53 protein-coding genes and 1 tRNA gene (2 of these 54 running past the window's edge) are annotated in these 57,671 nt (G+C 33.9%); 19 read left to right on the plus strand and 35 right to left on the minus strand.

Annotation, left to right across the window (positions count from 1 at the left end; translation table 11 throughout):
* Nucleotides 1-552 carry the end of a CPBP family intramembrane metalloprotease domain-containing protein gene (locus CIT01_00770; protein ID AXV36834.1) on the plus strand. Its footprint begins 753 nt before the window's first position, so the window shows 552 of its 1,305 coding nt (coding positions 754-1,305); its start codon lies beyond the left edge, outside the window; its stop codon occupies nucleotides 550-552.
* A gap of 141 nt (nucleotides 553-693) precedes the next feature.
* Here the strand turns inward: CIT01_00770 and galU are convergent, their stop codons facing one another.
* The 5 genes from galU to CIT01_00795 all read right to left on the minus strand — a co-directional run bounded on the left by galU (nucleotide 694) and on the right by CIT01_00795 (nucleotide 4,398).
* The gene (galU, locus tag CIT01_00775; protein ID AXV36835.1) at nucleotides 694-1,539 is read right to left on the minus strand and encodes a UTP--glucose-1-phosphate uridylyltransferase; all 846 of its coding nucleotides are present in this window, start codon (nucleotides 1,537-1,539) and stop codon (nucleotides 694-696) included.
* Between the two features lie 155 nt (nucleotides 1,540-1,694).
* Nucleotides 1,695-2,360, minus strand: a complete 666-nt coding sequence (locus tag CIT01_00780) for a hypothetical protein (GenBank protein AXV36836.1) — start codon at nucleotides 2,358-2,360, stop codon at nucleotides 1,695-1,697.
* A gap of 10 nt (nucleotides 2,361-2,370) precedes the next feature.
* Complete coding sequence (locus tag CIT01_00785) at nucleotides 2,371-2,607, minus strand: hypothetical protein (protein ID AXV36837.1); 237 nt, start codon at nucleotides 2,605-2,607, stop codon at nucleotides 2,371-2,373.
* Between the two features lie 437 nt (nucleotides 2,608-3,044).
* On the minus strand, nucleotides 3,045-3,932 hold the full coding sequence (locus CIT01_00790) for a hypothetical protein (GenBank protein AXV36838.1): 888 nt from the start codon (nucleotides 3,930-3,932) through the stop codon (nucleotides 3,045-3,047).
* A 184-nt stretch (nucleotides 3,933-4,116) separates the two neighbouring features.
* Nucleotides 4,117-4,398 carry a YggU family protein gene (locus CIT01_00795; GenBank protein AXV36839.1) on the minus strand — a complete coding sequence of 94 codons (282 nt, stop codon included), beginning with the start codon at nucleotides 4,396-4,398 and terminating at the stop codon, nucleotides 4,117-4,119.
* A 167-nt stretch (nucleotides 4,399-4,565) separates the two neighbouring features.
* Between CIT01_00795 and CIT01_00800 the strand changes: the two genes are divergently transcribed.
* A tRNA-Leu gene (locus CIT01_00800) sits at nucleotides 4,566-4,649 on the plus strand.
* A 94-nt stretch (nucleotides 4,650-4,743) separates the two neighbouring features.
* Here CIT01_00800 and CIT01_00805 read toward each other — a convergent pair.
* Nucleotides 4,744-5,166, minus strand: a complete 423-nt coding sequence (locus tag CIT01_00805; GenBank protein ID AXV36840.1) for a hypothetical protein — start codon at nucleotides 5,164-5,166, stop codon at nucleotides 4,744-4,746.
* A gap of 228 nt (nucleotides 5,167-5,394) precedes the next feature.
* Between CIT01_00805 and CIT01_00810 the strand changes: the two genes are divergently transcribed.
* The 3 genes from CIT01_00810 (at nucleotide 5,395) to CIT01_00820 (ending at nucleotide 8,229) form a co-directional block, all read left to right on the plus strand.
* On the plus strand, nucleotides 5,395-5,862 hold the full coding sequence (locus CIT01_00810) for a MarR family transcriptional regulator (protein ID AXV36841.1): 468 nt from the start codon (nucleotides 5,395-5,397) through the stop codon (nucleotides 5,860-5,862).
* Between the two features lie 52 nt (nucleotides 5,863-5,914).
* Nucleotides 5,915-7,276 carry an MATE family efflux transporter gene (locus CIT01_00815; GenBank protein ID AXV36842.1) on the plus strand — a complete coding sequence of 454 codons (1,362 nt, stop codon included), beginning with the start codon at nucleotides 5,915-5,917 and terminating at the stop codon, nucleotides 7,274-7,276.
* Nucleotides 7,277-7,773: 497 nt separating this feature from the next.
* Nucleotides 7,774-8,229: an endonuclease gene (locus CIT01_00820; GenBank protein ID AXV36843.1), complete on the plus strand. Its 456-nt coding sequence runs from the start codon at nucleotides 7,774-7,776 to the stop codon at nucleotides 8,227-8,229.
* 101 nt (nucleotides 8,230-8,330) lie between these two features.
* Here the strand turns inward: CIT01_00820 and nifH are convergent, their stop codons facing one another.
* The 7 genes from nifH to CIT01_00855 form a co-directional block, all read right to left on the minus strand.
* Nucleotides 8,331-9,131 carry a nitrogenase iron protein gene (nifH, locus tag CIT01_00825; GenBank protein ID AXV36844.1) on the minus strand — a complete coding sequence of 267 codons (801 nt, stop codon included), beginning with the start codon at nucleotides 9,129-9,131 and terminating at the stop codon, nucleotides 8,331-8,333.
* 68 nt (nucleotides 9,132-9,199) lie between these two features.
* Nucleotides 9,200-9,673 (minus strand): CBS domain-containing protein, encoded by a 474-nt coding sequence (locus CIT01_00830; protein ID AXV36845.1) that lies wholly within the window; start codon nucleotides 9,671-9,673, stop codon nucleotides 9,200-9,202.
* Between the two features lie 363 nt (nucleotides 9,674-10,036).
* Nucleotides 10,037-11,212, minus strand: a complete 1,176-nt coding sequence (locus CIT01_00835; GenBank protein AXV36846.1) for a peptidase U32 — start codon at nucleotides 11,210-11,212, stop codon at nucleotides 10,037-10,039.
* Nucleotides 11,213-11,375: 163 nt separating this feature from the next.
* A complete protein-coding gene (gene purF / locus CIT01_00840; GenBank protein AXV36847.1) occupies nucleotides 11,376-12,782 on the minus strand; it encodes an amidophosphoribosyltransferase in 1,407 nt (468 codons plus the stop codon).
* A 240-nt stretch (nucleotides 12,783-13,022) separates the two neighbouring features.
* Nucleotides 13,023-13,913 (minus strand): topoisomerase, encoded by an 891-nt coding sequence (locus CIT01_00845; GenBank protein ID AXV36848.1) that lies wholly within the window; start codon nucleotides 13,911-13,913, stop codon nucleotides 13,023-13,025.
* Complete coding sequence (locus CIT01_00850; protein ID AXV36849.1) at nucleotides 13,914-14,096, minus strand: 50S ribosomal protein L37e; 183 nt, start codon at nucleotides 14,094-14,096, stop codon at nucleotides 13,914-13,916.
* A gap of 104 nt (nucleotides 14,097-14,200) precedes the next feature.
* The gene (locus CIT01_00855; GenBank protein ID AXV36850.1) at nucleotides 14,201-14,437 is read right to left on the minus strand and encodes an RNA-binding protein; all 237 of its coding nucleotides are present in this window, start codon (nucleotides 14,435-14,437) and stop codon (nucleotides 14,201-14,203) included.
* An 88-nt stretch (nucleotides 14,438-14,525) separates the two neighbouring features.
* Between CIT01_00855 and CIT01_00860 the strand changes: the two genes are divergently transcribed.
* Complete coding sequence (locus tag CIT01_00860; GenBank protein ID AXV36851.1) at nucleotides 14,526-15,002, plus strand: RNA-binding protein; 477 nt, start codon at nucleotides 14,526-14,528, stop codon at nucleotides 15,000-15,002.
* 82 nt (nucleotides 15,003-15,084) lie between these two features.
* Complete coding sequence (locus CIT01_00865; GenBank protein ID AXV36852.1) at nucleotides 15,085-15,771, plus strand: creatinine amidohydrolase; 687 nt, start codon at nucleotides 15,085-15,087, stop codon at nucleotides 15,769-15,771.
* A gap of 37 nt (nucleotides 15,772-15,808) precedes the next feature.
* Here the strand turns inward: CIT01_00865 and CIT01_00870 are convergent, their stop codons facing one another.
* From CIT01_00870 to CIT01_00890, 5 genes are all read right to left on the minus strand, one after another.
* Nucleotides 15,809-18,304, minus strand: a complete 2,496-nt coding sequence (locus CIT01_00870; GenBank protein AXV36853.1) for a DEAD/DEAH box helicase — start codon at nucleotides 18,302-18,304, stop codon at nucleotides 15,809-15,811.
* Between the two features lie 128 nt (nucleotides 18,305-18,432).
* Nucleotides 18,433-20,091, minus strand: coding sequence for an AMP-binding protein (locus CIT01_00875; protein ID AXV36854.1), 1,659 nt, complete (start codon nucleotides 20,089-20,091; stop codon nucleotides 18,433-18,435).
* 84 nt (nucleotides 20,092-20,175) lie between these two features.
* A complete protein-coding gene (locus CIT01_00880; protein AXV36855.1) occupies nucleotides 20,176-20,583 on the minus strand; it encodes a thioesterase in 408 nt (135 codons plus the stop codon).
* A gap of 75 nt (nucleotides 20,584-20,658) precedes the next feature.
* Nucleotides 20,659-21,237: a DNA-binding protein gene (locus CIT01_00885; protein ID AXV36856.1), complete on the minus strand. Its 579-nt coding sequence runs from the start codon at nucleotides 21,235-21,237 to the stop codon at nucleotides 20,659-20,661.
* Between the two features lie 349 nt (nucleotides 21,238-21,586).
* The gene (locus CIT01_00890) at nucleotides 21,587-21,877 is read right to left on the minus strand and encodes a hypothetical protein (GenBank protein AXV36857.1); all 291 of its coding nucleotides are present in this window, start codon (nucleotides 21,875-21,877) and stop codon (nucleotides 21,587-21,589) included.
* A 546-nt stretch (nucleotides 21,878-22,423) separates the two neighbouring features.
* Here CIT01_00890 and CIT01_00895 point away from each other — a divergent pair.
* From CIT01_00895 to CIT01_00910, 4 genes are all read left to right on the plus strand, one after another.
* Nucleotides 22,424-23,653 carry an ammonia channel protein gene (locus CIT01_00895; GenBank protein ID AXV36858.1) on the plus strand — a complete coding sequence of 410 codons (1,230 nt, stop codon included), beginning with the start codon at nucleotides 22,424-22,426 and terminating at the stop codon, nucleotides 23,651-23,653.
* A gap of 70 nt (nucleotides 23,654-23,723) precedes the next feature.
* Nucleotides 23,724-24,062, plus strand: coding sequence for a transcriptional regulator (locus CIT01_00900; GenBank protein AXV36859.1), 339 nt, complete (start codon nucleotides 23,724-23,726; stop codon nucleotides 24,060-24,062).
* Nucleotides 24,063-24,490: 428 nt separating this feature from the next.
* Entirely contained in the window at nucleotides 24,491-25,705 is a 1,215-nt protein-coding gene (locus CIT01_00905) for an ammonia channel protein (GenBank protein ID AXV36860.1), read from the plus strand.
* Nucleotides 25,706-25,717: 12 nt separating this feature from the next.
* Nucleotides 25,718-26,056, plus strand: a complete 339-nt coding sequence (locus CIT01_00910) for a transcriptional regulator (protein AXV36861.1) — start codon at nucleotides 25,718-25,720, stop codon at nucleotides 26,054-26,056.
* A 246-nt stretch (nucleotides 26,057-26,302) separates the two neighbouring features.
* Here the strand turns inward: CIT01_00910 and CIT01_00915 are convergent, their stop codons facing one another.
* Nucleotides 26,303-27,184 (minus strand): pyridoxal 5'-phosphate synthase lyase subunit PdxS, encoded by an 882-nt coding sequence (locus tag CIT01_00915; protein ID AXV36862.1) that lies wholly within the window; start codon nucleotides 27,182-27,184, stop codon nucleotides 26,303-26,305.
* Between the two features lie 251 nt (nucleotides 27,185-27,435).
* On the opposite strand from CIT01_00915, the gene CIT01_00920 reads away from it, so the two are divergent.
* On the plus strand, nucleotides 27,436-27,633 hold the full coding sequence (locus tag CIT01_00920; GenBank protein AXV36863.1) for a hypothetical protein: 198 nt from the start codon (nucleotides 27,436-27,438) through the stop codon (nucleotides 27,631-27,633).
* A gap of 116 nt (nucleotides 27,634-27,749) precedes the next feature.
* On the opposite strand, the gene CIT01_00925 is transcribed toward CIT01_00920, so the two are convergent.
* The 6 genes from CIT01_00925 to CIT01_00950 form a co-directional block, all read right to left on the minus strand.
* Nucleotides 27,750-28,652, minus strand: coding sequence for a hypothetical protein (locus CIT01_00925; protein AXV36864.1), 903 nt, complete (start codon nucleotides 28,650-28,652; stop codon nucleotides 27,750-27,752).
* A gap of 110 nt (nucleotides 28,653-28,762) precedes the next feature.
* Entirely contained in the window at nucleotides 28,763-29,443 is a 681-nt protein-coding gene (locus CIT01_00930) for a phosphoribosylformimino-5-aminoimidazole carboxamide ribotide isomerase (protein ID AXV36865.1), read from the minus strand.
* Nucleotides 29,444-29,601: 158 nt separating this feature from the next.
* Nucleotides 29,602-29,934 carry a hypothetical protein gene (locus CIT01_00935; protein AXV36866.1) on the minus strand — a complete coding sequence of 111 codons (333 nt, stop codon included), beginning with the start codon at nucleotides 29,932-29,934 and terminating at the stop codon, nucleotides 29,602-29,604.
* The gene (locus CIT01_00940) at nucleotides 29,903-30,571 is read right to left on the minus strand and encodes a flagellar motor protein MotA (protein AXV36867.1); all 669 of its coding nucleotides are present in this window, start codon (nucleotides 30,569-30,571) and stop codon (nucleotides 29,903-29,905) included. The genes CIT01_00935 and CIT01_00940 overlap by 32 nt, the downstream gene beginning before the upstream one ends.
* 15 nt (nucleotides 30,572-30,586) lie before the next feature.
* Nucleotides 30,587-31,291 carry a transporter gene (locus CIT01_00945; protein AXV36868.1) on the minus strand — a complete coding sequence of 235 codons (705 nt, stop codon included), beginning with the start codon at nucleotides 31,289-31,291 and terminating at the stop codon, nucleotides 30,587-30,589.
* Nucleotides 31,292-31,544: 253 nt separating this feature from the next.
* Nucleotides 31,545-35,945 (minus strand): cobalamin biosynthesis protein CobN, encoded by a 4,401-nt coding sequence (locus tag CIT01_00950; GenBank protein AXV36869.1) that lies wholly within the window; start codon nucleotides 35,943-35,945, stop codon nucleotides 31,545-31,547.
* Between the two features lie 375 nt (nucleotides 35,946-36,320).
* Here CIT01_00950 and CIT01_00955 point away from each other — a divergent pair, with 375 nt between their 5' ends.
* Complete coding sequence (locus CIT01_00955; protein ID AXV36870.1) at nucleotides 36,321-36,980, plus strand: hypothetical protein; 660 nt, start codon at nucleotides 36,321-36,323, stop codon at nucleotides 36,978-36,980.
* 116 nt (nucleotides 36,981-37,096) lie between these two features.
* On the opposite strand, the gene CIT01_00960 is transcribed toward CIT01_00955, so the two are convergent.
* The 6 genes from CIT01_00960 to CIT01_00985 all read right to left on the minus strand — a co-directional run bounded on the left by CIT01_00960 (nucleotide 37,097) and on the right by CIT01_00985 (nucleotide 47,411).
* Entirely contained in the window at nucleotides 37,097-38,890 is a 1,794-nt protein-coding gene (locus CIT01_00960; protein AXV36871.1) for a cobalt ABC transporter ATP-binding protein, read from the minus strand.
* Nucleotides 38,881-39,756 carry a cobalt ABC transporter permease gene (locus CIT01_00965; GenBank protein ID AXV36872.1) on the minus strand — a complete coding sequence of 292 codons (876 nt, stop codon included), beginning with the start codon at nucleotides 39,754-39,756 and terminating at the stop codon, nucleotides 38,881-38,883. The genes CIT01_00960 and CIT01_00965 overlap by 10 nt, the downstream gene beginning before the upstream one ends.
* Nucleotides 39,757-39,885: 129 nt before the next feature.
* Complete coding sequence (locus CIT01_00970; protein ID AXV36873.1) at nucleotides 39,886-41,034, minus strand: hypothetical protein; 1,149 nt, start codon at nucleotides 41,032-41,034, stop codon at nucleotides 39,886-39,888.
* A gap of 121 nt (nucleotides 41,035-41,155) precedes the next feature.
* Complete coding sequence (mtrA, locus tag CIT01_00975) at nucleotides 41,156-41,746, minus strand: tetrahydromethanopterin S-methyltransferase subunit A (GenBank protein AXV36874.1); 591 nt, start codon at nucleotides 41,744-41,746, stop codon at nucleotides 41,156-41,158.
* A 162-nt stretch (nucleotides 41,747-41,908) separates the two neighbouring features.
* Nucleotides 41,909-42,556, minus strand: coding sequence for a hypothetical protein (locus CIT01_00980; protein AXV36875.1), 648 nt, complete (start codon nucleotides 42,554-42,556; stop codon nucleotides 41,909-41,911).
* A gap of 313 nt (nucleotides 42,557-42,869) precedes the next feature.
* The gene (locus CIT01_00985; protein ID AXV38680.1) at nucleotides 42,870-47,411 is read right to left on the minus strand and encodes a cobalamin biosynthesis protein CobN; all 4,542 of its coding nucleotides are present in this window, start codon (nucleotides 47,409-47,411) and stop codon (nucleotides 42,870-42,872) included.
* Nucleotides 47,412-48,148: 737 nt separating this feature from the next.
* Here CIT01_00985 and CIT01_00990 point away from each other — a divergent pair.
* Nucleotides 48,149-49,501, plus strand: a complete 1,353-nt coding sequence (locus tag CIT01_00990) for an MFS transporter (protein AXV36876.1) — start codon at nucleotides 48,149-48,151, stop codon at nucleotides 49,499-49,501.
* Nucleotides 49,502-49,587: 86 nt separating this feature from the next.
* Here the strand turns inward: CIT01_00990 and CIT01_00995 are convergent, their stop codons facing one another.
* Entirely contained in the window at nucleotides 49,588-50,301 is a 714-nt protein-coding gene (locus CIT01_00995) for a pyruvate-formate lyase-activating enzyme (GenBank protein AXV36877.1), read from the minus strand.
* A gap of 182 nt (nucleotides 50,302-50,483) precedes the next feature.
* Between CIT01_00995 and CIT01_01000 the strand changes: the two genes are divergently transcribed.
* The 4 genes from CIT01_01000 to feoB all read left to right on the plus strand — a co-directional run bounded on the left by CIT01_01000 (nucleotide 50,484) and on the right by feoB (nucleotide 53,833).
* The gene (locus tag CIT01_01000) at nucleotides 50,484-50,891 is read left to right on the plus strand and encodes a nickel-responsive transcriptional regulator NikR (protein AXV36878.1); all 408 of its coding nucleotides are present in this window, start codon (nucleotides 50,484-50,486) and stop codon (nucleotides 50,889-50,891) included.
* A 392-nt stretch (nucleotides 50,892-51,283) separates the two neighbouring features.
* Nucleotides 51,284-51,514: a ferrous iron transport protein A gene (locus CIT01_01005; protein AXV36879.1), complete on the plus strand. Its 231-nt coding sequence runs from the start codon at nucleotides 51,284-51,286 to the stop codon at nucleotides 51,512-51,514.
* Entirely contained in the window at nucleotides 51,511-51,744 is a 234-nt protein-coding gene (locus tag CIT01_01010) for a hypothetical protein (protein AXV36880.1), read from the plus strand. The genes CIT01_01005 and CIT01_01010 overlap by 4 nt, the downstream gene beginning before the upstream one ends.
* On the plus strand, nucleotides 51,737-53,833 hold the full coding sequence (feoB, locus tag CIT01_01015; GenBank protein ID AXV36881.1) for a ferrous iron transport protein B: 2,097 nt from the start codon (nucleotides 51,737-51,739) through the stop codon (nucleotides 53,831-53,833). Before CIT01_01010 ends, feoB begins: the two co-directional genes overlap by 8 nt.
* Nucleotides 53,834-54,271: 438 nt before the next feature.
* Here the strand turns inward: feoB and CIT01_01020 are convergent, their stop codons facing one another.
* Complete coding sequence (locus CIT01_01020; GenBank protein ID AXV36882.1) at nucleotides 54,272-55,267, minus strand: pyruvate formate lyase-activating protein; 996 nt, start codon at nucleotides 55,265-55,267, stop codon at nucleotides 54,272-54,274.
* A gap of 40 nt (nucleotides 55,268-55,307) precedes the next feature.
* Complete coding sequence (locus CIT01_01025) at nucleotides 55,308-56,111, minus strand: methyltransferase (GenBank protein AXV36883.1); 804 nt, start codon at nucleotides 56,109-56,111, stop codon at nucleotides 55,308-55,310.
* 422 nt (nucleotides 56,112-56,533) lie between these two features.
* Between CIT01_01025 and CIT01_01030 the strand changes: the two genes are divergently transcribed.
* Complete coding sequence (locus tag CIT01_01030) at nucleotides 56,534-57,160, plus strand: hypothetical protein (protein ID AXV36884.1); 627 nt, start codon at nucleotides 56,534-56,536, stop codon at nucleotides 57,158-57,160.
* A gap of 75 nt (nucleotides 57,161-57,235) precedes the next feature.
* Here CIT01_01030 and CIT01_01035 read toward each other — a convergent pair whose 3' ends face one another.
* Nucleotides 57,236-57,671, minus strand: the 3' portion of a protein-coding gene (locus CIT01_01035; GenBank protein AXV36885.1) for a hypothetical protein. The gene runs 62 nt beyond the window's last position; the window shows 436 of its 498 coding nt (coding positions 63-498); the start codon falls outside the window, past its right edge; its stop codon occupies nucleotides 57,236-57,238.

Raw genomic sequence — 57,671 nt, forward strand, 5'->3', positions numbered from 1 at the left:
ATAATTGGACTCACTATCCCTATCATGGGAGTTCAACCATTGTACTGGTTCCCTGTTATTTCAATTCCTTTATTTGCTGCTTCATATGTAATCATGAAATCCCAGAAAATTAGCAAAGAAAGGGTAGGTTTGATTTTTGGTAATTTAAAGGTGCAATTGGGGATTGCTGCTACTGGAGCTATTTTAGGTTTCATAGAATATTTAATTCTCAAACCTAAACCGTTAATCCCAGTTTTAAACCTTGAATACTTATTAATTGCAACGACAATTATTATTATTTCTACAGGGCTAGCAGAAGAGTTGCTATTTAGAGGTATAATCCAAAAAAATGCCCAAAACATACTTAAAGGGTTTTCTGGTATTTTATATGTATCTCTGCTTTTCACCAGTCTTCACGTTGGATGGGAATCATTTATCGACTTGATATTTGTTTTCTGTGTGTCAATGTTCTATGGATATGCATTCTATAAAACAGAAAGTCTTTTTGGTATTACATTATCCCACGGACTGTCTAACACCTTTCTATTCCTCATATTCCCCTTCTTCTTATGAAAATAAATTAAAATTCCGATTATCAGTTATATTCCTTTTTTTATTCTTTTAGCCCCATAAGACTCTTATAAAAAAGATATAAAAGATTTGTAAATGTAAAAAAATAAGATTTAATTATCTAAAAAAAAGAATTAAATAAATTTATTTTAGTATTTCAGTCATGTACTTTCTTAAATCATCTCTAACTTCTGGTTCTTCCATAGCAAATTCTATGGAAGTTTTAAGCCAATCCACCTTGTTACCAATATCATAATTCTTTCCCTGGAATACACAACCATATATACTATCTAACAAGCGCATTGCATCAGTTAGCTGTATTTCACCACCAAAACCCGGCGGGACATTTTTTATGTGATCAAATATTTCTGGTTCAAGAACATATCGGCCCATTATCCCTAAATTTGAAGGAGCTTCTTCTAATTTAGGTTTTTCCACCATATCCTCGATTTTATAGGTAGTATCTTCCATCAAACTTCCCTTAATTATTCCATACCTTTCTATTTTTTCGTCTGGAACTTCCTCCACCGCAATTGCCGATGAATTATATTTATTATGAATATTAATTAACTGCTGAATACATGGAACTTTTGAACGTGTGATAGTGTCCCCTAAAAGAACTGCAAATGATTCACCATCTATGTGTTTTCTTGCACAGTAGATGGCATCACCAAGTCCTTTCTGTTTTTTTTGGCGAACATAATAAATGTCAGCTAATTCAGATATTGATTCTACCTCATCTAGATAATCATTCTTACCATTTTTTTTTAGAAAATATTCTAGTTCAAACGCCCGGTCAAAGTGATCCTCAATGGATCTTTTTCCTTTACCAGTTATAATCAATATATCGTCAATTCCAGATGCTACAGCTTCTTCTACCACATATTGTATGGTAGGTTTATCAAAAACTGGTAACATTTCCTTTGGTTGAGCCTTGGTAGCAGGTAAAAATCGGGTACCTAATCCTGCTGCAGGAATTACTGCTTTCATAGTGTCACCTTATCATTATAATACTTTATCATTCTTATGGATGTCGTCAATGGATTAAATATAGTTCTATATTATCTAATTTGATTTGGCAATGTAAATAGTATACTGTCTATCTTCGATATCTTTTTATAAAAAAATAAAAAAAGAGGTTATTTTTAGGGTATTCCTGCTATTAAATTACAAAGAACTGGTGGTTGAACAGCAGTTATAGTAACTGTTCCATCTGCGTTAACAGTTAATAGTTCTTCTTCTTGGACCATGGTTCCTTCTGCATTGGATAGTGCAGCTAACCATGCAGCACCTTCAGCCGGATCTAAGGTTGTAGTAATTTTATTATCAGTTATTTCTGTTGGTAACTGTATTACAGTTAAATCTGTGAATTCGGCTAAAAATGGTTCCTCATCAGTGGGTGGTGATTGACCATTGGACCAACCTTGCATCTGGAGCCTTAGATCGTCTATTCCACCTGCTTCTGGTCTTAGAACATTTTTCCATGCTTTAATACTAATAGTTGTTCCTGCTGGCAGTGCTTCATTCCCATAACCTGCCAGATTACTTAAATCCATATTAACCATTCCACCGTTGTCTTTAAGCCATACGTCAGCATAAATATTGCCAACTGTACCATTTTTCATGGTAACATTTTCAAAGACAGCGACAAAATGAATCCATGATGTACCATTATTTTTGAATGCTGCTTTAGTTCCACTAGCTGTAATCTGGTTTGTTTGGGCTGGACCCATATTCATCATAGCAAAAACCCCTACTATCACTACAGCTATTATAACGATAGCTATTATGATTCCTGTGTTTCTTTGCATCTAAACACTCCTAGAGGATTGTCACCACTTTGTAGGTCACTACAGCCACAAATACGAAAAGTAATGGAACTATAGCCACGTTCGAACTCTTTATAAATGATCCTATGCGTTTATTATTTTCAGCTTCTGAACTGAGTATTTCTTTGAGAGCTAAAAATGCAATTAGTGCAATTACTGCTATAATACTGAAAGCCATGACTTGGGTGGTTGTTACTGTGGTTGTGATTGCGGTTACAGTAGATATCATATTAAACCTCCAACGAATATTTCTCTTTAACTTCTTATATAAAGATTGTTATTAAAAATCAACCTTAATTATAACTAACAATATTAATTAGGCGTAAAAAGCTTTTATTAACTAAAAAATATTATCTACCAATCAAAAAATTAGGTAAAAACTTTATTATCAGCCTTATTTGTTCAATGAAATAAAAGGTATACGAAAATTAATTTAGCATTTAAATAACATGTTTAGCATGAACTAATCCATTATCATCAATTAATAAAGTTTAAGCTAGAATCTTATTGGAATTTTAAAAAATACTATTATTTATCAATCTTTTTTTGAAAAAATTTCATAATAAATAAATTTTCATAAAGGGAACTTTATCCAAACTTAAAAATATTTCTAACAGTAGGGATTTATAAATATAAATCGCTATTCTAATTTTTTCTTTTATTTTTTTAGTCATTTTTTTCTTTTGTACGTTCTGGTAAGAGTAATAAACCCCCTATTAAAAAACAGATGGCACCAATAAATGTTCCTAAATTAACCAGTATTTCGTTTTTTGGAAGGCCTGTTGCAGGTACAATGTACGCAGCTGCTGCAGAGATACCAAATGCCAAAGATCCAATAATGTTAAATATGGCAATCCACCATGAAAACTTACGGGGATTCCATGACCAGAATGCGTGACTAACTTCCAACCATGCTAGTGCACTGGCAATAATAAAACAGATAGAGCCATAAATATCAGGCCCCCACACCAGCGTATTTATCTGAGTAAGGCTGAGATTACTTCTAATGGCATTAAAGGTGTTTATGTTAAATAATAAAGTTCCTACAAACTGTACCATCGTAGCCCACCAGTCAATACGTTTTGGTTCCCATGTAAAAAAATAAAACTTTCCCTTTAAAAAGCCTGAAATACTTCTGGGAGAGTTAACTGATTCAATATATTGTAAATAAGCAGCAGAAGTAAAAAATATTGAACCTGTAAAAAAAGTTATAGCATCATAGGTGCTGCCTACAACATTTAAATATCCTGGAGTTGATCCAAGTGCAAAAAAGAAAGCACCAATTGCAAAAAGAATTCCTATCCACCATCCCACTGCACCAGGTGCCCACAAAGTTGAACCGCGACTTATATCCAGTTTAAAATGGTGTTTCCGATGATAACGGGAATTCCATAATATTAATTTACCTTCAAGATTTTTAAATATTGCACGAGTTACAAAAGGTCCTGTTCCTTTTGTTTCTGTGCATCTCCATCCCCCTGGTAACTTAATATAGGGTAGTTTTTCACAAACTGAGGTTATCTTATTATTACTGCTTTTTCCATTTTCTTCCATGTTTAATCCTAATAGATATTATCTATAAAATTGTAACGTTAAATCTAATTTTATTCATTTTTGCAAATTAATACGTATCTCAGCGTCTAGATTACCAAAATAGTTTTATAAACCAGTCCAAACGCATAAAACCTCCAACTTGTCCTGAAATATGTACTACTCTTTATTTTATCCAGATAAATAGTCACATTATAATCTTTAAAAATTCGTTTCTCTTTATGTTATAAATTTTAATGGTTTTTTGATGACTTTTATGCCCAGAAATAATTTCAACTGGCTTGTGAGTGAGCTTTGAAAATGATTTAATGATTTCTTTATTTGCTTTACCTTTCTGAGGTATGGACGAGATGTTGACCTCAATTCTTTTTCTCCACTCATTGTAACCTGTTATTTCAAATTTTTTAGAATTGGGAGAAACATCAATATCCACTAGTATTCCATCATCAACTTCAGATACTGCCTTCATTAACCATAGTTTATCTAAATAAGATTATAATTTTATGGTTATAATTGGGTAGATTATTTTACACCACTATCTTTAGTTTAAAGAGATTCTTTATATCATAAAAACATTTAAATAGTGAAACTGAGAAAGAATGGTATGCTCTAATTCTTGGCTTAATATATATTTCTGCAGGGGTGGTCGAGCGGTCAAAGGCGCTAGGTTGAGGGCCTAGTGGGTGAGTCCCTTCGCGGGTTCGAATCCCGTCCCCTGCACTAAATAAACTTTAAACTGTTTTTACAATAAAAGAAATTTTCATAACCAATAATTTTTATTTAATTTATACAAAATAAACCAACATTTTATCCATTAATTTATGTTTTTAACAATTATCTTAACTTTTAATTTCTTTCCATCCTTTAAATCATTTATTAACGCGGTATTGAGATCTTTTGCAGCCTTATCTGCGTGGATCATTAAGGTACGATTGCAGACATATCCACTTTTGCGACAGACCATATCTGTGGGATGATCAAGTGTTAAAAGGTGATGTCCCCTGCCTTTAATTATGTCAGAGGCATTCTCTGTTTCCAGAACTACTTCTACAACTGTATCATCAGTAGCTATAGCTTTTCGAATAGTTTTTGGAATATCTTTAATAGATCTATCAGATGCTACACCAACAATGCAGTCAGCCTGGATTCCTATTTCTTCATCCATTGTCACCTCAAATGTGGTTCGGTGAGTGGAAGTAACATTGGAATGTCCCTTTGCATAAAAAACGTATTTCATATTAATCACTGAATTCCACAAAGATTATTTAATCTTATATTTTTAAAATGTTTGTCTTTTATTTAATTATTTTAGTTGTCATAACAATTGTTGCATAAACAACATATTTATATAGTGAAAGATATTATATTATTAAATAGTGTATAAAACACTTTGACTTTTTTGATTTTACATACCATATCAATTTTTTAGAGTTTTAATGGTTAAAAAGAGTTGGAAGTGAAAACTATGTCTTTAAACATTCCATTTAGAGGAATTTTATCAATCGTAATCAGGAACCACTTCATATTTATGAACAAGGAACTGAAATATTTGGAACTTACTGAAGGACAGGTCCCCTGCCTTATGGCCATCTCAAAGAAACCAGAAATTACTCAGGATGACTTGGCAAGAATGTTCCACATTGATAAAGGAACTATTGCCCGTACAATAAGGAAATTGGAAGAAAAAAAATTGGTGAATAAAGTTCAAGATCAATTTAACCGTCGCAGATATTTACTTTCCCTGACTGAAAAAGGTGAAAATATAATACCAGAAATCCTCCGTACTGAGGAAAAATGGGAAAATATCATATTTAAAGGGTTTTCAAATGAAGAACGCACTGGATTACTTAAAGGAATGAAAAAACTCGCAGAAAATAGCCTTGAACTCGGTGAAAATCAGTTAACAGAGTGTGAAAACTGTGGAAAAGGATAGATCACACTATCTACCAATAAAATTTCCACATGAATAATAAAACAGAAAAAACATGACAGAAAAAACAGAAGGCGTTGCTCTCATCACTGGTGACCCCAAAAAAGCAATTTTAAAGTTGTCAGGCCCTCTAATCATCGCAATGGTTTTGATGACAACTTATAACCTGGTTGATGCCATATGGGTTTCTGGTCTTGGAGGAAATGCTCTAGCAGCAGTAGGATTTGTAACGCCCCTTTTTATGATACTGGTTGGTCTTTCCAATGGTTTAGGCGCAGGTGCAACCTCAGCAATCTCCCGGTGTATAGGAAATCGTAACCATAAAGGTGTTAATAACACTGCAATGCACACCATGGTTATTACAATCATTGTTTCAGCTCTTTTAACAGTATTACTGGAAATATTTCTTCATCCCTTGCTTTCAGCATTAGGAGCCGGGCAAACAATTAACCTAGCAATAAGTTATGGTCAAATCACTTTTGCTGGTACTATATTAATGCTTTTTACAGGTGCTGCTTACGGAATTCTGCGCTCAGAAGGAGACACCAAAAGGACCATGTATGCTATGATTATATCTTCAGTAGTAAACATGATTCTAGACCCCATCCTCATTTACATGGCAGGTTGGGGCATTGCTGGAGCAGCCTGGGCCACTTTAATTTCTCAGGCCATTGTCTCAGTGGTGATTATCTACTGGTTTTTCAGAAAGAAAGACACTTTTGCCACTTTATCATGGAAATTCTTTAAACCAAATTTTAAAGTTACTAAATCTATCTTAGAAGTTGCATTGCCCGCTAGTGCAGAATTCCTGGTAATGTCAGCCTTAACTGCCATTTTAAATGTAATATTAGTTATAGTTGCAGGAACAAATGCAGTAGCTGTGTATTCTGCAGGATGGAGGGTGGTGATGATGGCCATAATACCCATAGCTGCTGTAGGAACATCAGTGATTACTGTTGCAGGTGTTGCATATGGAGCAAGAAAATATGAAAATCTTTCCATTGCCCATAATTACTCCATAAAGGTAGGAATGATGGTAGCGATCATAACCAGCATTTTAACCTTCGTTTTTGCACCTTACATCTCGAAAGTATTTGCATATTCTCCACAAACTGCATACCTAGCTCCAACCATAACTACCTTTCTTCAAGTAATGTGTTTATTCTATATCTTTGTTCCTCCAGGACTTATGTCTAGTTCCATCTTCCAGGGAGTGGGAAAAGGAACCACTTCACTAATTCTAACTATATTGCGACAATTACTGTTTGTAGCAATCTTTGCCTACATCATGGCCATTACCCTTAACTTTGGCCAACAGGGAGTATGGTGGGGGATCGTTGCAGGAGACATCGTCGGAAGTTCTGTTGCATACTGCTGGGCACGACTCTATGTAAGCAGGATCCAAAAGCAAATATAAAGATCAATGCAATTAATAAAAAACGGACTTTAATAGGCATAAATGGGGAATGTCAGAAAAAGAATCATTTTTATGTATTGCTAACTATCTATTTATTAAATCCTAGAAAATGTACAGTATCATAAAATTTAAGATTAAATTTAAATCTAATCTGCGACCTGTGTACCACCCCAAATAAAGATCATACCAACAATTAATTTCAATGCAACCTGCCAAACAGGTTCATGTGGTGTAAATGCAATAGGCCAGTTAACTGCACTCATAATTCCCATCAATAATAAGATTATTCCAACAATATAAAACAGCCATTTAACCATATAAAATCACCACAAAATCAAGTAGGGTATCATACAAACCATTTTATATCTATAATAATAACAAATATAAATTTTATCCCAAAATACAAATTTTTTATGATTCAAGAATAAAAATTAATAAAAATGGGATGAACAGAAATTTTATTGAATTATTAAATATACAATGAAAAAGGTTTTAATATGTCCACCAAATCAAAAAAAAGTGGTACTTATTGTTTAATAGTCCATGTAAATAATAATTCTAATATAAAAATAGGTAAACTTGGTTTTTTAGAGTTTAAAGAGGGTTACTATGTATATGTGGGTTCTGCTTTAAATTCACTTAAAAGTAGGATTAATAGACATCTTTCCATGGAAAAAAAACTTTTCTGGCATATTGACTATTTATTAAACTCTGAAAATTCTCATATAAGTGATGTGATCTACATTGAAAGTCCACAAAAATGGGAATGCAATGTAGCTTCAAAAATAGCCAGTTTTGGAGTTGGCATTAATGGTTTTGGATGCTCTGACTGTAAATGTTCATCACACCTATTTTATTTTGCTGATTTAGAAAATGCAAAGAAGGTATGTTTAAAATCTTTTAAAAATTTAAATTTAAAGCCTAAAAATTTAAATGATTTTAGATCTTCCTAGTAAATTAAAACCGCATGTTCAAAATAATAAATTAGGCCAATCTTCTACCAATTTTTTATTGGCCTGTAAAATCAATAGTATTAACTAAAAATAAATATAATTTACTGGAATTTCCTGAAAAAAGTGTCGAATTCATCTATATCCATAGGTTGTGGGATTGTAAAATCTTTATTTTTGAATATTGATCCCGCAAGTTTTCTGTAGAGGTTTGCTTGCTTTGAATCATTAAATTTTTCCACTACTGTTTTTGCATCTATCTCACTTTGCTGAACCATTTCACTCCGAGGTATAATTCCAATAACCTTACTTCCAACTATTCCTGCAAATTCTGTCACTATTTCTATTTCATTTGTTATTCCTTTGCAGTTACAGATTATGCCCCCGAGATTACTTTTAAGCTTTTTTATACCTTTACATATATTATTAGCAGCATATAATGCCATGTATTCACCAGAAGTTACTATATATACTTCATCTGCAAAGTCTTCCCTTAAAGGAACTGCAAATCCTCCGCAGACCACATCTCCAAGTACATCATAGATAATAACATCCAGATCTTCAGAAAAAGTTTCCAGGTTTTCCAGGAGCTTCATTGCAACAATGACACCTCGGCCTGCACATCCAACTCCAGGTTCTGGACCTCCACTTTCAACACATTTAACACCTTCATATCCTTTAAAAATAATATCTTCTGAAAGTGCATCCCTTTTAGCTTTTACAATATCCAGAATTGTTGGTATCCTCCTTCCAACAAGTGTCCTGGTAGTGTCTGCTTTTGGATCACAGCCTATTACAAGGACTTTATGACCATTAGAAGCATATGCTGCCGCTATATTAGAAACAATGGTTGATTTTCCGATTCCACCTTTCCCATAAATTGCAATACGCTTTGTCTTACTCATTTTCACTTCACCGTGGCTGAAAGAATCAGTATCTCAATGGGATAACTAGTATATCAATTGCTCCAACTTCACTTTACTAAAGCCCCGATGATGTCCCCTCTTGTTATTATACCAATCAATTTATTATCTTCGTCAACAACAGGAAGTCTGTTAATATCATGAGAGTCCATAAGTGTTGCTGCATCAGAGATAGAAGCATCTTTTTTGATGGATATTATATTTTTTGTCATTATTTCTTCCACTTTAACAGCTGCGGCTTTTTTTACGCCTCTGGATAATACTTCAAGTTCATATTCCATTCTTACTGGGAGTTCAATTAAATCAAATGGAGCTGGTAAAATAAGGTTAATATTTGGAGAATGGACCTCAATCAGTTTCATTATATCTCCTTCACTTATCATACCTATAACTTTCTGATCGTCATCAATTACTGGAGCTCCACTAATATTATTTTTCCTTAAAATTTGTGCAACATCACTTATTTTATCGTCTGTTTTTAATACTATCACATCTTTTTCCATAGCCTCTTCCACTGTTACCATATAAATCACTCCAGAATTATAAAAAATATTGAATACTTTTTATTTATCATTTGTTTTATTAACTATTTATGGGAATAATTTAACCCTTGTTTTATTTACTTTAATGGATTTTTTATTTATAAAAAGTTTTATTATATACTCTCCATGTTCAACTGATTATCTTAAAAAGTTATGTGACTATCAATTCCCTTAGTTCTAATAAATATAATTGCTCTTGTAGGTACTTTTAAAAAATTAATTAGAATAAATTTAGATTTAAAATTAGGTAAAATTCATTTCCTTTCTTTATTTTTCTAAAATAAACGTTATTTTAGAAATTATACGTTAATACAAAAAAATTGATAATTTTTGGTTTTTAATTTTTCATTTCCTTAATATCCTTTTATAAACCACATCATTAGGTCTAACCTTATTTTTAACTAATATTCCAACATTTTGACCCTTTTCTGCTTTTTCAATGTTTTTACCGTCAATTTGCATTGATACATTTTTTTGTATCAATGATCCTGTTGTAGTGCCTTGAATTATAATCTCATCACCAACTTTCAAACTATCCCAAAACCGGATTTCTGCTGCAGAAACATCTTTATAATAATTACAGACTGTTCCAATATCTTTTTTAATATAAGTAGCCTCATTATACTTGCTGGTTTTATAAGGTTTTTTAAAGTAAAATCCAGTGTCAAAACCTCGATTAAAAACTTTTTTGAGATCGTCTACCCATCGTTCATTAAATTCCCAATTTCCAGTTTCATATTTATCAATAGCTTCCCGGTAAACTTTGGTTACTGTTGCAACATAATCTGCAGGTCTGGCTCTTCCTTCAATTTTGAATGCATCGATACCCGCCCCAATAAGTTCAGGTGTATGCTCAATCATGCACAAGTCTTTAGGACTGAAAAAGTGAGTTAACTTTTCATTACCCTCAATTATAACTTCCTTTGAATCCTTGGATAATAATTTCCATTCACTTCTGCACGGTTGGAGGCATTCACCACAATTTGCATTTTTATCATAAAAATAGGAGCTTAAAAAACATCGGCCAGATACTGCCATACACATAGCTCCGTGCACAAAAACTTCTATTTCAAGATTTGTTTTAGATTTGATGTTTTTAATCTCTTCTAATGATAGTTCCCTAGATAAAACTGCTCTTTTAACTCCATACTCTTTTAGGAAATTTAGAGATTCACTGTTGGATAAATTAGACTGTACACTCATATGTACATCTATACTGTTTTCCTTAGCAATTTTTAAAGCCCCTAAATCGGATAAAATTACTGCATCAACTTTATAAGAGTTTAAAATAGGAAATAGCTCATTTAAAGATTCAATATCACTGTCTTTCATTATAGTATTGGTGCAAACGTACAATTTTACACCATGATCATGACATAGATTGACTGCATTTTTAATGTCGTCCATCTTAAAATTTGCAACGTTAGCCCGCATGTTATATCCATCTATTCCTATATAAACTGAATCTGCCCCATTAGAAAGAGCAGCGTTTAAAGATGCAAAATCTCGGGATGGTGCCATTAATTCAACGATTTTAATCACCACTTGAAAAATAAATGAAATTAAAGTATTAAAGAAGTTTGTATAGTTAATTTAGAAAATCAATCATTATATAATTATTTTAAAACTGGTAAAATTTTTCAAAGAATTCGTTTTTAACTACCTATTAATATTTATTAAAAAATTAAGGACAACAACGGTTTGCCTCATATTTTTTTATATCTTTAGGTAACGCAGTAGGATATTCTCCAGTTAAACATCCCAAACACAGGTCTTCGCCATCAAGACCAATACATTCAATTAAAGATTCTTTACTCAAATATCCTAAGGAATCAACACCTAATGTTTTCCTAATCTTTTCTACTTCCTTGTTAGATGCAATTAATTCCTTTTTTGTGGCCATAGCAATTCCATAATAGCAGGGCGATATTATAGGAGGACATCCTATTCTTAGATGTATTTCTTTAACACCAGTCTCCTTTAAAACATCAACCAGAGCTTTTGAAGTGGTGCCTCGCACAATACTGTCATCTACCAGCACAATTTTTTTGCCTTCCAGTTCAGATTTGATAGGATTCATTTTCAATTTCACAGAAGTTTCTCTTTCTTCCTGGGTGGGCATGATAAATGTACGTCCAATGTAACGGTTTTTGATAAGTCCTTCTCCATATCCCAATCCCGATGCGCGAGAATAACCAATAGCTGCTGTAATTGCAGAATCCGGCACCGGCATTACCACATCTGCATCAACTCCATGTTCTTTAAATAGGGCTTCTCCTATTTTTAATCGAACTTGATAAACAGATCGTCCGTCCAGTATACTGTCCGGCCGTGCAAAATAAACGTATTCAAACATACAATGAGCCCTTCTAACTTTATGAGGTGTATGAATCTTAAAACTAGTTATTTCATTATTAATAACCAGTATCTCCCCTGGTTTAATATCACGCACATAATCAGCACCAACAACATCAAAAGCGACAGTTTCCGATGCTACCATGATACTATCACGGGTTTTGCCCAAGGATAATGGTTTTATACCTACTGGATCCCTTACCACAATCAGTTGCTGGTTAAAAAGAATGACCAGTGAATATGAACCAATTAATTTGCTGGAAATATTCTGTATAGATCTAATTATATCTTCCGTTTTAGAATATTCTCTTCTTAAAAGGTGAGTTATTACTTCAGAATCTGTTGTGGAACAGAAATAATGTCCCTTTTCTATTAATTCTTCTCTAAGTTCCATAGAGTTAATTATGTCACCATTATGTGCTACTGCAATTTGATGTTGGTCAAATTCTGTGTAAAATGGTTGGGAATTTTCTATCAGTGATTTACCAGTAGTAGAATATCTGACATGCCCAATCCCCACATTACCATCCAAACCTTCTATATTACCATTGTTAAACACATCGCAAACCAGCCCCATACCACGATAAGTGCACATTTCTTTTCCATTATGGGCAGATATACCTGCTGATTCCTGGCCTCTGTGTTGAAGTGAGTAAAGGCCATAATAAATATTTCTAGACACGTTATTAGCTTTGTTGTGAGAATATACTCCTACAATACCACATTTATCCTGCAATTTAAGATTCTCCCATATACGTAAAATGATTTTTTTTATTATTAAATATAGTAATCAAAAGTTTTACAGTTTTTAAATTATTTAAAAAGATTTAACATTAATATTATAACAATTATTCAACTAGATTAGATATACTCAAATTATAACAATTATAGACCAAATTCGAAGATTTTTTACAATTATTACACATTTTATTATTAACTTTGTGATTAAATTAGTTTAACAAATCTTAAAAATTAACTAGGATTCCCAAATATGCTGGTAACCTGAATCTTTATTTGAATTATCCTCTGAATTATCTTCCTTTGAATCATAAAAAATTAAAGCAGTGCGAACAATTTTAAGCCATTCTATAGCCTTTTCTTTAGAAACTGCCCCAACACAACCTTGACCTACAATAATTTTATCTGGTTTAAACTGATTGGTAGCAAAATAAATTTGATCTTCATCTTCCAATTCTTCATCAAAAACTTCTTTCCATAAATCTTCTAAATAAAAAAGTTCAAAAAGAGGTTTGGTTCGGATTTTTTCAATTTCTTTATTTACTTTATCATATTTATGTTCAATGTTCTCTGATTTTTCCTTGAAAAGGGCCAGTTCTTCGGTTAATTCTTCGTTTACTTCTAAAAGTTCTCGGGATTTAACTGATAATTCCTGATTTTCAGATTGTAGAACATCGTTTTCATCATAAATATTACTTAATTTTTCTTTCAAATCAACTATTTTATCTTCAAGTTTTCTAATTCGTGAGATATTAGTTATTGATGTTAGACCCGCCCTTATTATGGCATTTTTGATCTCATCACGTATAATAGAAGGATCAATGTATTCAACGTCATGACCAAAGGGAAATTTCATTCTTTCCACATGGCCCACTTCATCTTTTAAAAGTTTCTGGAACTTATCAGCCAGTTCCCGGCCAGGTCCATCAACATCAGTTGCAATTAAAACAAGATCTGCTCCTTTTACAGCCCTTTTTGCTATTTCGGAGCTAGTAGTAGGAATTATGGAGGAGATAGTTATGTGGTATTCTGCTCCTAGAGCCACGTTCTGCATGGCTTTGGAAACACTTTCCACATCCGATGCTCCTTCCACGATTATCCTTACATCTATAGGACTTTTATTATCCATCTATTTCAACCTATATCCTGAAATTTTCTTATTTTGCCAGCTGTATCTTCTGATTCGGCTGGATCTTCCAAATCCGCATGCTGCACAGTATTTCTTTCTGGCATGGTATGCGTTTTTACCACATCTTCTACATCTGATGTGGGTCTTTTTATTCCTCTTACCAAATGAGGGTGTACCTTTCATTATTATCCTCCTTATAAAATTGATATTTGTTGTTTATACAGTTTTAGAGTTAATACATCTTATTTATCTAATTATTCGTAAATGTTTTAGACTTATATACCTATTTAAGGTGATATGTAGACTATATTATCTCCTCTTATAAGCACAGTTCCTAAACGTCTGGTTGATTCACCGTTTTCGATTTCTTCAGCGTCATTCAATACTAAATTCATATGCAGGTCAAAACTCTTTAAAATCCCTCTGAATTCTCTTTCACCTTTAAGTTTTATGAGAACGGGGGAGTTTAAGGATTTACCTAATGCATCAAGTGGTCTTTGTACATTCACTTTTTGTGCATTCACATTATCACCTATCCTATACCTTCAATGTTGGTGGGATTTATATTTAAATGTAACGATGATAATTATATAAGAGTATAGGTGTTTCAAATTGAAAATCAGAAAAAGATATTATCTGAAAAAAAAGAAACTGAAAGAATTACAAAAAAAACTAGGGGAATATGCTAAATTAATCCCTGCAAAGAGTAAGGTTGAGGAAATAGAAACCGATATTTACCAATTCATACTGGTTGACGGAGAACCGCTAATTATTATGTTAGAGGGAGAACCATTACCCACCCTAAAAGCAGCATTAAAATTAGATATTATCCAGGATTACGCGGTAGTAGATATGGGTGCTGTAAAATTTATGACTAAAGGTGCTGATGTCATGAGCCCCGGCATTGTGGATGCCGATAAAAACTTAAAGGAAGGAGATATTGTATTTGTTGTGGATGAACAGCACAAAAAGCCCCTGGCCATTGGCCGATGTCTAATATCTGGTGAGGAAATGATTGAAAATGATAAGGGCAAAGCTATAAAAACCATACACTATATTGGCGATAAAATATGGGATTTTAAAGTATAAAAAATAGATTTTATTAATATTGAACACTTAACTTAAAATTATAATTTGAGATTAATCATAATCTAAAATATTACGTGATCAAATGGTAAAACTCAGATATTCGTCAGGAAATATTATCTCACCAGAAGTGCACAAAGTTGGAGTTCTGGCAATTGGTTCACACCTTGAAAATCATGGGGCATGTTTACCTATAGATACTGATGCTAAGATTGCCTCTTACTTGGCACTTCAAGCAGCTTTAAGAACTGGTGCAAAATTCTTAGGAGTTTTGTATGCTGCTACAGAATATGATTACGTCAAACACGGCAAACACATTAAACCCCAAGAGTTGGTGGAAAAGAGATTAATACCTACACTTGCATCGGCTAAAAAATGTCTTGAACTGGAAAAAATAGTTCTGGTAAACGGCCATGGTGGAAATCGTCCCCTATTCCCATATATTTCTGAAATTGAAAAAAAGCTTGAATTGACCATAAAAGTAAATAATAAAATAGTAGAAATTGAAGGACCCCACGCAGGGACCGGAGAACTATCCATAGGCGATGTTTTAGGCCTGGTTGATAAATCAAAATTAGAAAAACACTGCGATTTTGATAAATATCCTGAAGTGGGAATGGTAGGACTGAAAGATGCTAGAATTGCAGATAAAGGAATAGATCAAGGAGCAAAACTAGTTGAATCCCAAAAGGTAAGTATTGATATAAATTACGGTGAAAAACTCCTCCAAACAGCCTTAAAAGATATCATCAAAGATATTGAAAACATTTAAATTCTTTTAATTATCTGAGATCATCCTTTTCCACGAATTAATATCCTTTTTCTATGGTTTTAATAAGTTTTGAAGTTTGTTTAACTATTTTATAATATTTAAAGGCTCTGGCAATTCTTCTTATAGCTTCCAATTTCCTTATAAGATTATCCATCCAGGAAAATATATCCCCTGCATATGCATGTATCTGGTAGTTTTTAAGGAGAATTTTACTGATGTCCACTGGATCCTTGTTTTGGGACCGGTACTTGATAATCCTCCGGGAGAGTTCCATCTGGAAACACGTGCAGAAGGGACGGTCTTTGCATTTACACGATAAAAATTCCATCTGCAAATTTATAAGCGCGTCTTGGAGAGCCGGATCCAGTTTAGAAATATTTTCCGCTGATGAGATTATGTCCAATGTTGAATCAGCAAACAATCTGGTGGAAAGATTAACTTTTAGAACCTTACTTAGTTTTTTATGAACCCGGTTTGATAAATAAACATTTTCAAAAGGTTCCAGGGTCAAGGCCATTTCCAAGGGAGTAATCTTTTTTAAATTTTTTCGGATGTACTCTGCATCTTCCTGATTTAAAAATGAAGTGGAAACAGCTCTTCCATAACTTGTGACATTGAAATTGCCGTTTTCTGTTATTAACTTATAATCAATGAGTAGATCAATAGCCGTGTCCAGATTTAAGGGTAGATCTATACTTTTATATGTTTTCTTGAGATCAGTAATATTTCTAACATTTCCTGTACATATATCAGCTAGTACCTGTTCTATAACATCGTCCTCTGAATAATGTACATCTACCTCTTCCACATCACTATCTAATAGATCAATGGCCACGGCCTCTTCTGCTTCATCTTCGAATATTCGACCAATCTCGGGAAGTAAATATACTTTACCTATATCGTGGTAGGTGGGTCTTCCTGCCCTTCCCAGCATCTGTGAAAATTCATTGGGTGATAACCACTTATTCCCCATGGTAATGCTTTCAAATATAACCTGTGATGCAGGAAAATCCACTCCTGCAGCAAGTGCAGCGGTTGTAACCACAGTAGATATTTTTTGTTTTAGGTAATCTTTTTCAATATTATTTTTTTTAGAATAGGAAAGTCCAGCATGATATGCTGCGGCACTAACACCTCTTTTAGTTAAATAATCCGATATTGAATGTGTTTTTCTTCTAGAATTAGTGAATATTATGGTTTGTCCGTGGAATCCTTTCTTTGAAATGTTTTTGTATTCTGATCTGGCTATTCTGACCATAATATCTAATTTATCATATTCAGAACGGGTAAAAATTAGATGACGCTCCAATGGCACTGGACGTTCACCATACTCCACCAACTTCATTCCAAATTCCGTGGCTATCTCCTTCGGATTTTTAACAGTAGCAGATAGTCCTATTATCTGCAAATTTTTAAAAAGGGATTTTAATCTCTGTATTAAACCGTTTAGTCGGGGACCTCTTTCAGGATCGTCCAGCATGTGTATCTCATCAATTACCACTACTCCTAGATCTTTGAGATCATCTGCTCTTCCTGATCGAAGTTGAAAGTCTATACCTTCGTAGGTACCAACCACTATATCTGAATTTTTTACCTCATCATCTCCAAGAGAAATTTCTTCTTTGGCTTTTATTCGGCTCATACCCACCTTAATTGATACATTTAAATCCAGTTTACTGTATCTACTTTTAAAATCCCTATATTTCTGGTTGGCCAGGGCCACTAATGGCGTTAAAAATAGAAATTTCTTTTTATTCATTGCCCGGGGAACTCCAGCAATTTCCCCAATCAGTGTTTTTCCACTGGCTGTGGCTGATACTACAAGTAAATTTTCACCATCTAAAAGACCTTTCTCCATTGCCATCTGCTGAACTGGTAATAAATATTTTCCATTAGATTTAATGATATCTTTAAATTTTTCAGGAATATTCAGTTGGGCTATAGCCATTTTTGGCTTTTTATTTCCTTTCACTTCAATTTTATCGTATAGGGTGAGATCAGAATTTTTTACAGGGTCAAAATTAGGATTTAACACACTTAAAACTTTATTAACATCATAGGTGCTGTCCAGTATCCTTTTAAAATTTTTGAAAGTACTTAAATCAAAATCTCTATAATTTAATTCTCTTTTTACTTCTTGTTCCGCACAAATTCTGCAGATATGGTCATTATGAAACTGGTAGGATGAATCTCTTTTTATTATAGTTATATATCCATCCATAATGCAGTGATTACAGATAAGAGTTCTCTTATAATTGATATTCATCTCATTTAATAATTCTTCGGTTTGAGAATCACTACCTAATAAAAAAACAGTTTGATTTTTTAGAATTTTGGCTGCTTCACTGGGAGGAAATACTGCTTCTTTATCATCTTTTTTAACATGAAACCTGTGAATTTTTATCCGGCCGTTAACATTTTTCAATTTAATGTAACCATAAAACAAAGGTTTTCTACGGGAATTTAGTGCCCCTTTTGCACTTCCTATAGGGTACAACTCCAGTATATTTTTTTTCTTCCTTAAAATTATCATTATAGTTCCTTAATTTAATTTTAGTAATTAATGTTTAAATTTGTTAAATAAAAAATTTATTAATTAAAACTCGAAAAAGCATTGGAATGAGTACTAAAAAGAAAAATAATATAATTATGAGTAATTTCCTAAATTGGTTCTTCATTTTGTTCTTTTTTTTCAAGAAGTTCCACTGCTAAATCTCTTAATTTAAATTTTTGTACTTTTCCACTGGCAGTTAATGGAAATTCGTCCACTAAAAAGACATGTTTTGGTACTTTGTAACGGGCTATTTTGGTTATGGCATAATCTCTTATGTCTTCTTCAGTTAGATCTGATTCATCATCCACTATAACAAAGGCACCTACAATTTCTCCATACTTTTCATCAGGTATTCCCACTACTTGAACATCCTTAACCCCATCCATGGTGTGTATAAATTCCTCAATTTCCCGGGGATAAATATTTTCTCCTCCACGGATAATCATGTCTTTAATACGGCCCACAATAGAATAATATCCATCATCATCACAAACAGCCAGATCACCACTGTGAAGCCAACCATCTTTATCAATAGCCTCCTTGGTCATTTCAGGCATTTTATAGTATCCTTTCATCACATTATATCCACGGCAACATACTTCTCCTGTTTGATTCGGCCCTAATGTTTCACCAGTATCAGGATCTACAATTTTAACCTCAATATGTGGTAAAGGGGTTCCAACTGTATTGACCCTCTTTTCTACTGAATCATCCACACTGGTTTGTATAAATACTGGAGATGCTTCCGTTAATCCGTAAGCAATGGTTATTTCATCACAATGCATGTCCGACATGACTTTTTTCATGGCTTCTATAGGACAGGGAGATCCAGCCATTATACCGGTACGTAGACTGGAAAAATCAAACATTTCAAACATGGGATGCGAAAATTCTGCAATGAACATTGTCGGAACACCATACAATGCAGTACATTTCTCTTTTTGTACTGCAGCAAGAACCAGTAATGGATCAAATTGTTCTACCATAACCATGGTTGCGCCATGGGTTAAAATTGCAAGCACTCCTAATACAATACCAAAGCAGTGGAATAAGGGAACTGGTAAACATACTCGGTCAATTTCACTGAATCTCTGTCTCTCACCAATGTAAAAACCATTATTTAAAACATTTTTATGAGTAAGCATTACTCCTTTTGGAAAACCCGTGGTCCCAGATGTATATTGCATGTTTACTACATCATCACATTCAACGGACTCTTTGATTTTGATTAATTCCTCATCTTTGCTGTGTTTTCCCAGTAACATTAATTCATTGGTATTATACATTCCCCTATGTTTTTCTTGACCCACATATATTACACTTTCAAGATAAGGGAATTTTTTACTGTTTAAATTACCTCTGCTATGGGTTTTTAACTCAGGGACGAGTTCATAAACTGTTTGAACATAATCAACATCTCTAAATCCATCAATTATGGCCAGAGCTTTCATGTCTGATTGTTCCAGGACGTAAGCAAGTTCATGGCTTTTATAGGCAGTATTTACCGTTATCAAAACTACACCTAATTTTGCCGTGGCAAACATGAATGTAAGCCAATCTGGAACATTTTTAGCCCATATTCCCACATGATCTCCCTTAGAAATCCCAATAGAGAGCAGTCCCTTAGCTAACATGTTTACTCTTTCATTAAATTCCTGGTATGAAAATCTAAGATTTCGGTCAGGATAAACCATAAAATCCCTGTCTGGATCTTTTTTTACCATTTTTTCTAAGAATTCCCCTATTGTATCGTTAATTAAATCCATGTCCATAACATCCTTTATACATATTGATATGTAGGTTTTTATCGTTAAAATTTCATTTAATATATTATTTCATCCAATCAGACATCATACTTGTTCTGGTATCAGATGTTCCTCTAATTGTTTTTTTATAGATTCTGGTATGGGCATCGATTTCTCTTCCAGAAAATTATAATGAACTATAACTGCTTTTCCTTTTGCTTTTAACTCTCCATTTTGCCATGCTTCATGTCCTATAGTAAATGAAGTGTTACCAATCCTGGTGATGTAACTGCGAATTTCCACATCAGTCCCATAGTACATCTGCCCCACAAAGTCAAATTCTGTTCTAACCATTATCAACTTCCATTTTTCATAACTTAAATCCAAATCTGGTGTGAACATTCGAAATATAGGATTTCTAGCTTTTTCAAACCATATTGCCAGAACTGTGTTATTAACATGTTTAAGTCCGTCTATATCTCCAAATCGTGGTGTTACTGTTATATTAAACATTTCTATTTCCTCTATTAATCAATTTAAAATAAGTATTTTTTAACAATAAAGGGTATATTTATCCCTATCTCTCATTTAAAATGGAGTGTAAACCACTGCCAATATTTTTGCGTCTTTTTCGCCATATGCATGAAGATCATGAGGTATTATCGAGTCGTAATAAATACTATCCCCTTTTGAAAGTAAATACCTTTCAGTACCATATAAAATTTCTATCTTACCATCCATTATATATACAAATTCTTCTCCTTCATGGGATGATAATTTATAATCTTGGTTATCTGGTGGATGAACATCTATTATAAATGGTTCCATGTGCCGGTCTTGTTTTCCTGAAGCTAAAGCATAAAATTCTAGTTTACTCTGATCTGGATGGTTTTCTTTCCCAGAAAATAGGATTATATTTTCATATTGACCAGATTTAGAAACTACTGGCCCTGTTTGTGGTGCATCATCTAAGAATGTTCCAAGTCTTACGCCTAATGCTCTAGCAATTTTTATTAAAGGAGTTAGTGAAGGTATAAGTTCTCCATTTTCTATACTATCTAATTCCTCAATACTGATATTGCTGGCCTTGGATAGATCTTCTAATGACATCTGATTATTTTCTCTTATCTGTCTAATTTTTGATCCTAGCTGATTCTTTTCTGACATTCCCAATCACCTTATTAAAGTTTATATTTCCTATTTAGGTATTTAAATTATTTTAAACCATTAAAAAAGTATTATAAATAAAATTATATTGATATTAGATTAGTGTTCCATATGTATTATGGGGTTAATATAATTAAGTTTTCTTTTTAATCATATACCTATGTCTATAATTAAGATATAATAAGGCAAAAATCTTAATCAAACTACAACCAGGTATGGAAAAATCTGGATCTATTATGAACATATTATAATTTATATAAGATAAAGTAAAAACATGTTAAAAATAGATTAGGGTGATTTAATTAGAAAAACCATAAAATGAGTAATATTTTAGTCTAAGAAATCATGGTCAGGTTATATTTTCAATAACTCGATTGTTACCTCCACTAGTGTTATTAGTGGTGGTGTTGTTGGTGTTGTTGATTGGTTGTGGTACTACCTTTTCTATGTATACTGGTTCGAAAGAAGGATCGTTAATGACCATAACCTTTTCTTGCTCTTCAAATGCAAGGGAACTGGGAATAATATCATTTAAAGAAAAGTTATCAGAAGTTAAAACATTGGTAACAGATCCTATTCCAAACGCAATTAATGCTATGGATAGAACAATAAATAATTTGCCTTTCTTCCTTGAAATCATTTTTATCTCTCGATATCATTTAAATTTTATTTAAAATTTAATTAAGTGAATTTTTGTATTTGGAATTAGTTGTTGAAATACTATTTGTATTTACTAATAAATAAGTTTATAATTCTTCTAATTTTATATTTTTTGTATAATCATGGTTAAATTTTTATCATAATAATAAATAAGAGATAATTCTGATTTTATATCTTTTATATTAAACTATAGATTTTTCTAACAGACAATAATTGTTTATACATATTATAAATTTTTCCGATTACCACAAAGGTTATATCTGAGTTTGATAGAAAGTTAGATCGGAATTAGGTTTCCTATATCCTACTAGAAATAAAATGGGATATGGTTAACTAAGTATGCCGGAAAAAGGATTCCTATATCCTTTAAGGAGGTAGATCATAAAACATTCAAATTTTCAAAAAAAATCGCTAAATAATCCCAATAAATAATAAAAGTTCAATTAACGCCATTTACCTATTTGATATTTTTCTATTACATTAATAATTAAAATACAAGAACAAAATAAATATATGGAGGAATAATATGGTTGCAATTTTAAATTCAGGCGATACAGCCTGGATGTTAATATCAACAGCATTGGTTATCTTGATGACGATACCAGGTTTGGCATTATTTTACGGAGGTTTAACTAAAAGAGAAAATGTATTAAATACTATATTTCTTTCACTAGTCACATTTGCAGTGGTAAGTATACTATGGTTTGTATTTGGATATGATCTAGCATTTGGTGCAGATACCTGGGGAATTATTGGTGCCTTAAAAAATCCATTTTTTAATAGTGTTTTAGAATCAAAAAATTTAGCAGCACTGGCCCCTACAATACCTGAAAGTCTTTTTGCTGTATTTCAGATGACATTTGCTGCAATAACCGTTGCTCTTATATCTGGAGCTATTGTAGAGCGAATGAAATTTTCTGCATGGTTAACCTTCATACCTATTTGGCTACTTGTTGTATATTTACCAATAGCTCACTGGGTATGGGGTGGAGGATGGCTAGCCCAACTGGGTGTTTTAGACTTTGCCGGAGGTACAGTTGTCCATGTTAATTGTGGTTTGGCTGCCTTAGCATTAGTTATGTTATTGGGTGTTAGAAAAGATGTTAAACTATTACCACACCACTTAGGATACTCAGTCATAGGTTTAGGATTACTTTGGTTTGGTTGGTTTGGTTTTAACGCAGGATCTGCATTAGGAGCAACTGATCTAGCTGTTTCTGCTTTTATTGTGACAAATACATCAGCAGCAGTAGGTATGTTAGCCTGGATGTTAATGGATAAACTTGAAACTGGTAAACCAACTTTACTTGGTGCCCTTTCTGGTGCAGTTGCAGGATTAGCTGCAATAACTCCCGCCGCAGGATATGTAAATATAACATCAGCTATGGTTATTGGTTTTGTAGCTGCAATTTTAGGATACTATGCCGTTTCTCACCTGAAACCTCGCTTTGGTTATGATGATGCATTAGATGTATTTGGGATCCACGGCGTTTCAGGTATATGTGGAACTATAGCCGCAGGAATATTTGCCAGTCCCCTCATAAATAGTGCAATCACTGGTGGACTTTTATATGGAAATTTAACACAATTAGGTGTCCAAATTTTAGCGGTTGCAGTAATTGGGACATATGCATTTGTCATGACTTATATAATCGGAAAAATAATCGATAAAACTATTGGATTACGTGTTTCTGAAAATCATGAAATACAAGGACTGGATATAAATCTCCATGAGGAATCCGGTTACAGACTCTAAACCAATCTATAAATACTAAGACTATAAAAATATTAGATTTAAGGGAATTAATAGATTAGGAAGTACAATTATGAAAAGAATTATCGCAATTATAAGACCTGAAAAATTAGAGAATGTTAAAGAGGCACTTGAAAAAATTGGATGTCACGGTTTAACAGTGAAAGATGTCAAAGGAAGAGGTGCCCAACTGGGTATAACAGAGAGCTATAGGGGATATGACTACAAAGTTGATTTACTTCCAAAAACTGAAATTGAAATTGTAGCTAAAGATTCAGAAGTAGATAATATACTGGAAACTATTATAGTTAAAGCTCGGACTGGTGATATAGGTGATGGTAAAATATTTATCTCCCCAGTTGAGGAAGTTGTAAGAATAAGGACAGGAGAAAAAGGAGAAAAAGCTATATAATCCTTTTTCTTAATTTTTTTTCGAATTATAGATTAATTTTTAAAGATTTTATTTAATTATATTATATCTAAAAAAATATTGTTTTAAAATGTTCACATATCATATTTATTTAGTGAAACATTTAGTAGTTATTCTAAATTTTTCTAATTTTGTAGCAATAATTTGAGTAATCATCAAAACATTTATATAGTAGGTAAATTAATTTTATTATATCGGAAGTATGATGCCGATGTCCGATGAGATTGGATATGCTGATTGGGGGTGTAAACCCGTATTCGAATATATAAGTCTTGATGGAAAAACGAAGTTAAATTGTATATTTTTTGATTTAAAAAACACACCCATGAATAAAAAAATAAAATTCAATTATTATTAGACTTTAAAAATAATAAAGTCTTTAATAAAATATTATACAAGGAGGAAATGTAATGGATATTCTTAATTCCGGTGATACAGCGTGGATGTTGATTTCCACAGCTTTGGTAGTATTAATGACCGTTCCCGGCGTAGCATTATTCTACGGAGGTCTTACCAAAAAGAAAAATGTGTTAAACACAATGTTCCTATCTCTAATAGCCTTTGCCATTACAAGTATAATCTGGGTAATTTATGGTTACCAGTTTGCTTTTGGTGAAGATATGCTAATGGGATTTATTGGAAACCCTATGAACCTATTTATGAGTGGAATAGGAGTAGATACACTATTTGGAACTATACCAATGAGTGTGTTCATCGCTTTCCAATTAACATTTGCAGCAATAACCGTTGCCCTGATATCAGGAGCAATAGTTGAAAGAATGAAGTTTTCTGCATGGTTAGCATTCATCCCCTTATGGATTACACTAGTATATGTACCTATTGCCCATTGGGTATGGGGAGGAGGCTGGCTTGCAAACTTAGGAGCACTTGATTTTGCAGGAGGTACCGTTGTTCACATAAATTGTGGTGTGGCGGCATTGGCATTAATACTGCTTCTAGGTGCAAGGAAAGATAAAAAATTACTCCCACATAATTTAGGGTATTCCACCATTGGTACTGCTTTATTATGGTTTGGTTGGTTCGGATTTAACGCAGGATCAGCATTAACAGCTGGAGGTCTAGCAGGATCAGCATTTATAGTGACCAATACCGCAGCAGCAGCCGCAATGATATCCTGGATATTGATGGACGTAATCAAAACAGGTAAACCAACATTACTTGGAGCCCTATCCGGAGCAGTTGCCGGTCTAGTTGCAATAACTCCTGCAGCAGGATTTGTTGATGTGCCTGCAGCGCTTGTTATTGGATTTGTAACCTCAATCGTATCTTACTATGCAATAACCGCACTCAAAGACCGTTTTGGCTACGACGATGCATTGGATGTATTTGGAATACACGGAGTATCTGGTATGTGGGGTGCTGTTGCAACAGGAATATTTGCAGCTCCATTTATCAATGAATTAGGTACCGGTCTTTTATACGGAAACCCTGGACAATTATTAACCCAGATAATTGCTATTGTGGCGGTAATAGCATACACATTTGTCGTTACCATAATATTAGGTAAAATAATAGATGTTACTATTGGACTAAGAGTAACTGACGAACAAGAAACTGAAGGACTTGACACAAGTCTTCATGAAGAATCTGGTTACAGAATATAAGGACGTGGTTAGATGAAAGAAATATTAGCAATAATCAGACCAGATAAATTAGAAGATGTCAAACAGGCCCTTGAAGAAACAGGATGTCACGGAGTCACTGTGACAGAAGTAAAAGGGCGTGGGAGACAATTGGGTTTGACTGAAAGTTACAGAGGTCGTGACTACAAAGTGGATCTACTCCCAAAAACCCGGTTAGAAATTGTCGTAAACGATAAGGATGCAGAAAAGGTAATTGAAACCATTGTAAAAACTGCTCAAACCGGAGACATAGGAGATGGAAAAATTTTCATATCTCCTGTAGAAGACGTTGTAAGAATTAGAACTGGGGAAAGAGGTGAAACTGCTGTTTAAGCAGTTAAACCTTTTTCATTTTTTTATTTTAAACAATTTTTGATATCCTATTTAAACCAATATTGTATTTTATTTTAATATTTATCCAAAAAGAATCATTTTAATGGGTAAATATCAAATTAAGTATTAAAAAATTAATTTTAACCATTAAAAGATTTGAAAAGTAAAATAGAACTATTTTTGATTCACTTTTAATATTTTAAGCTTTTTATTATAAATTGGTGGTAAAATATTCAAATAAATCATTTACCATCCACGTGTTTGTAGTTTTTCATCATCTGGAATTTCACTCATTTCCAGTCCCGGCATTGCTTTACCCAAGTTACGTGAAACATCCGCCAGAACCTTAGGATCATTATAATTTGTTGTGGCCTCCACAATGGCACGGGCAACTTTTTCCGGATTTTCAGATTTGAATATACCAGATCCAACAAATACTCCATCAGCACCAAGCTGCATCATGAGTGCTGCATCTGCAGGGGTCGCAACTCCACCAGCAGCAAAATTAACCACCGGCAGACGTCCTAATTCTGCTAATTCTTTAACTAAATCCAAAGGAGCTTCTATTTCACGGGCAACACTCCAAAGTTCTTCTTCAGTTTTATTTTGAAGTTCTCTTATACCGCCCATGATCATGCGCATATGCCTGACAGCTTCAACAACATTACCTGTACCTGCTTCTCCTTTAGTACGAATCATGGCTGCTCCTTCGTCGATTCTTCTAAGTGCTTCTCCAAGATTTCTAGCACCGCAAACAAAAGGAATTGTAAATTTCTTCTTGTCAATATGATACTTTTCGTCAGCAGGAGTCAAAACTTCACTCTCGTCAATCATATCCACCCCCAATTCTTGAAGAACCTGTGCTTCTACAAAATGACCAATTCTTACTTTGGCCATGACTGGTATGGAAACAGCATCAATAATTTCTTCCACTTTACCTGGATCAGCCATTCGGGCTACTCCTCCAGAAGCTCTAATATCAGCAGGAACTTTTTCTAGGGCCATCACTGAAACAGCTCCTGATTTTTCGGCAATTTCTGCTTGTTCAGCATTGACCACATCCATGATCACACCACCCTTTGTCATCTTAGCAAAACCCTTCTTCAAGACATCAGTACCGTGTCGCATAATATTCCTCCTATAAATCTAATGATTAACCTTGTAAACATTCTTTACAAACTCAAAATACAAATACATAATTTACTAGTTAAGTATTTCTGATAGATGTATTAGCTTTTTTACAGTTTAACATTATTAAGTTTTATTTTTAAATATTAAATACTTTTGATTCAAAAATTACATTACAAAAGATTAAATATGAAAATATAAATAATGAATTAACTAATATATGATATATAATTTTCTAAAAGTGATGAAACATGGTTGAAACAGAAATAATTACAGGAACATTAATTTATTCACATATTTTACCTGTGGCGCTGGGTTTTTTCAGCGTCATATTTATTGCCAACGGGATAATGGATAGGCATTTACCTTACACATTAATTGGAATAGTTTTATTTTTGGCTGCTGGTATTTTACCATTTTTAATACTTCCCTTTGTAGTGGGAGTATAACTAAAACACCCAGTAGCTATTTAAACATAACAAATCAATGCTAAAAGATAATATCTTTTTTTATAATCTTTTTTTCTTTACCCTTAACTTTATTAAATTTTATTAGTTTATTTATTTTATATTTCAAAATTTATTTTTCTTAATCTGTCCTGGATCTCACCCAATTGGTAATTAAAGAAACCCTTCTTCTCAAGTTTCATGCTGGATAAAAGTGCAGCAAACCTGCCACATTTCTCTATATCATCAGTTTCAAATTTTTTAGCAACATATGCAGCCATAAAAGTATCCCCCAATCCAGTAGGATCCTTAATCATGTCGGGAGCAATTGCAGGAATTTCGTAAAACAAATCTTCAACTTTGGAGTAAATTAATGCACCCTTACTTCCACAAGTTATAACAATTTCTTTAGGACCACAAGCAGCCAGTTCTATGGAAACATTCCTTAAATTAGAATAATTTCCCCCTAAAATTATTTTTGCTTCATTTTCGTCAATAAAAAGACATTCCACGTATTTTAAATAATCTTTATAATCTTTCCATGGCATTAAAGTGATTTTATCATTATTTAAATGTCTCAAGTATCCTTGCCCACCAAGATATAGGGGTACGTCAAACTGAAAAAGGTATTTGAATGTCTTTAAAGGAAGATCATATGGTGATAATGGCCCTAAAAGTATAGCATCTCCTGATGCAAAATCTATTTGGGATATTAATTTATAATTTATGGGATTTTCCGGAATGATTGCCTTTTGTATGCGGTGATTAGGATCAAAATCAGGGTAAATATTTTGAAATTGCATGGTATCGACTGTAAAAATAGGAGTTATGTTAACACTATCTGGAAATGGAGTAATCAAGTTTTGGTCATTTGCTGACAATGTGATAACTGCATCCACATCAATGTTTAAACTTTTGAAAACTCCAGATTGATAAAAAACTGGTCCCCCAGTAGTTTTATAGTTTGAACCATCTTTAACAATCATGTCACAAGTCAATGGGCCAATTAAAATTACTTTCAAAATTGTTACTCCTTAAAAATTGACTTAAAATTAAATTTATAGTATTATTTTGAATTTTTATAAATGTATTAAAAAACATTATTTTACTAATATTAATCAAATATTTTTTTCTATTTTAAAGTTATTTCTCCTTTATGAAGAGCCGTGCCTATTAAAAATTTATCAGCACCGGCCATGCTTAATGATTTAATATCTTGAGGTCTGATGCCTCCTCCTAATATTATTGAAGTTTCAGGAATGTTGAAGGTTTTGATGAATTCTTGGTTAAATCCACTCTCACTGCCAACCCGTGATATGTCTAACAAGATTATTTCTCGAGGTTGGATTTTTGCTATTTTTTTTATGAAAAGTCCAAGATCGATATTCAAATATTTACTGTAAATACTGCCATCTTTAAGGTCTATGCTGATAATTATTTTATCCATTAAATGGTTCTGAAAAATCTCATCGAGATTTTGTAGATCTTTTAACGTTTCCGTGGCCACTATAATAAAATCTGCCATACTTAATGCACCTTCAACTTCTTTAACTGAAGATACACCGCAATCGAGCATGACCGGTAATATTTTATTTATTTTTTTTATAATTGGGGAGTTTGTCCCAACTCCTTCTATAGCATCCAAATCTGCAATATATATTCTGGATGCTCCTGCTTTTTTTAGTGAAACAGCTATATCAATAGCCTGTGAATTTTTACTAAAAACTGTTTGTAGTGGTCGGTATGTATCACGTTTACCTGCCTTTCCTGAAACTGCGATTCCATCTTTTAAATCTAAAACAGGGATTATCATTTTTTCTCAACCAGTGATTAATACAATTATTATATTTTTTAGATATAAAGTTTAGATATAAATGGAAAAAATTAATAAAAAAAGTATTTAAAATGTAAAAAGGTAATTAAACAGTAAAAAGGGAAGTTTATCCAATGCATAACAGAAAAAAATAGGAGTCAACCTTCTACCATGATCAGTTTGCCTGAATCCGGATCCTTGTAAACTGTTCCCATTTCCACGTATCCACTTCCTTCTCCAGTATTGGATTGGGGAGTATCATTTATCTCTTTACCCATTTCTACTTCAGCTGCCTTCTGCATAGCTTCCATAGTTTGTTTTTTTTCCTCAGGAGATGCATCGCTGAATACCACACTCTGCATATTCCATGAAATAACTAAGAAAATTAAAAATCCAACTGATAAAACCAGCATAGCATCCACCAAGTTTGCGGTACCTGCCATTGGATCTTCTTCATGATCAGCCGATAACAGGCGTCTGCGTCTTAGCATTATTTAAAACCTCCAAAACAGCTTCAGTTAAAGTTTCAATGTTAGAAAGGTTTTCCTCGTACCACCTTCTTCTTATTTTGGATATGACATAAGCCACTCCACCAGCAGCCAACCCCACAACTGTGGTATCAAATGCAATAATTATGGCTTGAGAAAGTCCTTGTATATCACCATTACCTAAAGCTGCTAATCCCGGTCCCATAGGAATTAAAGTTCCCATTAAACCCAGTGTTGGCCCTAATCTTGTAACCATATCTGTTTTTTCCAGACTTTTTGCTGCTTTAAGTTCTTCGTTTTCAATTAATTTTCTGGCTAGAGCTTCTCTCGACTTTTCACCAAGATCACTATTGGATGCTAAATTGATCAAAATGTCCTTATATGATTGAGGCATGTTGCTTTTTTCAACCACAGATATGACTTTTTCAGGAGTTCCAGGATTTGCAATAGACCTTATAACATTTTCTATTTCTCCAATATTGTATCTTATCCTACCAGAATATTCTGAAATCAATCCTCCGAAGCTTATTATCGCATATAACATGAAAAGTAAAAGGCCTATTATAACAGGTATAATAAGACTCTGAGATATTACGTGTAAACTGCTACTTAGTATTTCACTGCCAGGTATTGCCACCATTTATATCACCTCTGATTATTCAATTAATGGACTTGTTTTTTTGGAAATGTAAACTCCTAGAGCCATTAATACTACCACTGCAACGACTGCGTATATTATTGTAGTTGCTGAGGGTATAGTTAAAGGAGTAATTTCAGAAGATAATACTGAATTTATGTTAGGAAGTATTATAGCTGAAGCTAAAAAATATAATCCTACAAAGATCATGTAATTTCCAAGTAATACAGGGTAGGGTTGTTTTGAAATTTTTACAATATAATTCGAAGCTAAATATGATATACCAATAATAATACTTAGAAATAAAGCAGCATACTGTCCTATAGAAAAGGCTGATGTTCCGATAAGAGGAGAAACTAGTATAATTGTTGCCAAAATTGCTCCAAAACAACAGGGACATGGTGCAACCATGGCCATGCATGAAGCTTTCGCATGACTTTTTCTGTGGATTTTCCACTGTTTAACTGTGTGAAAACCTGCGTAAAATATTATTATAGCCATTAAGATGAATATAACAAAATTATAATCATATACTACCTTTTGAAGAACATCTGCATATCCTTCGGTAATTTTGGTTAGAACTAAAATACCCAATCCATATCCTATAGTAATAACTGCCGCTAATTTCTTTGATAACCCAGCAAAACCCATTGCTAGGCCAATTTTAACTCCAAAAACCAGTACTGCAGATAATACTCCTAATTTCCATAATAATTCCAACATATTTATCAAATCCACATTTAGTTTTATAATATATAATAATTTCTATTTATTTGGTATTATTACTTTAGAACCGTGATTTCAATTAATAGTAATACCAATTACTAATGTATTATTTTTTATAAAGTAATTGGAAGAAATTTAATACTTTAATTGATCCCAATCCTCATTTATTTAAAAAAATAAAAGAGAGGATTTGAATCCTCTAATCTATCTAAACAAATTTTTGAATGTTTTAATACTCGAACTTGTCTACTTACTTTTTAACACCTCTGAAATATCCAAATGCTATCAACCCTACAACCAGAATCACACCTATGAGTGCGTAAGTAGGCATCCCACTTTGTGATGAACTTTGAGCTTCGGTTTTTGTAACCTCGTAGGAGTTGGAATTTTGACTGGAGGATGTCTGCTGGGAATCACCAACATCTGAAGTTGATACCTCTGATGTTTTGGAATATTCACCAACAGAACCTTCGGTCTGTCCAGTGGATTCTTGAACTTCTCCAACTGAACCTTGTGGAGCTACATCAACAGTTGAGGGATTAGAACCAGGATTGGCTGAATCTCCTTGGTTAGAATTATCTTGAACTGTTACTGAATTTCCAGTCGCTGCTTTCAGAACATTGTTGAACTGCTGTAATTGTTGTGTGTTTAGAGAGGACATTTGAACAAGCCACTGATTGAAATTTAAGTTAGCGCAGGTATGATGACAACAGGTGACTCCATACTCTACATTAGTCTGTATGTAGTAATTGGCCAGTTGGGTTATGGTTGAAGAATCTGCACTCCACATATCCCTATGGATAGCCTCTAACATCCACGCCACAGCCGACGAGAATGCGTAAGGATTAGCCTCCATAAACTGGCTGCGCGTGTTTTCATTGAATACGTAAGTATTGGCAATTTCTTCCCACATCCAATCTTTTACTGCCTCAGAGGTTACAGCATCCCAGGCAAAAAGATAACCTATCTCTTTAGCTATTTCGTTTGCTCCAGAAAAGCCTTCGTTTAGCATACCTTCCGTCCATTTTGGATTCAACATCCGAGTTCGGATTTCATTAGACATGAACTCTGCCAGAGTCTCGATTTTAGGGGTGATCCTAGTATTTGCAATGTAAACACTCAGATCTTTACCTGAAAGAGTTTCTGCAGCCAGAGTAAGGCCACCAAGGTATTGGTAAACATCGTCATTGTCCAAAAGACCGTAGTTGTTATCTCTAACCTGTATAGTGGCGTCCACATTTTTTAACTGGTTTTTGAATGCTTCCAATCCATTGATACCATACGCACTATTTCCATAAATATACGACATCCTGGAAAGGTAGGTGTCAACCAAATCTGATGAATCATCCCATTTTGAGGTTGAAGGTACCTGTTGGGCCACTCCGGTTCCATAGGCTTCTGGTGGAGGTCCGAATATACGGGCTCCAGCTAAAATATCTGCATCATCAGAACTCATTCCGTTTTGTAGATATTCACCAAGATCTTCCAAATAGTGTTTTTTGATATAATTGTCCTCTGTGGTCTCTGATAGATTGGCAACCATTCTTATTGCTGAGTCCAGAATATTTATGGTGTAAGAGAACGTGTCTCTGAAAAGACCACTTATGGTTACTAATACATCCACACGAGGTCTGTTAAGCTCTTCTAGAGAGGTTACAGTAACTCCTGTGAATCGACCTTTACTATCATATGCAGGTTCCAAGCCCATGTATCTTAAGATCATGGCAATACTCTGACCAACGGTTCGCATTGTTTCTGTAGACCAGACTACAATACCCACAGTTTCAGGATAGCATCCATTTTTTTGATAGTAATCTTCCAGCATATCATCTGCCATTTCCATGCCTATTAACCACGCTGTTCTGTCTGGAGCTGTTCTGGGGTCAAAAGAGTAAAAGTTCACACCAGTTGGTAGGACATCTTCAGCTCTTCGTATTGGATCGCCACCTAAAGATGGTGAAATATATTCTCCACGTAGTGCAGCAAGAAGATTCATTATCTCTAAGTTTTGAGAGAGTAATTCTCTAATCATCTCCCTGAACTCAGCATTGTCCCGGTTTGCAGGGTCAAAACTTACAATGGATTCTACCATTTGATCCAGAACTTCTCCCTCTAATGCAAGTCCAAAGGTATGAAGTCCATAAGGCATCAGCGTTGCAGATAATTCTTCTAAATTGTGTTCCACCATGTTTTTGATGGTTTCAAATTCTGTAGTTTCCAAATTAAGGTTTAAATCCTCGTCAAGGTGCAATTTCTCAACCAATTCCAATATTTGTGCTTTAAGGATTTCTTTTCGTTCTTGAAGTTCAGTGTTGTCATAACTGTTTATAAGATCCTGTAACTGAGCAAGATCTCCATATAATCCAGAAACAATTATTGGAGCTGTTAAATGGTCTATTATAACTGCATATCCTCTTCTTTTGGCTTGGGTTCCCTCTCCAGTATTGTCCACGATATATGGATAAATATTAGGTACATCACCCAGTAAAACATCTGGCCAATCGTCTTCACCGAGTCCTACACTTCTTCCAGGTAGCCATTCCAGAGTTCCATGTGTTCCCAGGTGTATTACTGCATTGGTTTCCATTCCTTTTTGTAACCACATGTAGAATGCAATATATTGATGAGTAGGTGGTAATGTAGCAGAATGTGCTATATCTGTCGAATTTTCTCCCCATCCACGCATTGGTTGAGCACCTACAAATATATTTCCCAACATTATACCCGGAATTACTATTTTATCTTCATATACCATAACATTACCAGGGGCAGGACCCCATTGGTCTATAACTTCTTGTTGAAGATTTTCTGGTAAGGAATTAAACCATTCCATATACTCGTCTAAAGATATGGTTATAGCACCTGCTTCTATCAGTTTTTCCAGTTCTCCCGGTGCCCATGAACCAACATTATTTCCAACTGTTGTTAGAATGTTGATTATGTATTCTACTGAGTAATCGTCAGGGACTGTGTATCCATCATTTTTTAATGCTTTAAGTATTTCAGCTATACTTTCAGGAACATTAAGATATGAGGCCCCTACCCCATCTTTTCCACCGTGCAAATTGTAGTAGATTAATGCTACCTTTTTTTCAGAATTTGAAAGTGTTTGAAGTTGTGTCCAGTTTAAAACTCGATTGGTTATTCGTTCTATTCTGTCCTGTAGTGGAGTGTATCGCTGGATATTGATTCCTGTATAAGGATCGGTTTCATTGGATGTAACCCCTCCCATCATCACAGGTTCAATCCTTCCCTCCATTTCGGGCCAGGCCACCTGCCAGTATAGTTCACTGGAAAGGCCTGAAGAGTCATTTTCCCATGTTTCTAAATCGGAGGAATAAATAGGTGCGAATATAGGGATATTCAATTTCTCAAGTAGGACTGTACTTTCTTCGGGTTTACCATAGACCATGTTGTAACCAACACACGCTACCAGAGCGCTTATAATACATGTGTCACCATCCATGAAGAAATTGTTTATGGCATTTATTCTGTCTGCGTCTCCTTTGCCTATCGTTAGGATCACGTTTAAACCTTTTTCTTCCAGACTTCGGAGTATCTGTTGTTGCATTTCGCTGTTACCATTGATAAATGTAGATGCATAGGCCATCATCCCCACCCATGGTCTTCCTTCCTGGTAATGTCCGCTTTCTATGTACCAATTCTGGTACTCTTCCAAGCTGGTGAACATTGGTGTTTCTGAATCTGGATGATATATAAATCCAGTAAGCCAGTTTATTGGACTTAAATCTTTGGATGGATCAACAAACATTCCCGCGTATTGCAGTGCCTTCAACTGGAATCGTTCCATGTTCTCTTCTCCAGTTCCATCCCAGTACGTTCGAAGTTCAGTGTCGTTGGAATCTATCGTTGGATCATTAATAAAGCCCACACCACACCTTAAAGCTATTATTTGAGCATTGGTTCCATTTATGAGTTCATAAACTTTATTAACTGTGTCTACTTCACTTATCATTTCAAGAACAATAAGATCAGCCTTTGCTGCCATTTGTTTTATCTTATTTTCTATAGTGGTATTTCCTGAAGTTAGTTCGGTGTTGGTAAAGAAACTCAGGTTAAAGTAATATCCTTCATCTCTAAGTTTTTGATTGGATACAACTATGGGCTTTGAATAGTTGGGACATCCGCTTAATATAAGCATGTTGTAAGCCCTTAATGTCACATTTGCCTGACCGTAAAGCACAGGATCTGCAGGGTTGATGCTTGAAACTATTACATTCACATCTTGAGGTACATGTCCCAAGGCACTTACATTAAGATTGAAGCTGGTTTGACTACTTATAAAATTGACTTTGTAAGTATTGTCGCCAGTTTTTGTAATGGTTACGTCTTCAATAATGTTACCCTGGCTGTCAGTTACTACAACCTTAGGTAACCGGTCATCATATAGTGCTTCTGGATGTTCCAGTTCTATAGTCAGCGTTATTTCAGGATCTACCTCTTGATTATCATTAGTATTTGTGGATGAATCATTACTCTGTGAACTGTCTTGATCTTGTGATTCTGAAGTTGGATCATCACTAATAGGTTGTTCCAACTCACCCCCAGTTGAATCCTCTGCTGTCGCTGTTCCACAAATTGCTAATGCAAAAACAAATGTAATTAATAGTAATTTTACTTGTTTTTTCATTTTTTCACCTCCATTAATTTTACTAAATATAAAAGTTCAAGTATACTCAAATTAAGATCAACAATATTATTCAAGTTTACTTAAATCAAATTCAACAAAAATTGTATAAATAACTATCGATTTTTTCAAGTAAAATTTAAAAAAAATAAAGTAAAATTTATATAATAGTTTAACTAACCAAATCTTGAAAATTAAATAGTTTAAGATAAAATAAGACATCCTTTTTGGCAACTATAATTTAATACACAAATGATTTAATTAAAAAATTTATAATAAACCCTCTTAATAAAAAAAATTAGAACATCTTCATTCCAAATTGAAATAAATTTTCTTAAATTTATAGATAACCTTTTTAATGAGTCGGGAGGTAAAAAAATGATAAATAACTCCTCTTTCTTTTGCTCTTGGAGCGGTGGTAAAGATTCCTGTTTAGCATTATATCGTGCCATTGATCAGGGAGGCGTACCTTCATATCTTTTTAACATGTTAACCGAAAACGGACAAAGATCCAGATCTCATGGAATTCCCAGAGAAATAATAGAAAAACAGGCTGAATCTTTGAAAATACCAGTTATATTTGGTTCTGCCAGCTGGCAGGGTTACAAAGAAGAGTTTATTTCTGTTTTATCAGAAATAAAAAAAAATGATACTAATTATGGAATTTTTGGAGATATAGACTTAGAAGAACATAGAAAATGGCTAGAAAAAGTTTGTTCCTCAGTACAAATAAAAGCTTATCTTCCACTTTGGCAGAAAAAAAGAGAAAGTTTGGTTAAAGAATTATTAGATTTAAATTTTAAGGCCATGGTAATCTCTGTAAAGGATGATGTTGTAGCCAAAGAATATTTAGGTAAAATATTTGATTGGGATATGGTCCAAGATTTTAAAAATGCAGATATTGATATTTCAGGTGAAGGAGGAGAGTTTCACACCTTGGTGATAGACGGACCCATATTTTCATTCCCTCTACAAGTCAAACCTAAAGAAAAATACTGGAGAGATGGATACTGGTCTATGGATATTGGCTTAAAATAATTTGTTAAAAGAAATTATTAATAACTCATAGTAACAGTTATCTGATAGTTAAAAGATGAAATCCTGATTTTATTTATTTGCCTATTTTTATAGTTGGTTAAAAATTGAAAAACTTGTTAAGCAATCCATTTATCCTTAACATCACCTAACGTTATACAATCTGGTAAATAATCTTTGACTAAACGATTCATGAAGGTGGTGTAAAAATTATTATTAGAAAATACTGCCCTAGGACTAGCATCCACTTGTATGGTTCCATCAAATAGTATCATACACCTTTCTGAATATTCTGCTGCAAAATCAATATCATGAGTGGTCATGACAATTGTTAAACCAGACTCCTGCAACCTCTTCAATATATTGGCTAAATGCAGTTTTGAAATAGGATCTAAACCTTTGGTAGGTTCATCTAAAAATAAGATGTCGGGTTTACTTAGTAAAGCCTTTGCAATGGCTATTTTCTGTTTTTCACCACCACTGCAATCGTAAGGATGCTTACTTAATAGATGAGATAAACCAAAAAAGTCTATGAGTTCTTCCCTTTCATGTTCAGATATGGAACGCTTATTTTCCGAATCAAAAATTCTAGATTTAGAACTATTTTGAGTGAAAAAACTACCTACCTTTTTAAATCTGGCAGAATTTTTAGATTTAATTTTATCTTCTAATTCCTCTAACGAAGAGGTGGATAACTCTTCTTCTACAGTATCATGCCAAAAATGTATCATAGGATTTTGATGAACGTAACCCATTGTCTTGCCCTTTTTAATTTTAATATCGCCTTTTTGGGGTTTCATCAAGCCTGATAAAATTTGCATTAAAGTTGTTTTCCCGGTTCCATTACCTCCCAATATGCTGAGAAATTCTCCCTTGTTTATATCGAGAAAAATTCCTTTTAAAACTATGTGTTCTTTTATGTAACCAAACCAAACATCATAACATTTTAACAAACTATTGGAGTTATTATGGCTATTTTTGCTAGGATCACTCTCTGATTTTTCAAATATATTTTTATCAAGACTAAAATCGTAGTCTAATAAGTTGGAGTTGAATGATTGCTTTAATTTATTATCCAGAAAATTTAATTCATGTCGTCCTTCACGTATGTTCAATGGAATTTCAAGTTGACTCAAAAAATCATGTTTAGATTGTAATAAAAAGTGAAGTTTAGTAACCGAAGGCAGATAATTACTGAATATATTGTCTTTCCATGCCCTGGAACAAATTTCTCTTGCTTTATCTATATATTTTATATAGCCTTCATCTAGAAAAACAGTTTTGTCTACCAAAGGGAATATATTGTCTATTTTATGTTCTGTGGCCATAATAGTGATTGAAAATTCTTCATTCAGTCTTCGCAGCATGGATATAAAGTCATAAGCTGCAATAGGATCCAATTGAGATGTTGGTTCGTCTAAAAGTAGTAATTTAGGTTTTAGTACCAACAACGAACATAAATTTACCAATTGTTTTTGTCCACCGGATAATTCATCCACCTTTTTATACAAATATTTGTCCAATCCAAAGAAAGCTGCCATTTCAGCAATTCTATTTCGAATTTCCTGGGTTGGCAGTCCAACATTCTCCAGAGAAAAAGCTATTTCCTGGATAACATTATCAGATACAAATTGATCTTCAGGATTTTGAAATAGAAAGCCAATTTCACTAGCTGATCTTTCTCCTTCCAGATCCTCTAAATCAGTGCCATCATAATAGATTTTCCCATCATAATGCCCATTTGGGCGTATTTCTTTTTTTATGTTAGTTAACAATGTGGTTTTGCCTGATCCAGAGGGTCCACAAAATAAAACGAACTCTCCAGGGAGTACTTCTAAATTTATGTTAGAGAGGACATTTTTATCTGTATCCAAATATTTGAAATTAAAGTTTTTAAAGCTGATTAATGCCATACTAATCTCTCCTTAAATTCTAAATAGATTAATGGTAATAACAAGATTAAAAATGAAAAATAATACATATTAAATATGTTTTCAGAAAATGAAAAATTCAATTGTGGATAAATTTCTATCCTGCCTTGACCCTGTAGGAGGCCAGCTATGCAAACCAAGGCTGAAACCAATACAATTACCATGAAATAATAATCGATTTTTCTAAATTTAAATGATAAATAACTGGTTCTCTGAGTAATACCATATCCTCTGGCCTTCATTGAATTCGCAGTAAGCATAGATTCCTCTAAAGACCATGATACAACAACTGCCAGCATTTTAGCTGTATTTTTAAGCTTATCTATCTTGCCTTCATCTTTTTTTTCATTATTAGAATGTTTCTGGTCAAACTGGAATACTTTATTTACCTCACTTAATCTGAAATTCAATAATGGAATAAATCTAAGGGCCATTATAATTATCATTGAAATATTAGGAAATTTCTTTGAAAAAATATAAAGCATTTCCTGATAAGAAACGGCATTACTGTAAGATGTAAACAATAATAATATTATTAAAAGAGATAAACTCATTATAATCCCATATGTCACAGCTTCCAGTGTAATAAAATAATTTCCCATGAGGTATATCTTTGTAACCCCCACATGGGATACTAAAGGATTTAAAATGATGATCAATAAAGACATAGGAATAAAAAATCGGATTAAATTCTTAAATTCACTACTAATACCTTGTAATGTGATTAAAACCGAAACACAAACTAATAACGAGATTAAATAGTATGGATTATTGAAAAGGAAGGCAAATATTATTAAAACTAAATAATAAATTATGTAAACTGCAGGATGAATTACTGTTAATTTCATCATATCACCATCACATTAACATCTTTACGAAAGGGAATTGTACAATTAGTATATTATCTTCATTTTATTGCAACTGGATATAATTTAAAAAAGTTGAGATCATAGATGAGCTGTATCACTAAAAAGTTATTAACTTTTCATTACGCACCATGAGCTAATTCTAATCCAATTATCAAGGATAGAATCATTTTCAGTTAATAATTCATCATCAAATGAGAATTTTCCAATTTTAAGCATCTGAGGAAGTGTTTTCATGATCGAAATTGCTGTTTTTTTACCTGCCTGTTCTGGGATTAATTTCCATTCTATCTCGTCGATAATATGTAAAATAGAAGAAACCATAGCCACCACCAACGTATTTTTAGAAAAGTTATTGAGATTTCCTATAAATTCCTTTTTTTGTGTCCCCTGTTTCGGTGTTATAAAATTCCAATAAGTTTCTTCATTTATTCCAAAACGTTCCAATCTGGTAAGCATATCACGTTGTGAATCAGGTGTTAAATTAGTGTGTTTTGCAAGTGCTTCTTTAGTGGCTTCAATAACAGATTTTCCAATTAATTCCCCTAACTTAGAATGTTTACCTGCAATGGTTAAGACGTTTTTACTTTCCATATTAGAAATTATGGAAATCTTATCTGTTCCTGAACCCGTGGCTATGCCCTTAGAATATCTGCTAGGGGCCATAAGCTCTTGAAGAGCTACTGTTTTAGCCTCTACTGCAGTCATAATCGCTCTTAAAAGTGTACTTTCATGTAACTTAGCATTTATAATTAAAATGGTGTTAATAGTTCCTACTATAAACTTAAAATTACCATCCTTTTCATAATAGGATGCAGGATCTCCAGCACGACCCCCATTATTATAAACTCCTCCAGTCACTATTGCTGTTACTTCCAGGCCCCTGAAACTTTTATTGGATATAGCTACATTTTTCATAGACGCGGCAGTAATTAGTCCTGAAACTCTCCTATGATTCAATCCAAGTCTTTTTGCAGTGATCTTCATATATTCTAAAACACTGCGGCCTTCAAGACCATCTGGATTATTTTTTCCTGGTTTTTTCAATTGATGATTAAATATCGCATCCATATTTTCTTTATAACCACCATTTAGCCACGAGGTAGTTAATGAATTCCTTTCTTTCGGCAGTTTTACAACAATGGAATCTTCACAACAATAAACCTTTTCTCCCGTGCCTGTTTTGAAAATAAGTTTGAAATCATGAGATAAATCTTTAATTTTTTGATTAGAATTTGTTAAATCATATGAAGAGCTCAGTTAGAATCCTCCAATCTTAGTTTCATTTTTAATTAATGTATCCTATTCATATCCATATAATATGGAAATTACCCCTCAGGGGCATTATTTAACTGTTTGGATCTCAATATTATTGTGGAGGTTACGTATTTTCACTTTTTTTACGTTTTTTTATAAAAAGCAATGTAGTTTCTGGTTCTGATTTCAGATTTTTTTCTTCTTTATCTTCTTCCAACTCAATAACCATTGTCTCCTCTTCAAATGCTCCAGCATCTTTTTCAATGTATTCTTTAACAGTTGACTGAATTTGCTCTACATCTTCTACATCGATCATGTTAATTATTTCCATTTGTTGCTGGAATCTTTCTATAGCTTCCTCGGGCATGTTTTCAATGAAAGGTATAGCGCCTGTGGCCCCAACGATTCTACTTTTTTCGTCTACGCCATTTGCATGCAGTGCCTCTATACTTTGTCCTGTTATGTGCCCCTGTACTTCTGAACCACACAAAATAAGAAATCTAATGTTAGGGTTAGATATTAAATTACCTATCATCTTTTCGACTCCCAGGTTCTCAGTTTTAACTGGTCCAGCAATTGCCGCCCCCACATCAGTCAATATGGATTCAATATGTGATGCCAGAGTTGCACCAGCCACACAACTTTGAGGGTCACCTACAATGTAGTCTCCATTTATAACTGGCCATCCATCTGCTGGTTTTTTCTTTTCCACCAATTTAACACCTCAAATAAAATTTTATAAATTCTAATTACATTTACCCCAATGAGCAACTTTTTTTTAACTATCCATAAATTATAAGACTTTATCTAAATATCAAGTCCAGATTAATTACTTATCATAATTTTACTAATATACACACCTCCATAATCTAAATTATCATTTATCTAAACTTTTTTTCTTTGTAGCACTGTTTTGCCGTGTTGGAAAAACAAATTTATCTCTAGCTCGAGTAAATATACGTTTAAATATTCCATATAGGAGAACTAAGAGAATAAGATTAGTAATTCCATGTATTAAATCAAAAGGAGCACTTACAGCAAAAACACCCAAAACAGAATTTAAATTAACTGTACTGAGGAATGCTAACATGGAAATATCTGTAATCCATCCATAAAAGAAGCCCCATATAAATCCAAATGCTCCTCTTAAGTATATATTTTCAAGTCTAGAACTGAATATTCCTGCAGTTAATCCCATCAGCCCCCAACCGATCATTTGGAATACTGTCCAATATCCCAGACCTAAAAACATATCCATAACCAAGGCTGTGAGAACTCCAGTTATAAATCCAGTTTCTCTTCCGAAAATTATCCCAGTCATGATTATTATAAAAGAGGCAGCCTGTACTCCAGGTAGGGCAGCGGTAGGTATTGTTCCCATAACGCTAATTGCAACCAATATTGCAATAAGCACTAAATTCTCAACACGTGGTTTTGAACTCTCAAAAATTTTAAAAACACCAATTATAATCCCAATGATTAAAATAATAAACATTATCCAACTGATCAGTGTTAAAAAATCCAATTTTTCCACCTCACTTAATTAAATTTTACTTGAATTTTTTTAAAGTAAATTTTATTGGATATTTATGATTATCTTATATATAAATATTGTTCATTTTTAACTCATAATAATTGGAAGAGTTTAAAATAATTAAACATTAAAACGATTATTTACCATAATTAAACCTGAATAAAATGTTATTTACGCATTAACCGACTTAAAGAAATAATTAATCAAAAATTAAAATTAATAACATTATTAATTTGAAAAAATTAGTACTAATAATATTCAAAGGTGCATAATAAAATAAAAAAAGAAAAAAAGGAAAAAGATTTTATTTTTTAGCCATTCCCAGGAATTCTAAGATACTTCCTTTAAAGTATCCTGCACCAACTAAAACCAGAATAAGAATAACTCCAACCAATGCCCATATAGACATAGACTGAGCAGAACTTCCCTGACTTGTCTTTGATACTTCATGAGCTGTGCTATCACTGCTTTCACTGCTTCCAGTGTCGGAAACCTCTCCTACCTCTGATGTTACTTGAGCAGCATTAACTTCACCTGGTGAGACCGTTCCTGAGGTTTGTCCCTGATTTTGCCCAGATGTCCCGCTTTGTCCTGAATCTCCACTTGGTTTTGAATTTCCTTCTGGTGCAAGTGTAACAGATTTTCCAGTTGCACCTTGCAGAGTGTTGGCAAACTGTTGAAGCTGGTTCATGCTTAAAGACGATCCTGTTACTACAAACTGGTTAAAAGCCAAGTTCGCACATGTGTGGTGACAGCAACTTACTCCATATTGGTTAACACTTTCAATGTATTTGTCTTGTAAAGCTTGTAAAAGTTGTGAATCAGCTTGCCACATGTTTCTTCTTGCAGCTTCAATAGTCCATCCTAACATGCTCTGGGTTGCAAATGCTTGATAATCACTTGTAGAGCTGAATCGGGAGTCTAATAAATTTTCAGCCACCATTGTCCACATCTGGTCAGATACACTATTGGTAGTAGCATCCATTCCAAACAGATTCTCATACCTGGATGCATATTCCATCCACCCACTGGGAGTGTTTAAAAGTGAATCCATGTAGGTTGGGTTTAAAAGTTGGGATCTGATCTCAAGTTCCACTTCTTCTTGCACTGTTCTGGTAACCACGCTGTTTTTGTTCCTAATATCGGCCAATATAGCATCTGGATTTCCTCCTAAACTTCTGGATGCCAGTAACATTCCACCATACCAATCATAGTAATCATCAGTATCCAGTAATCTCCAGGTGCTGTCAATGGTTTGAGTTACCATATCCATACTTCCCAGAAGGTACTGGAATGTGTTCCTGTTTTGTTGAATACTGACACCGTCTTCTGTAGACCTCCATGCATAAGATACTCTGGATAGATAGAGATCAGCCAATTCATCGCTGGTATTCCATTTACTGGTGTTTGGCACCAGATCGGATACACCAGTTCCCTCCAAAACAAGCCCTCTTAGACCAAAAACACGATCCAAAGAGTCGTTTTCAGTGAGATGTTTTTTGACATAATTTTGATCATTGGTTTCTCCAGGTGCTCCAGCAGCCAGTTCCACTGCATTATTTAATAGGTTTATCCAGAGTTCATTACCTGTAACAATGGTGGTAAACACGTCAATTCGAGGTCTCTGCATTGTAACACCGTCAATGGTAATGGTTAAATCTTCCAGTGGAATCAGAGTTGATGTGCTCTGGACATCTCCGTTAGTATTCCACACAGGATGGACACCTAAAAGATACATGAATTCAGCTATGGATATAGCATCAGTTCGGAGTAATTCTGTACCCCACATGATCATTCCAATTGTTTCTGGGAATTTACCATGTTCCTTGTAGTAGTCCGTCAATAACTGATCTGCTACCTTTTTAGCAGTTTCCCATGCGGCCTGAGTAGGCATTTTTTCAGGATTAGATCCGTAAAAATTCATACCCGTGGGCAATACGTCAGCATAAGCTGGATCTGCTGCCAGACCACTGCTTACAAATCCTCCGTTAAGAGCATTTAACAAATTCGCCCATTCCTGGTTGTCCCGTATTTTATTTATAATCTCTTTACAGTACTCTAGATCATCCAATAAATCCGTGTCTGTAACGCCTAAACTGGCAGGATCTTCACCATTTGCAATAGCTTCTATGTAACTTTTGATCTGATTGTTTATGGTCTCAAGTTCATCTTCATACTGGGTTTCTTTCTGCATATCAAAGTAGCTGATTGTAATGGCCGGGTATAATATAGTTTTCATATGGTCTAAAATATTAGTCATAGAGGCAGATATAGTGAAAACTTCTTCTACAAGTTCATCACCAGTTAAAATCTTGCCCAAACTGTGTAAACCCAGTGGTATAATGTCATTTTCAATTTCGTGTAACTGTAAATGGATCTTTTCAAGCCATTCGTCGAAAGTTTGTTCTGTTTGCTGATCTTCAAGTCCGAGTTCGTTGGCTTTAGCTTTGATCTGTGATTCTAACGCAGGTAGAATCTGGTCGTTACCAACATTCACTGCGTTTTCGTACTGGTGTATCAGGTCATGAATAACCACTAAATCGCCGTATAAACCAGATCTGATCATTGCCGGAGTCATGTGGTCAATTATTAGTGCACCGGCTCTGTCCTTAGCTACTAAACCTTCTCCTGGATTAGAAACAATGTAAGGATTGATGTTGGGTATGTTAGAGAGCTGGAAAGGCCAGTCATCTTCCTGCAATCCCACATTTCGTCCAGGTAGCCATTCTAAGGTTCCGTGTGTTCCCATGTGAATCATGGCATTGGCATCGAAAACTTTCTCCAACCAATTATAAAATGCTATATACTGATGGTGGGGTGCTAAATAAGGGTCATGATAATTTTCCACTTCTTCCCAGCCTCTGCTTGGTTGAACCGTTATAAAAATGTTACCTAACATTATGCCGGGAATAACTAAAAATCCATTGTAGGCCATTATATCCCCAATAGCCTGACCCCATTTATCTATCACCTGCTCTTGGAGTGCTTCTGGTAATTGACTGAACCATTCGCTGTAAGTTGATGCATCGACTAATTGTCCGTTGATCTCTAAACTAGTTTGATTGTTTTGTACATATTGATTTAGAAGATTTTGTGCCCAGCTTCCTTTATTACCAAACTCTGCAACAAGGGTGTAAAGTTGTTCTGGGCTGGGTATTTCTTCAACTCCCACATCATAACCTTCATCTTGTAATTTTTCCAGAAGATCATGAACACTCTGGAAAACATCCAGATATGATGCTCCCATTTCAGCTTTTCCTGGTGGATAATTATAGAGTATTATGGCTATTTTCTTTTCAGAATTGGATAATTCCTTGAGTTCAGCCCATTGAGTTGTTAAATTAACCATTTTCTTTATTCCAGGATCTATAACATGTTCAGTATCATTTTGGTCACTGTAAGATATGACCACTGGACTGAACACTCCCTCAAAGCTGGGAAAAGTCACAGCAAAAGTCCATTCATATTGGGCACCTAAAGGATTGGTTAAACTTGCCTCGTCATATAGTTGAACTGCTTTAATGGCCTTGATGTTCATTCTTTCCAGTTCACTTAATGCTCCGTCACCTTCAAAAAGGTTGGCATAGTTCATAGACCAGACATACAATGAAGTAACTGCAGATACTCCTCTATCTAATGGTCCGTTACCATCTTTTCCAAGTACCAGTTCTTCTAATAAACTGCTTATAGGTGGGCTGGTACTTCCCTGAAACAGGTTTACCACTGCCCTGCCCTGATTTTCGTATTCAGTTATCAAAGCATCTATGGCTGGTGCAAATACTCCTCCTGGAGTGTAACTGGTAATTACTATGAATGGGCTGGTGATATCTGGTTTGTGAGTATTATACCATGTTTCGAACTGTTCATACAAGCTATCATGAGATGTAGCTGCCCATGTGCTGTAATCTTCCTCCATCCATTTGAGATTGTAGTAGGGTTCTATGTATCCAGGGTTTTCTTCAATCCAGTTTTTGATCTGTTCCTGTGTGGGAACTGCAGATAGGATTCCCATCTCTGTGTGGTATAATCCCCAGTCAGGTGTAACCATTACCGGACTTTTACCATTTTGAGTAGGATCTATGGTTGTTTCCCCCAAAAGGAAGTATATATATTCCAGCATGTACTGAAGATTGGTTTGCAATGCTAAACCTGTGGCCAGTGTATAATATGAACCTACGTATGTGTTTTCCACAGTATCTGCTGTGTCATTAATATCATGACCTCCTAAAAGGTGTAAACCATCTCCACCCCACGGGTCAGTGTCTGTATCACATGATGGGTATCCAAAACCGTTTGAAATCATGTAATTAGCATTTGCTGGACTTTGGAGTAATTCATCATACCATGAATCTCCCCACGTGGTTCCAGGCATGGCCATATCCATGAAAGCAAAGTTTACATACTGCATTATCCAATCATTGGTTGGCGAGGAGTTAGGATCCCACATGTCCAAATATATTAGCCTACGATTATTTAGATCTTTGATTCCAGTTCCTTTTTCAGGTACGGAAGCTATAATCGCAATATCTGGCATGAAAGTATGGTTTAAGTTGGCTTCTGGTATAGGTGCACCCACTGGTGTTACATTGGTTACCTGTGTCTTGTAAGTTGAATAAGCAATTTCAACTTTGAACTCAGTTAATGCAGATACGAAATAGATGTCATATTCTCCATTTTCATCAGTGGTTCCAGTGGCAATTACTGAATCGTCATTTGGATCTTTTATGGTAATAGTTGCTCCACTAACTGGAATAGCGTTTGCCAGATCTGTATAATTCCCAGTGTTTTCATCGTAAATTTCTTTTATCAACCCATAAATCCGGGGATCAGGTTCATCTACCTGAATTTCTGTATCTTCTTCAGAGCCCGTTTCTGAATCATTTACAGGTATTTGGCCAGTATCAACACCCCCCTGTGAATCTTCAGCTGTTACGGCCCCACATAGCGCTAATGCGAAAACAAATGTAATCACTAGTAAAGTTACTTGTTTTCTCAATTTTTCACCTCCTTCAATTTTTAAGTACACTTTAAAACTATAAAATATACTTGAATAATAATAAAGTAAATATGAATTATAAAACTTACTATTTTTTCATGTTTACTTTATAAAAATTAAAGTAAAATTTAAATAATATATTAACAAATTAATCTATGTGGATCATAAAAAAAAGCCTAATCAACAAATGATCCATCTACCTCCTTAAACTTTTTTTATCTTTTTAATTAATAGTATTACCTTAAAGAATGTTTTAATAACATCAAAATGTTTAAAAAGAATGAAATTATTATTTTTATGTTTTAAATCTTTCAATTTGATGTATGAATCCAACGATCTACATGATAATGAGATCGCAATTACTAAACAATTATTAAAAATTAAATATGAGATTTTACATTTTTTATAAAAATAGCAAGATCTTTTTAAGAGACTCTAAAAAGCCCACTCTGAGATAATACTAAAATGAAGTCTAGTATTTAAAAAGTAATACTAATGTACAGATAAGTATTTATAAGGCATGTATTAAATTGTAATAATGTAAAACAATCTCAGAACAATAATATATTTGTAAATGGGGGAAATATATGTTAAATAGTCTTAGAACAAGAATACTTGCTGTTATTTTTGCAGGTGCTATACTGATAGCCATAGATGGTTCAACAATCAGTCCTATTTTAGAATCAATACAAACATCTTTTGGAGTTAATGAGAGCATAATCACTTGGATATTTAATATAGAAATACTATTTTTATTGCTGGGAACTCCTGTTATGGCTAAACTATCAGATCGATATGGTAGAAAAAATATTTACGTTTTGAATGCATTTTTATTCTTATTGGGAACATTAATTGTAGTATTTTCACAGTCATTTGAAATGTTGTTAATAGGAAGATCTTTACAAGGCATAGGTGCAGTTTTATCTGTATTGGCCATTACTATCATAGGAGACTACTTTGATGAAACTCGTGGTACCATATTAGGTGCCTTCGGAGTGATAATAGCCTTAGTATATGCCCTGGGACCTGCTATATCTGGTTTCCTGGTGAATTATGGATGGCACTTGATATTCGCAATAAACGTACCAGTAGCAGCTATAGTAGTCATTTTAGGATATACACTTCTTCCGGCAGGTGAAATAAGTGAAAAATACGGTAGTTTTGATTGGAAAGGTATGGTCTTCCTAGGTATAGCCATTGCATCGCTAGCCTACTTCATATTTAATATGAGTGGATCTTCATCAGCAATGCTTCAATATTCCCTGCTAGCTATTTTTATCCTGGCACTTATAGTGTTCTGGTGGATTGAACGAAAAGCACTGGAACCAATTATCCCCATTAATCTTCTAAAAAAAAGGGACACATTAATAGCCAGTATTGTCACCTTAGTTGGTTATTTAGCTATGGCCGGAACTTACTACTTCTCTACCTTCGCATCCATGGCTTATAGTCTCAGTTATTCCATGGCCGCCTACATGATTCTTCCAATGACTGTAGCATCTTTAATAACCACTCCCATTGTAGGTAAGCTCCTGGATAAAATAGGAGCAAAACCAATCATGGTGGTTGGTGGGGCTATTACTGCCATTGGAATGGTAATCCTGAGTTTTGCATCCAACATTTATGTATTTGGATTATCATTAGTACTGGTGGGTATCGGAAATGCATCCATCGTAGGTAACGCATTATACTACATTTTTCTAGATGAAACAGGAAAATCAGAAAGAGCATCTGGCCAAGCCCTCCTGAACATCCTTATTAATACAGGATCACTTTTAGGAGGAGCGGTGCTGTCTTCAGCCTTAGATTTCAGTGCTTCCGGAGTTAGTTCTTTTCGAAATGTTTACATCTATTTGGCAGTAGTTTATGTTATACTAACACTGCTTTCTGTGGGACTACAAGGTAGATCTTCAAAGGGTAAAAAAGCAGTTCTAGAATAAAAATTCAAAACAGATTTCATATTCTAGAATGAATAATCAAATTAAAAACATCCTATTTTTTCTGTTTTTTATTATTCATATTATTATTAGGCCACGGTTACCTTTTGATAGTGGGGATTCTCATTTACCATTTTCAGATAATCGTCAAATGAATGGAACCATGATACTTCAACAAAATCCAGGTACTCCTCTGCAATATTTTTTGCCTTACTTATTTCATTCCAACTTGGGGCTCGCCACGGTGCACCAGGAACCGGAATGTAACCAGTAATATGGTAAGGAATCTTAGGATCGATTTGGGCAATGAATTTAACTATTTTCTCAATCTCATCGTGCTCAACAAGGTTAGGGATGTACACAGTACTGGCATCAACCTTGATACCCATTTTGTAAGCCTCTTTGAAATTTTCAAGTACTGGCTTGTTGGACTTTCCAGTGTGTTTAATATAAAAATCATCAGATAAACTTTTTATACTCACAGAAATTGCATCAATGTATTCATTAGGAATAACATAACCATTTGAATGTCCTATCTTAGTATAAAGACCAAGTTCTTTTTTAGCAAATTCAGCAACTTCATTTAAAAGAGGATATGTGCTTAATTCTCCTCCTACAAAGTGTACACGTTCAATATCAAGTTTACTTAGAATTTTTTTGATTTTATCTAGTTTAAGGAATTTATCTGGTTTTGATCTTTTTTGTAATTTATATGAACACCAGGAACAGTTGAAATTACAGCCGTAGTTATGAATATTTGCACGTTTAAATTGTTTTGAATAACTTATTTTATAAATTACCATTCAATCACCCCTAACAGGTTAATCCAGTAATAAGTAGATTTTTTTCAAGAATATGAATATTATAATTTAATTTCAGTAGCACGTATTAAAGGATCGTGCTACCTATATGATTGGGAGTATAAAAGTTTTTCCATAGCAACATTTTTTAAGTTGGTAACACCATGAAAATATGGAGGAAAAAAATGACAGTAGAAAGAGTAGGAGTGTCATTCGAGCCGGAATTACTGGAAAAATTTGATGCACTCATAAAAAACAAGGGATACACCAACAGATCAGAAGCCATCCGCGATCTGATACGAAAATCTATTATTGAATCACACATTGAAACTGACCAGGAAGATGTTATGGGAACACTGACTATAATTTACGATCATGATGTGGGCGATGTTACAAACCAGCTGCAACACTACCAACACTTCCATTTATCTGAAATCATAGCCACCACCCATGTACACGTAGAAAAACATACTTGTCTGGAAGTTCTGGTTGTCCGTGGGAAGGCTGGGAGTATTAGAAAATTAGCAGATCACATAAGGGCTATTAAAGGTGTAAAGCATGGAGAATTGGTCACAACAAAATCAACAATATAAAATTTATTACTAATAGAAATAACAATAGTTTTTCAAGTTTTTTTATGATTAGAAATTCAACAAACAAATCCCACTTTTTATCCATTAACAAGTAAATGTAGATGTATTCAGCATGTTCTCTAGTTTTTAAAGTTTCAGAGCAATTCCATTTAAAACCAGGAAACTAAATAAATAGTCTGTTATAAATAAGTCTTTAATTTTCTTTACTAATTTTTAGATAACTTGTAGATTTTTTACAAATTTTTCATATTTCATGAATAGTTTTTGGCGAAACCTTTATAAGGAATAAAAAAGTTAGGTATAACTAACAATGTTAGGTTAGCCTAACATGAAACATTATAGTTGAACCTAATTATTAGGTTTTAAACCAAAGGATGGAGGAACCCAAAAACATGATAGAAACGTTGAATAATCTAAAAAAAGGTGAAAGTGGACGAATCATTGCTTTCAAAGGTAAAGGTAATACAAGAAAACATTTGATGGAAATGGGTCTAATTAAGGGGTCTGAAATTAAAGTTGAAAGAGTAGCCCCTCTTGGGGATCCTATAGAAATCAGAGTTAAAGGATATTGCCTGTCTCTTCGAAAGGATGAAGCAAAAAAAATTGAGATCGAGATAATATGATACCTTTAGCTATGGCCAGTGAAAATGACGAATTGAAAATTATTGAAGTATGGCATGGAGGTAAATTCAAAAAGAAACTGTGTGAACTTGGAATATATAAAGATTCTCTTATAAAAGTAATTAAAAACGACATTCAAGGCCCTATAATAGTCGACGTAAAAGGTTCTCGTTTAATGATTGGACGAGGACAGGCACAAAAAATCATGGTTGAGAGGGAAATAAATGGATAAAATAAGAATTGGTCTGGCAGGAAACCCAAATGTTGGAAAAAGTACTCTGTTCAATAGGTTGACTGGTATGCGACAACACGTAGGTAATTGGCCAGGTAAAACTGTAGAAAAAAAGGAAGGAACATTCCAATATGACAATTATGAAATAGAAGTAGTAGATCTTCCAGGAAATTACAGCCTAACTGCTTATTCCGCTGAAGAACTGGTTTCCAGAGATTATATCATAAATGAAAAACCAGATATAATTGTTAATATTGTTGATGCTGCTAATCTTGAAAGAAATTTATATTTAACTGTTCAGATGATGGAGTTAGGTGCAAATATTGTTCTTGCACTAAATATGAATAAATTTGCTGATGAAAAAGGTTACAAAATTGACCAAAAAGCACTTTCACAATTATTAGGAATACCTGTGGTTAAAATTGAGGCTATTGATGAAACTGGTGAAGAAGATCTTCTCAAATCCATATTAAAAGCTTACGAATCTCCAAAAAATGTAATTGATCGAATAGAATATGGTAACGAAATTTCAGATCATATCACTGAATTAATTGATGAAATTGATACACATTTAAAAATGGAAAATCGTGTTCCTTCTAGTTGGGTGGCTCTCAAGCTTCTTGAAAATGACGAGGAAATTATAAATCAAGTTAAAACGTTTGATGAAAGTAAAAAAATATTATCAAAAGCAAAACAAATTGACAAGCATTTAGAAGGAGTTTTCGGTGAAGATGCTGACTCAATAATCGCTGATGCTAGGTACGGTTTCATAGCCGGCCTAGTTAAGGAATCAGTTGAAAAACCGAAGATAGATAAAATTACCAGATCAGATTTAATAGATCGGATTGTAACTAATAAATATCTGGGAATACCAATATTCTTGTTAATAATGTGGCTCACTTTTCAAATAACATTTGCTGTAGGTGATCCTTTAGGGGGTTATATTGAAGAGGGGTTTGCTTGGCTTGGTGAAACTGTAGCAGCACATTTAGGTGAAGGATTCTTAACTTCATTCATAGTTGATGGTATAATTGGTGGTGTTGGTGGTGTACTGGTCTTTGTACCCATAATCTTCCTGATGTTCTTAATACTTAGTATACTGGAAGATAGTGGTTATTTGGCTAGAGCCGCATTTGTAATGGATCGATTTATGCACAAACTTGTTGGTTTACATGGAAAATCATTTATACCCATGATACTAGGTTTTGGATGTGCTGTACCTGGAATAATGGCTACAAGAACACTGGAAAATGAAAGAGATAGATTTTTAACCATGTTAATTGTTCCTTTCATGTCCTGCAGTGCCAGGCTACCAGTTTATGCCCTAATTGTAGCAGCATTTTTCGTAGCATATCAGGGATGGGTTATATTTTCACTCTATGTGTTAGGAATAATTGTAGCAATAATAATGGCAGCCATATTTAAGAAAACAATATTTAAAGGAATGTCAGCACCATTCGTTATGGAACTTCCTCCTTATCGATTACCCACATTGAAAGGTGCTCTTATCCACATGTGGGAAAGAGGAGTACTCTTCCTGAGGAAGGCCGGTACCATCATTTTGGCAGTGTCCATCATCATATGGGTTTTGAGTAGTCTACCTATTGGCGTGGAATATGCTTCACAAGAAAGTGTGACCGGACAAATAGGGACTGCTTTGTCTCCAGTATTTGAACCTCTTGGATTTGGAGAATGGCAAGCAACAGTTGCCATAATATATGGATTCCTGGCTAAGGAGGTGGTGGTAAGTACATTCGGTATCCTCTATGGTATTGGAGAGGAGAGTTCTGATGAATCGGCATCGAGTGAAGAAGCACCTGCCGAGGAAACATCTGCCGAAGAAGAAACAGCTCCAGAAGAAGATCCTGGATTTATTGCAGCAATACAGGAATTGTTTACTCCTCTATCTGCTTATGCCTTCATGGTATTTGTACTACTGTACATCCCTTGTTTGGCTACACTAGCTGTAATAAAAAGAGAAACCAACTCCTGGAAATGGCCAACATTTGCTGCAGGGTATACCTTTGTGGTAGCATATGTGGTTTCATTAATAGTTTATCAAGGAGGCCTGCTCTTGGGATTCGGATAAATAAAAAAATAAAAAAAATAGTTTTTTAAAGTTTCAACTTTAAAAAACTTAAATATTTTTAGGGAGGTGATAAAATGAGTGGTAAAAGTAGTATAAAAGGTAAAAAAAATTCAAAAGCAGAGGATTATCTGATTTATTCTTTTAAAGAAAAATTAAGTAATAAAAATGAAAACAAGATTAAAAATCCTCATTTAAATTCAAAGTAATCATATTAGGGGCATCCAATTTCACACATCCTCAGTCCTCAAATGTAACACCTGATGCCCCTAATCTTTACACTATATTAGTTTAATATTTTTTATTTTAATAGTTCTATTTTAAATATTTTATTATTTATTAAGATTTTTATAAAAAGTTTAGAGTTAATTCATTCTAACTGTTTATTTATTATTATTACTGCATTTTTGAATTGGATTAGTTTTATAATTAAAATAAATTTTAAAAAGATTTATTAGTCCAAGGTTCCATTAAAATAGCAGGACAATGCTGATTTTCCGGGCAGTTACCACAGTTACGGGGACGACTATAACATCCTGCTTGATTTAAGAAATGATATGAATTATTCAAAGAATTATTAATCGAAGAAGGAGATATTATTGTTCCCCCTGGACTGAAACCAGAATAATCTACATTTTCAAGACCTAAATCGCGGCATTTATCCACTAAATTCTGCATAATATCACGAGAAGGTCCTGGATAATAATATAACAGGAAATGAGGTCTAAAACCCACTAAACGATAGTGTAATGTTGGATCTATATCTTTAAGAAATTGGGCAATTTTAGGTATTTCTAAATCATTAATACCTGGAATTACAACAGTACGAAAAACACGAATCTTTTCTGGATGGTTGTAGGCCAGCCATCGGGCATTATCTAAAACTGGTTGGGAATGGGCTCCAGTAACAGCTTGATGTAATTCTGGATCAAATGCCTTAATCTCAAAATTGATATACGAAGAAATGTTTTCCAATCTTTTCATAGTGCTTAATGTGCAAAAACCATTAGTGGCCAGACCCACACCTATATCGGGTATATGTTCTCTCATTAAAAATACTAACTCCTCCAGGTAGGGTGTGTGGATTGATGGCTCTCCTCCAGTAAAACTAATGATTTTAACACCAATTTTTCGGGCTAAAGAAGTTTTAAATGCATTTAAAGCTTCTCTAATTAGATTATTTGGTTGAACAAATCCCCTGTAAATCCATCCAGTATCAGGATACTGGGAAAGTCTGTAAGCATTACAATAAACACAACGAAATGTACATCCTAATAGTGTTACTGCAAAAGTCTTTAAAACAGAGGTGATTGACGTATAAGCTACCTCAGGAAGCCCAACTCTACAAATACCTCTTTCTTTTTCAAGACGGTTCACACCACAATTCCACGGGCAAAGTCTGCATTCTCTTAATTCTTTTAGAAATTTAGGGTACATAAACGCAATAAAAGCCACAATTATGCTTTTAAATTATACATTAAACAACTTTACGAACCAAAACCGAGGTGTTGTTTACATTACCTTTAGGCAGAATCATAACTTCCTTGTGAAACCCCCGGGTAGCCCTTTCAGTAACTGGAGAGTAAAGAATAGCCCTCATACCAGTATATGTTCTGTATATAACTGGAGTGGTGGTGTCCAACATTTCCCATAAATTGGCAAATACTCTCTCCTTGGGTTCTGCTAGGGCTGCCACCATTATGGTAGTGTAGTCTACATTCCTCAGCGTAGTTTCATCTCCATCCACAACTTCAATCTGAGAATCTAATCCTAATTTTTTTATTATTTGACGGGATAGTTCAGCTACTTCAGGAATTATTTCTATACTAACACCGCGGGCTTTATAAAATCTGTTTAAAAGAATTAAAGTTAATGGTAAGGGTCCTCCTCCAACAAATACTACTTTTTGTTCAGTTGTAAACTTTACCAGTTGATTTTCATTTTTTATCAATCCCAAATAACGTTCAAAAAAATGGAATGATTCTAATGTGGCCCAAGGATCTGTGGAATTCAATATTTCCCCAGCCTTTTCCGTTTCCAGACGGGTACCTAAATAGACGTAGAATTTCCTGATAATTTTAAGTGCCTCGTTCATTTTTTCGTCATCTAAAATATGTTTGGCCGAATCAAAGTCAATAACATTATCGTGAGCAATTTTCTCTACAGAGTCCAATAAAGGTATAATCTTATCCAGTGGCATTTCATGGAGTTTATACTCACCATATTCTTTAAGAGAATTAGCAATAGATTTAATTTTATCCCAATACATATAACAACTCATATTATCTCCTTTAAACATTTATATCATTATATCAATAAACATTGATAAAATAACCCAGTTAAATTAGTTATGGGTAAATAACATTTTATTTCCTAAAAATTGTTATTATTACTCATTATTTATAGAAAATTTTATATAACTAATTCTATTCTTAATTAATATAAAGCCATAGTATAGTATTAATTTATTGTTGAAATTATAGTTGGAAGTATTATATGATAAATTTTGTTTTAACCGTATAATCTAAAAATATAATGTTCCCAGATTTGTGGTTTTAAATGCCGCCACTTATTTGAGGATTGCAAATTTGATAGAAAAAATCATTCATAAATGTACAAACAAATCTCAATGATAACATGCGAAATCCATATTCCTCAGATAAAATATGGTTTTTAGGGAGGAGTTACAAGGAATATTTTTCGATGTTCAATTTATCTTTCGATCTTTTAAAAGAAGAAAAAGTGTTGGACTGTGCAGCAGGTGCAAGTTCATTCACCGCTATAGCCTCTAAAAAAGGAATAAAAAGTACTGCGACTGATCTTCTGTACTGTAAAGACCCTGCCACCCTACAAAAAATTTTCAAAAAGGACTTATCCACTTTATTTAGAATTCACTCTGGATTAGAACATAAAGTTAACTGGGGATTCTTTCAAAACTCAGAAAAAATGATTAAGGATCGATTCAATACTTTCACTAATTTCATAAATGACTATACAAAATTTAAAGAAAGGTATATCACCGCGCAATTACCCTACCTACCATTTAATGATAATCCGTTTACCTTAGCCCTTTCTTCTCATCTTCTATTCTTATACGACGACCGTTTGAACTACCAGTTTCATCTGGATTCTATTAAAGAAATGTTAAGGGTAACCAGTGAAGTACGAATTTATCCCCTGATAAGTCTTCGAGGAGATGGAAAAAAATCATTTTTTGTAAATAAAATAAAAAAAGATATTATACCCGAAGGCAAAATAAAAATATTAGACGTGAAATACCGATTCCGTGAGGGTTGCAACGAAATGATGTGTATTAAAAAAATGGAATAATTAAACAACAACAAAAATGAGATTTTTAGTATAAATCAAATTCTTGTCAAAATAAAACTGTTTCTTCTTTATTGATTATAATGAGACTTCCAGAAGCTCAACCAACAAGCTCAAAGTCTTCTGCACACCGGATCTCTGTCTTTCCAAAAGCAAATCAGAATCAGGAAAACGAAGATCTGCATAAACATCTGAAGTAGCTTTTAACATGATTTCATCTGATAATATGACTATTGCGCCTCTTCCTATCCCTGCAGTCGTCCCTATACCTACTTGAGCACCGGTTAAATCTTTAACTGCTCTGGCCATTAGATATGCAACTTTTTGATCAGTGAGTTCATCATAAACTTTGATACCTCTAATCAATTCTTGAGGTTTAGGAGGTTCAACCTTTAAAATAGATGTTAAAGCAGTTAACGTTGGAATAAACATTCCGCAGAGGAGCAATACATCTTTTTGAATATTTTGAAGATATTTAGGTCCAAATTCACCAAGATACCCTTGAGAATAGGCA

The organism is Methanobacterium sp. BRmetb2 (assembly GCA_003491285.1).
Classification (GTDB): Archaea; Methanobacteriota; Methanobacteria; order Methanobacteriales; family Methanobacteriaceae; genus UBA117.

Excerpts from the sequence above, each read along its gene's own strand:
- galU (AXV36835.1), bottom strand. The coding sequence starts at position 1,539 with ATGAAAGCAGTAATTCCTGCAGCAGGATTAGGTACCCGATTTTTACCT.
- CIT01_00780 (AXV36836.1), bottom strand. The coding sequence starts at position 2,360 with ATGCAAAGAAACACAGGAATCATAATAGCTATCGTTATAATAGCTGTA.
- CIT01_00785 (AXV36837.1), bottom strand. The coding sequence starts at position 2,607 with ATGATATCTACTGTAACCGCAATCACAACCACAGTAACAACCACCCAA.
- CIT01_00790 (AXV36838.1), bottom strand. The coding sequence starts at position 3,932 with ATGGAAGAAAATGGAAAAAGCAGTAATAATAAGATAACCTCAGTTTGT.
- CIT01_00795 (AXV36839.1), bottom strand. The coding sequence starts at position 4,398 with ATGAAGGCAGTATCTGAAGTTGATGATGGAATACTAGTGGATATTGAT.
- CIT01_00805 (AXV36840.1), bottom strand. The coding sequence starts at position 5,166 with ATGAAATACGTTTTTTATGCAAAGGGACATTCCAATGTTACTTCCACT.
- CIT01_00810 (AXV36841.1), top strand. The coding sequence starts at position 5,395 with ATGTCTTTAAACATTCCATTTAGAGGAATTTTATCAATCGTAATCAGG.
- CIT01_00815 (AXV36842.1), top strand. The coding sequence starts at position 5,915 with ATGACAGAAAAAACAGAAGGCGTTGCTCTCATCACTGGTGACCCCAAA.
- CIT01_00820 (AXV36843.1), top strand. The coding sequence starts at position 7,774 with ATGTCCACCAAATCAAAAAAAAGTGGTACTTATTGTTTAATAGTCCAT.
- nifH (AXV36844.1), bottom strand. The coding sequence starts at position 9,131 with ATGAGTAAGACAAAGCGTATTGCAATTTATGGGAAAGGTGGAATCGGA.
- CIT01_00830 (AXV36845.1), bottom strand. The coding sequence starts at position 9,673 with ATGGTAACAGTGGAAGAGGCTATGGAAAAAGATGTGATAGTATTAAAA.
- CIT01_00835 (AXV36846.1), bottom strand. The coding sequence starts at position 11,212 with ATGGCACCATCCCGAGATTTTGCATCTTTAAACGCTGCTCTTTCTAAT.
- CIT01_00845 (AXV36848.1), bottom strand. The coding sequence starts at position 13,913 with ATGGATAATAAAAGTCCTATAGATGTAAGGATAATCGTGGAAGGAGCA.
- CIT01_00850 (AXV36849.1), bottom strand. The coding sequence starts at position 14,096 with ATGAAAGGTACACCCTCATTTGGTAAGAGGAATAAAAAGACCCACATC.
- CIT01_00865 (AXV36852.1), top strand. The coding sequence starts at position 15,085 with ATGGTAAAACTCAGATATTCGTCAGGAAATATTATCTCACCAGAAGTG.
- CIT01_00870 (AXV36853.1), bottom strand. The coding sequence starts at position 18,304 with ATGATAATTTTAAGGAAGAAAAAAAATATACTGGAGTTGTACCCTATA.
- CIT01_00875 (AXV36854.1), bottom strand. The coding sequence starts at position 20,091 with ATGGATTTAATTAACGATACAATAGGGGAATTCTTAGAAAAAATGGTA.
- CIT01_00880 (AXV36855.1), bottom strand. The coding sequence starts at position 20,583 with ATGTTTAATATAACAGTAACACCACGATTTGGAGATATAGACGGACTT.
- CIT01_00885 (AXV36856.1), bottom strand. The coding sequence starts at position 21,237 with ATGTCAGAAAAGAATCAGCTAGGATCAAAAATTAGACAGATAAGAGAA.
- CIT01_00890 (AXV36857.1), bottom strand. The coding sequence starts at position 21,877 with ATGATTTCAAGGAAGAAAGGCAAATTATTTATTGTTCTATCCATAGCA.
- CIT01_00895 (AXV36858.1), top strand. The coding sequence starts at position 22,424 with ATGGTTGCAATTTTAAATTCAGGCGATACAGCCTGGATGTTAATATCA.
- CIT01_00900 (AXV36859.1), top strand. The coding sequence starts at position 23,724 with ATGAAAAGAATTATCGCAATTATAAGACCTGAAAAATTAGAGAATGTT.
- CIT01_00905 (AXV36860.1), top strand. The coding sequence starts at position 24,491 with ATGGATATTCTTAATTCCGGTGATACAGCGTGGATGTTGATTTCCACA.
- CIT01_00910 (AXV36861.1), top strand. The coding sequence starts at position 25,718 with ATGAAAGAAATATTAGCAATAATCAGACCAGATAAATTAGAAGATGTC.
- CIT01_00915 (AXV36862.1), bottom strand. The coding sequence starts at position 27,184 with ATGCGACACGGTACTGATGTCTTGAAGAAGGGTTTTGCTAAGATGACA.
- CIT01_00920 (AXV36863.1), top strand. The coding sequence starts at position 27,436 with ATGGTTGAAACAGAAATAATTACAGGAACATTAATTTATTCACATATT.
- CIT01_00930 (AXV36865.1), bottom strand. The coding sequence starts at position 29,443 with ATGATAATCCCTGTTTTAGATTTAAAAGATGGAATCGCAGTTTCAGGA.
- CIT01_00935 (AXV36866.1), bottom strand. The coding sequence starts at position 29,934 with ATGCTAAGACGCAGACGCCTGTTATCGGCTGATCATGAAGAAGATCCA.
- CIT01_00940 (AXV36867.1), bottom strand. The coding sequence starts at position 30,571 with ATGGTGGCAATACCTGGCAGTGAAATACTAAGTAGCAGTTTACACGTA.
- CIT01_00945 (AXV36868.1), bottom strand. The coding sequence starts at position 31,291 with ATGTTGGAATTATTATGGAAATTAGGAGTATTATCTGCAGTACTGGTT.
- CIT01_00950 (AXV36869.1), bottom strand. The coding sequence starts at position 35,945 with ATGAAAAAACAAGTAAAATTACTATTAATTACATTTGTTTTTGCATTA.
- CIT01_00955 (AXV36870.1), top strand. The coding sequence starts at position 36,321 with ATGATAAATAACTCCTCTTTCTTTTGCTCTTGGAGCGGTGGTAAAGAT.
- CIT01_00960 (AXV36871.1), bottom strand. The coding sequence starts at position 38,890 with ATGGCATTAATCAGCTTTAAAAACTTTAATTTCAAATATTTGGATACA.
- CIT01_00965 (AXV36872.1), bottom strand. The coding sequence starts at position 39,756 with ATGAAATTAACAGTAATTCATCCTGCAGTTTACATAATTTATTATTTA.
- CIT01_00990 (AXV36876.1), top strand. The coding sequence starts at position 48,149 with ATGTTAAATAGTCTTAGAACAAGAATACTTGCTGTTATTTTTGCAGGT.
- CIT01_00995 (AXV36877.1), bottom strand. The coding sequence starts at position 50,301 with ATGGTAATTTATAAAATAAGTTATTCAAAACAATTTAAACGTGCAAAT.
- CIT01_01000 (AXV36878.1), top strand. The coding sequence starts at position 50,484 with ATGACAGTAGAAAGAGTAGGAGTGTCATTCGAGCCGGAATTACTGGAA.
- CIT01_01005 (AXV36879.1), top strand. The coding sequence starts at position 51,284 with ATGATAGAAACGTTGAATAATCTAAAAAAAGGTGAAAGTGGACGAATC.
- CIT01_01010 (AXV36880.1), top strand. The coding sequence starts at position 51,511 with ATGATACCTTTAGCTATGGCCAGTGAAAATGACGAATTGAAAATTATT.
- feoB (AXV36881.1), top strand. The coding sequence starts at position 51,737 with ATGGATAAAATAAGAATTGGTCTGGCAGGAAACCCAAATGTTGGAAAA.
- CIT01_01020 (AXV36882.1), bottom strand. The coding sequence starts at position 55,267 with ATGTACCCTAAATTTCTAAAAGAATTAAGAGAATGCAGACTTTGCCCG.
- CIT01_01025 (AXV36883.1), bottom strand. The coding sequence starts at position 56,111 with ATGAGTTGTTATATGTATTGGGATAAAATTAAATCTATTGCTAATTCT.
- CIT01_01030 (AXV36884.1), top strand. The coding sequence starts at position 56,534 with ATGTTCAATTTATCTTTCGATCTTTTAAAAGAAGAAAAAGTGTTGGAC.